Annotated in this window: 49 protein-coding genes, 2 tRNA genes and 1 pseudogene (2 of these 52 running past the window's edge); 37 read left to right on the top strand and 15 right to left on the bottom strand. The window is 63.2% G+C overall.

The features are described from left to right. Positions 1-2,372, bottom strand: the 5' portion of a protein-coding gene (gene ppc / locus AC07P1_RS17900) for a phosphoenolpyruvate carboxylase (protein WP_494697084.1). The gene continues 511 nt to the left of window position 1, outside the view; the window shows 2,372 of its 2,883 coding nt (coding positions 1-2,372); it begins with the start codon at positions 2,370-2,372; its stop codon lies off the left edge, out of view. Between the two features lie 163 nt (positions 2,373-2,535). On the opposite strand from ppc, the gene hemC reads away from it, so the two are divergent. The 6 genes from hemC (at position 2,536) to ppa (ending at position 7,925) form a co-directional block, all read left to right on the top strand. Beyond that, a complete protein-coding gene (gene hemC / locus AC07P1_RS17895) occupies positions 2,536-3,552 on the top strand; it encodes a hydroxymethylbilane synthase (protein ID WP_494697249.1) in 1,017 nt (338 codons plus the stop codon). Between the two features lie 21 nt (positions 3,553-3,573). Further along, a complete protein-coding gene (locus AC07P1_RS17890; RefSeq protein WP_494697083.1) occupies positions 3,574-4,374 on the top strand; it encodes a uroporphyrinogen-III synthase in 801 nt (266 codons plus the stop codon). Next, positions 4,371-5,528, top strand: coding sequence for a uroporphyrinogen-III C-methyltransferase (locus AC07P1_RS17885; protein ID WP_494697082.1), 1,158 nt, complete (start codon positions 4,371-4,373; stop codon positions 5,526-5,528). The genes AC07P1_RS17890 and AC07P1_RS17885 overlap by 4 nt, the downstream gene beginning before the upstream one ends. Before the next feature lie 2 nt (positions 5,529-5,530). Beyond that, positions 5,531-6,727 (top strand): heme biosynthesis protein HemY, encoded by a 1,197-nt coding sequence (locus AC07P1_RS17880; RefSeq protein WP_494697081.1) that lies wholly within the window; start codon positions 5,531-5,533, stop codon positions 6,725-6,727. A gap of 186 nt (positions 6,728-6,913) precedes the next feature. After that, a complete protein-coding gene (locus AC07P1_RS17875; RefSeq protein WP_315218274.1) occupies positions 6,914-7,285 on the top strand; it encodes a translational machinery protein in 372 nt (123 codons plus the stop codon). Between the two features lie 94 nt (positions 7,286-7,379). Then, entirely contained in the window at positions 7,380-7,925 is a 546-nt protein-coding gene (gene ppa / locus AC07P1_RS17870) for an inorganic diphosphatase (protein WP_494697080.1), read from the top strand. A gap of 114 nt (positions 7,926-8,039) precedes the next feature. Here the strand turns inward: ppa and AC07P1_RS17865 are convergent, their stop codons facing one another. Next, positions 8,040-8,627 carry a Crp/Fnr family transcriptional regulator gene (locus tag AC07P1_RS17865; protein WP_494697079.1) on the bottom strand — a complete coding sequence of 196 codons (588 nt, stop codon included), beginning with the start codon at positions 8,625-8,627 and terminating at the stop codon, positions 8,040-8,042. Positions 8,628-8,942: 315 nt separating this feature from the next. Here AC07P1_RS17865 and AC07P1_RS17860 point away from each other — a divergent pair, with 315 nt between their 5' ends. Beyond that, the gene (locus AC07P1_RS17860; protein ID WP_494697078.1) at positions 8,943-9,428 is read left to right on the top strand and encodes a Dps family protein; all 486 of its coding nucleotides are present in this window, start codon (positions 8,943-8,945) and stop codon (positions 9,426-9,428) included. A gap of 148 nt (positions 9,429-9,576) precedes the next feature. Here AC07P1_RS17860 and AC07P1_RS17855 read toward each other — a convergent pair whose 3' ends face one another. After that, the gene (locus tag AC07P1_RS17855; protein WP_494697077.1) at positions 9,577-10,710 is read right to left on the bottom strand and encodes a GNAT family N-acetyltransferase; all 1,134 of its coding nucleotides are present in this window, start codon (positions 10,708-10,710) and stop codon (positions 9,577-9,579) included. Between the two features lie 123 nt (positions 10,711-10,833). Between AC07P1_RS17855 and AC07P1_RS17850 the strand changes: the two genes are divergently transcribed. From AC07P1_RS17850 to AC07P1_RS17825, 6 genes are all read left to right on the top strand, one after another. Then, positions 10,834-12,888, top strand: a complete 2,055-nt coding sequence (locus tag AC07P1_RS17850; RefSeq protein ID WP_494697076.1) for an NAD(+) synthase — start codon at positions 10,834-10,836, stop codon at positions 12,886-12,888. 154 nt (positions 12,889-13,042) lie between these two features. Next, the gene (locus AC07P1_RS17845; RefSeq protein ID WP_008447011.1) at positions 13,043-13,381 is read left to right on the top strand and encodes a P-II family nitrogen regulator; all 339 of its coding nucleotides are present in this window, start codon (positions 13,043-13,045) and stop codon (positions 13,379-13,381) included. Positions 13,382-13,682: 301 nt separating this feature from the next. Further along, positions 13,683-15,995: a TonB-dependent receptor gene (locus AC07P1_RS17840; RefSeq protein ID WP_494697075.1), complete on the top strand. Its 2,313-nt coding sequence runs from the start codon at positions 13,683-13,685 to the stop codon at positions 15,993-15,995. Between the two features lie 12 nt (positions 15,996-16,007). Next, a complete protein-coding gene (locus AC07P1_RS17835; protein ID WP_494697074.1) occupies positions 16,008-17,453 on the top strand; it encodes a sulfatase family protein in 1,446 nt (481 codons plus the stop codon). Between the two features lie 347 nt (positions 17,454-17,800). Next, a complete protein-coding gene (locus AC07P1_RS17830; RefSeq protein ID WP_494697073.1) occupies positions 17,801-19,354 on the top strand; it encodes a tryptophan halogenase family protein in 1,554 nt (517 codons plus the stop codon). 144 nt (positions 19,355-19,498) lie between these two features. Continuing rightward, positions 19,499-22,549, top strand: a complete 3,051-nt coding sequence (locus AC07P1_RS17825) for a TonB-dependent receptor (protein ID WP_494697072.1) — start codon at positions 19,499-19,501, stop codon at positions 22,547-22,549. A gap of 116 nt (positions 22,550-22,665) precedes the next feature. Here the strand turns inward: AC07P1_RS17825 and AC07P1_RS17820 are convergent, their stop codons facing one another. The 4 genes from AC07P1_RS17820 to trxB form a co-directional block, all read right to left on the bottom strand. Beyond that, a complete protein-coding gene (locus AC07P1_RS17820; RefSeq protein WP_494697071.1) occupies positions 22,666-24,399 on the bottom strand; it encodes a rhamnogalacturonan lyase B N-terminal domain-containing protein in 1,734 nt (577 codons plus the stop codon). 143 nt (positions 24,400-24,542) lie between these two features. Next, positions 24,543-25,172: a trimeric intracellular cation channel family protein gene (locus tag AC07P1_RS17815; RefSeq protein WP_494697070.1), complete on the bottom strand. Its 630-nt coding sequence runs from the start codon at positions 25,170-25,172 to the stop codon at positions 24,543-24,545. A 194-nt stretch (positions 25,173-25,366) separates the two neighbouring features. Beyond that, a complete protein-coding gene (locus AC07P1_RS17810; RefSeq protein WP_494697069.1) occupies positions 25,367-26,035 on the bottom strand; it encodes a Smr/MutS family protein in 669 nt (222 codons plus the stop codon). Between the two features lie 2 nt (positions 26,036-26,037). Continuing rightward, on the bottom strand, positions 26,038-26,991 hold the full coding sequence (gene trxB, locus AC07P1_RS17805) for a thioredoxin-disulfide reductase (protein ID WP_494697068.1): 954 nt from the start codon (positions 26,989-26,991) through the stop codon (positions 26,038-26,040). 211 nt (positions 26,992-27,202) lie between these two features. Between trxB and AC07P1_RS17800 the strand changes: the two genes are divergently transcribed. The 4 genes from AC07P1_RS17800 (at position 27,203) to AC07P1_RS17785 (ending at position 32,455) form a co-directional block, all read left to right on the top strand. Beyond that, on the top strand, positions 27,203-29,584 hold the full coding sequence (locus tag AC07P1_RS17800) for a DNA translocase FtsK (protein ID WP_494697067.1): 2,382 nt from the start codon (positions 27,203-27,205) through the stop codon (positions 29,582-29,584). Positions 29,585-29,602: 18 nt separating this feature from the next. After that, positions 29,603-30,235, top strand: coding sequence for an outer membrane lipoprotein chaperone LolA (lolA, locus tag AC07P1_RS17795; RefSeq protein ID WP_494697066.1), 633 nt, complete (start codon positions 29,603-29,605; stop codon positions 30,233-30,235). Positions 30,236-30,301: 66 nt separating this feature from the next. Then, the gene (locus AC07P1_RS17790) at positions 30,302-31,606 is read left to right on the top strand and encodes a replication-associated recombination protein A (protein ID WP_363508129.1); all 1,305 of its coding nucleotides are present in this window, start codon (positions 30,302-30,304) and stop codon (positions 31,604-31,606) included. Between the two features lie 9 nt (positions 31,607-31,615). Next, complete coding sequence (locus tag AC07P1_RS17785) at positions 31,616-32,455, top strand: alpha/beta fold hydrolase (protein WP_494697065.1); 840 nt, start codon at positions 31,616-31,618, stop codon at positions 32,453-32,455. Between the two features lie 172 nt (positions 32,456-32,627). Here the strand turns inward: AC07P1_RS17785 and AC07P1_RS17780 are convergent, their stop codons facing one another. Next, on the bottom strand, positions 32,628-33,047 hold the full coding sequence (locus tag AC07P1_RS17780; protein ID WP_315218320.1) for a hypothetical protein: 420 nt from the start codon (positions 33,045-33,047) through the stop codon (positions 32,628-32,630). 85 nt (positions 33,048-33,132) lie between these two features. Then, on the bottom strand, positions 33,133-33,456 hold the full coding sequence (locus tag AC07P1_RS17775) for a DUF2917 domain-containing protein (protein WP_494697064.1): 324 nt from the start codon (positions 33,454-33,456) through the stop codon (positions 33,133-33,135). 174 nt (positions 33,457-33,630) lie between these two features. Here AC07P1_RS17775 and AC07P1_RS17770 point away from each other — a divergent pair, with 174 nt between their 5' ends. From AC07P1_RS17770 to treA, 6 genes are all read left to right on the top strand, one after another. Further along, the gene (locus tag AC07P1_RS17770) at positions 33,631-35,076 is read left to right on the top strand and encodes an aminotransferase-like domain-containing protein (protein ID WP_494697063.1); all 1,446 of its coding nucleotides are present in this window, start codon (positions 33,631-33,633) and stop codon (positions 35,074-35,076) included. 289 nt (positions 35,077-35,365) lie between these two features. After that, positions 35,366-35,572 (top strand): hypothetical protein, encoded by a 207-nt coding sequence (locus AC07P1_RS17765; protein ID WP_494697062.1) that lies wholly within the window; start codon positions 35,366-35,368, stop codon positions 35,570-35,572. 117 nt (positions 35,573-35,689) lie between these two features. Further along, entirely contained in the window at positions 35,690-36,979 is a 1,290-nt protein-coding gene (gene serS, locus AC07P1_RS17760) for a serine--tRNA ligase (RefSeq protein WP_494697061.1), read from the top strand. Between the two features lie 68 nt (positions 36,980-37,047). Beyond that, positions 37,048-37,139: transfer RNA gene (locus AC07P1_RS17755), tRNA-Ser, on the top strand. Positions 37,140-37,440: 301 nt separating this feature from the next. Then, positions 37,441-37,530 (top strand) — tRNA-Ser (locus tag AC07P1_RS17750). A gap of 132 nt (positions 37,531-37,662) precedes the next feature. Beyond that, the gene (gene treA, locus AC07P1_RS17745) at positions 37,663-39,288 is read left to right on the top strand and encodes an alpha,alpha-trehalase TreA (protein ID WP_494697060.1); all 1,626 of its coding nucleotides are present in this window, start codon (positions 37,663-37,665) and stop codon (positions 39,286-39,288) included. A 21-nt stretch (positions 39,289-39,309) separates the two neighbouring features. Here treA and AC07P1_RS17740 read toward each other — a convergent pair whose 3' ends face one another. After that, the gene (locus AC07P1_RS17740; protein ID WP_494697059.1) at positions 39,310-39,546 is read right to left on the bottom strand and encodes a hypothetical protein; all 237 of its coding nucleotides are present in this window, start codon (positions 39,544-39,546) and stop codon (positions 39,310-39,312) included. Here AC07P1_RS17740 and AC07P1_RS17735 point away from each other — a divergent pair. Both AC07P1_RS17735 and AC07P1_RS17730 read left to right on the top strand, forming a co-directional pair. Beyond that, positions 39,545-41,191, top strand: coding sequence for a methyl-accepting chemotaxis protein (locus AC07P1_RS17735; RefSeq protein WP_494697058.1), 1,647 nt, complete (start codon positions 39,545-39,547; stop codon positions 41,189-41,191). The genes AC07P1_RS17740 and AC07P1_RS17735 overlap by 2 nt on opposite strands. Before the next feature lie 28 nt (positions 41,192-41,219). Beyond that, positions 41,220-42,863, top strand: a complete 1,644-nt coding sequence (locus tag AC07P1_RS17730) for a methyl-accepting chemotaxis protein (protein WP_494697057.1) — start codon at positions 41,220-41,222, stop codon at positions 42,861-42,863. A 48-nt stretch (positions 42,864-42,911) separates the two neighbouring features. On the opposite strand, the gene AC07P1_RS17725 is transcribed toward AC07P1_RS17730, so the two are convergent. After that, on the bottom strand, positions 42,912-43,472 hold the full coding sequence (locus AC07P1_RS17725) for a UPF0149 family protein (protein ID WP_494697056.1): 561 nt from the start codon (positions 43,470-43,472) through the stop codon (positions 42,912-42,914). A gap of 133 nt (positions 43,473-43,605) precedes the next feature. On the opposite strand from AC07P1_RS17725, the gene AC07P1_RS17720 reads away from it, so the two are divergent. From AC07P1_RS17720 to AC07P1_RS17710, 3 genes are all read left to right on the top strand, one after another. Continuing rightward, a complete protein-coding gene (locus tag AC07P1_RS17720) occupies positions 43,606-44,130 on the top strand; it encodes a hypothetical protein (RefSeq protein ID WP_494697055.1) in 525 nt (174 codons plus the stop codon). 81 nt (positions 44,131-44,211) lie between these two features. Then, positions 44,212-44,958 (top strand): SIMPL domain-containing protein, encoded by a 747-nt coding sequence (locus AC07P1_RS17715; protein ID WP_494697054.1) that lies wholly within the window; start codon positions 44,212-44,214, stop codon positions 44,956-44,958. Positions 44,959-45,077: 119 nt separating this feature from the next. After that, complete coding sequence (locus AC07P1_RS17710; RefSeq protein WP_494697053.1) at positions 45,078-45,245, top strand: hypothetical protein; 168 nt, start codon at positions 45,078-45,080, stop codon at positions 45,243-45,245. A gap of 30 nt (positions 45,246-45,275) precedes the next feature. On the opposite strand, the gene AC07P1_RS17705 is transcribed toward AC07P1_RS17710, so the two are convergent. Beyond that, entirely contained in the window at positions 45,276-45,464 is a 189-nt protein-coding gene (locus AC07P1_RS17705) for a hypothetical protein (protein WP_494697052.1), read from the bottom strand. A gap of 198 nt (positions 45,465-45,662) precedes the next feature. Between AC07P1_RS17705 and AC07P1_RS17700 the strand changes: the two genes are divergently transcribed. The 4 genes from AC07P1_RS17700 to AC07P1_RS17685 all read left to right on the top strand — a co-directional run bounded on the left by AC07P1_RS17700 (position 45,663) and on the right by AC07P1_RS17685 (position 50,529). Next, a complete protein-coding gene (locus AC07P1_RS17700) occupies positions 45,663-45,803 on the top strand; it encodes a hypothetical protein (protein WP_177196792.1) in 141 nt (46 codons plus the stop codon). A gap of 133 nt (positions 45,804-45,936) precedes the next feature. After that, positions 45,937-46,302: a hypothetical protein gene (locus tag AC07P1_RS17695; protein WP_315218483.1), complete on the top strand. Its 366-nt coding sequence runs from the start codon at positions 45,937-45,939 to the stop codon at positions 46,300-46,302. A gap of 85 nt (positions 46,303-46,387) precedes the next feature. Continuing rightward, complete coding sequence (locus AC07P1_RS17690; RefSeq protein ID WP_494697051.1) at positions 46,388-49,873, top strand: response regulator; 3,486 nt, start codon at positions 46,388-46,390, stop codon at positions 49,871-49,873. Positions 49,874-50,046: 173 nt separating this feature from the next. Further along, positions 50,047-50,529, top strand: a complete 483-nt coding sequence (locus AC07P1_RS17685) for an acyl-CoA thioesterase (protein WP_315218351.1) — start codon at positions 50,047-50,049, stop codon at positions 50,527-50,529. A gap of 167 nt (positions 50,530-50,696) precedes the next feature. On the opposite strand, the gene AC07P1_RS17680 is transcribed toward AC07P1_RS17685, so the two are convergent. Further along, positions 50,697-50,930, bottom strand: coding sequence for a hypothetical protein (locus tag AC07P1_RS17680; protein WP_494697050.1), 234 nt, complete (start codon positions 50,928-50,930; stop codon positions 50,697-50,699). A 77-nt stretch (positions 50,931-51,007) separates the two neighbouring features. Between AC07P1_RS17680 and AC07P1_RS17675 the strand changes: the two genes are divergently transcribed. From AC07P1_RS17675 to AC07P1_RS17655, 5 genes are all read left to right on the top strand, one after another. Further along, positions 51,008-52,408 (top strand): aminotransferase-like domain-containing protein, encoded by a 1,401-nt coding sequence (locus AC07P1_RS17675; protein WP_494697049.1) that lies wholly within the window; start codon positions 51,008-51,010, stop codon positions 52,406-52,408. Positions 52,409-52,750: 342 nt separating this feature from the next. Further along, the gene (locus AC07P1_RS17670) at positions 52,751-53,290 is read left to right on the top strand and encodes a YybH family protein (protein ID WP_494697048.1); all 540 of its coding nucleotides are present in this window, start codon (positions 52,751-52,753) and stop codon (positions 53,288-53,290) included. A gap of 125 nt (positions 53,291-53,415) precedes the next feature. Beyond that, positions 53,416-53,802, top strand: coding sequence for an SMI1/KNR4 family protein (locus AC07P1_RS17665; RefSeq protein WP_494697047.1), 387 nt, complete (start codon positions 53,416-53,418; stop codon positions 53,800-53,802). A gap of 62 nt (positions 53,803-53,864) precedes the next feature. Further along, entirely contained in the window at positions 53,865-54,179 is a 315-nt protein-coding gene (locus AC07P1_RS17660; RefSeq protein ID WP_494697046.1) for a hypothetical protein, read from the top strand. Between the two features lie 98 nt (positions 54,180-54,277). Continuing rightward, positions 54,278-54,799, top strand: a complete 522-nt coding sequence (locus tag AC07P1_RS17655; RefSeq protein WP_494697045.1) for a GNAT family N-acetyltransferase — start codon at positions 54,278-54,280, stop codon at positions 54,797-54,799. Between the two features lie 292 nt (positions 54,800-55,091). On the opposite strand, the pseudogene AC07P1_RS17650 reads toward AC07P1_RS17655, so the two are convergent. Both AC07P1_RS17650 and AC07P1_RS17645 read right to left on the bottom strand, forming a co-directional pair. Beyond that, a pseudogene (locus tag AC07P1_RS17650) lies at positions 55,092-55,522 on the bottom strand (enolase C-terminal domain-like protein); the annotation flags it as partial. A gap of 60 nt (positions 55,523-55,582) precedes the next feature. Further along, positions 55,583-57,470: the 3' portion of a glycosyl hydrolase 115 family protein gene (locus AC07P1_RS17645; RefSeq protein WP_494697044.1), read on the bottom strand. Its footprint extends 1,058 nt past the window's final position; 1,888 of the gene's 2,946 nt are visible here — the last part of the coding sequence; the start codon falls outside the window, past its right edge — the gene reads right to left on this strand; its stop codon occupies positions 55,583-55,585.

The raw sequence follows: 57,470 nt of genomic DNA, 5'->3' as shown, positions 1-57,470 counted from the left end.
GAGAAGCCCCACGGGATCGCCCGCAGGTCCTCGATGCGCTTGGTCGACTTGCGCGAGGCCGGACGCGAACCGAGGTTCAGTTCGGCGATCTCGGCGATCGGCGTGGCGCTGAAGAAGTAGTCGGTGAAGCCCGGGGTCTCGTAGACCAGGTTGCGGTAGGCCTTGTAGGCGCGGTCGGAGATCTCCGCCATCACCGTCTCGAACTCGCGCAGCCGCGCCAGGTGCGCGCTGTCTTCCGACTGCGGCATCAGGCTCGCTTCCAGGGTCGCGGCGACCAGCAGCTCGAGGTTGCGGCGGCCGATGTCCTTGTTGGAGAACTTGGAGGCGATGATCTCGCCCTGCTCGGTCAGTCGGATCTGGCCGTTGACGGTGCCGTGCGGCTGGGCCAGGATGGCCTCGTAGCTCGGACCGCCGCCACGGCCGACCGTGCCGCCCCGGCCGTGGAACAGGCGCAGCTTGACGCCGGCTTTTTCGAACACCGTCACCAGGTGGGTTTCGGCCTTGTACAGTTCCCAGGTCGAGGTCAGGAAACCGCCGTCCTTGTTGGAGTCCGAGTAGCCCAGCATGACTTCCTGGATCTGCCCCTGCTTGGCGATCAGGCCCTTGACCAGCGGCAGCGCCATCACCGCTTCCATGATGCCGGCGGCGCGTTGCAGGTCGGGGATGGTTTCGAACAGCGGGATGACCATCAGGTCCAGTTCGGCCTCGGTGCGACCGTCGCCTTCGCCGGCGGCGATGCGCAGCAGGCCCATCTCTTTTTGCAACAGCATCACTTCCAGCAGGTCGGACACGGTTTCCGTGTGCGAGATGATGTAGTTGCGGATCGCGCGGGCGCCGTAGCGGTCGCGGATCTGGCGCGCCGCGCGCAGCACGCCCAGCTCCGAATCGGTCTCGTCGGAGTAGTCGATGTACGGCGAGTACAGCAGGCGCGGTTGCGACAGCTCGCTCAGCAGCAGCGCCACCTTGGCGTCCTCGTCGAGCGCGGCGTAGGCGGGCTCGCCGCCGGCCTTGGCGAACAGCTCGGCCAGCACGCGCTCGTGGATGTCGGACGACTGGCGCATGTCCAGCGACGCCAGGTGGAAGCCGAAGATGTCGGCCGCGCGCTTCAATGTCGACAGGCGCGGGCGCACCAGCACTTCGCCGTGGTTGGCGGTGAGCGACTCGACCAGCGTGTGCAGGTCGGCCGAGAATTCGGCGGCGCTGGCGTACGGCTCGGCGTGGCCCACTTCCTTGCGCAGGATGTTGGTCGCGCCCAGGGCGCGGGCGGTGCTGGCCAGGCGCGCGTAGATGCCGATCAGGGCGCGGCGGTATGGCTCGTCGGCGCGGTGGTCGGAGGTGTCCGGCGACTGGTCGGCCAGCGCCTGCAGGGCGGGGGTGCAGCCGATCATCAGGGTCGAGATCGACAGCTCGGCGCCCAGGGTGTGCGCCTCTTCCAGGTAGAAGTCGAGGATGGTGGTCGCCTGGCGCACCAGCGCGTGCTGCATGGTGCCGCCGTTGACGTTGGGATTGCCGTCGCGGTCGCCGCCGATCCAGCTACCCATCTGTACATAAGGCGCGTTGATCGGCTTGACCTGCGGTTCCTGGTCGTCGGTTGGCGCGCTGCCGTAGTGGTGCGCGATGTCGCTTTCGATGTCGTCGTACAACCCCGGCAGTTCGCGCAGGAAGGTGGTGCGGTAGTAGGACAGCGCGTTTTCGATCTCGTCGGCCACGGTCAGCTTGGTGTAGCGCAGCATGCGGGTCTGCCACAGGGTGGCGATGCGCGCGCGCAGCAGGTGCATGTTGGCGGACTTTTCCTTGGGCGTCAGCGGCAGGTCGCGCTCGGCCAGCAGGCGGGCGATGTCGTGCTCGGCGTCGAGGATGGATTTGCGCTGCACTTCGGTCGGGTGGGCCGTCAGCACCGGGGCGATCAGCGCCTGGTCGAAGAACTCGCCGACGGTTTGCCCGCTGACGCCGGCTTCCTTGAGCTTGCACAGCGCGAAGCTGACGCTGCCTTTCTGGGCGTTCGAGCCGGCCAGCAGGTGGGCGCGGCGGCGGCGGATGTGGTGCTGGTCCTCGGCGATGTTGGCCAGGTGCGAGAAGTACGAGAATGCCCGTACCACCGAAATGGTTTGCTCGCGGGTGAGGATCTTGAGCATGCCGTCCAGTTCCTTGGCGGCGCCGGCGTCGGCCTCGCGGCGGAAACGCACGGCCGTTTGACGGATGGTTTCGACCACGGCGAACACTTCCTCGCCCTCCTGGTCGCGCAACACGTCGCCGAGCAGGCGGCCGAGCAGGCGGATATCTTCCTTAAGGGGCGCGTCCTTGTCTACTTCGGTGGCCGCGCCTGGTTGTTCAGCGATGTTGTCGTCGATTGCACTAGATTGTTTTGCCATGTGATAAGCCGCAAAGATGTGAAATGTCGGTGCAAAGGCTGGTAGCCCGGTTCTGCATGAAGGTGAGCATGATAAAATTTGTGATCTTAAACACGCGCGATTTACTGGCCAGCGCCGGTGAGCGTCAGCTACAGCGAAAGAACTGGTTTTGAAAACATCCGAAGTGGTCCAAACTCCCCCGTCCAGATTGGTGATCGCGTCGCGGGAGAGCCGCCTGGCCATGTGGCAGGCCGAGCATGTTCGTGAACGCTTGACATTATTATATCCGCAGTGCGATGTCAAAATTGTCGGAATGACGACAAGAGGTGATCAAATTCTGGATCGCACCCTGTCGAAGGTGGGCGGCAAGGGCCTGTTCGTGAAGGAACTGGAAGTAGCGATGGCCGAGGGCCGTGCCGATCTGGCCGTCCACTCGCTCAAGGACGTGCCGATGGAGCTGCCCGAGGGCTTCGCGCTGGCCGCCGTCATGCAGCGCGAAGACCCGCGCGACGCCTTCGTCTCCAACGACTACGCCACCCTGGCCGACCTGCCGCCGGGCGCCATCGTCGGCACCAGCAGCCTGCGCCGCCAGGCGCTGATCGCGGCGCGCTATCCGCACCTGATCATCAAGCCGCTGCGCGGCAACCTCGATACCCGCCTCGCCAAGCTCGATCGCGGCGACTACAGCGCCATCATCCTGGCCGCCGCCGGCCTCAAACGCCTGGGCCTGCCGCAGCGTATCCGCGCCGTGCTGGCGCCGGAGGACAGCTTGCCGGCCGCCGGGCAGGGCGCGATGGCGATCGAGATCGCCGAGCGCGACGACGGGCTCGATCTGAAAGCCTTGCTGGCGCCGCTCAACGACCTGGCCACCGAGCAGGCCGTCACGGCCGAACGCAAGGTGTCGAAGGTGTTCGGCGGCAGCTGCCAGATTCCGCTGGCGGCCTACGCCACCGTCGATGGCGGCCAGATGCACCTGCGCGCAATGGTCGGCACGCCCGATGGCAGCCGCGTGGCCAGCGCCGAGGTGCGCGGCCCGGCCGCCGATCCCGAGGCGCTGGGCCTGCGGGTGTCCGAACTGCTGCGCGCGCAGGACGCGGTCGGCATCCTGGCCGCATGCCTGAGCGACGCCGCCCAGGCCGAGGAGGAGGCGCGCTCGCGCGAGCTGAACGCCGACGGCTCGACCGGCGCCCGGCCGGTTTGATGACCATCGGATGACCCTGGGATGACCGGTATCGTCGTCATCACCCGTCCCCTGGCGCAAGCGCGGCCGTTGGCGGCCCGCGTGGCCGCGCTGGGCCGCGAGGTCGAATTGCTGCCGCTGCTGGAGATCGCGCCGCTGCCGGACCAGTCGGCGTTGCGGGCGGCGCTGGAGCGGCTGTGCGCGCCCGAGCCGGCCTACGCGATGGTGGCGTTCGTGTCGCCCAACGCCATCGACGCCGCCTTCGCCCATATTAAACAGTGGCCGGCCTGCGTGACGGCCGCCGTGGTGGGCGAGGGCAGCCGGCTGGCGCTGGCCGCGCACGGCGTCACGCCGGACAAGTTCGACATCGTCAGCCCGGCCGACAACGGTCACAGCGATTCCGAACATCTGCTGCAAACGCTGGATCTGGCCGCGCTGAAGGACCGGCCGGTACTGATCGTGCGCGGCGAGAGTGGACGCGAGCTGATGGCCGACGGCCTGCGCGCGGCCGGCGCCAAGGTCGAGGTGGTCGCCGCCTACCGTCGTTCCGTACCGCACCTGACGCCGGCGCTGGAAGACACGTTGCGCCGGTTGCTCGGGCAACAAAACGACTGGATCGTCACCAGTTCCGAGGCGCTGCGCGGCCTGTGCGACCTCCTGGCCGAGCTCGATACAAAAAAAACCGGCGGCACACCCCCATATGTTGTATCGATGCAACAACAGCATTTGATCGTACCGCATGCCCGAATTGCCGAAACCGCAAGGAATTTGGGCTTTTCCCGTCTGACGCTCACCGGATCAGGCGACGAACGCCTGCTGGCCGCGTTACAATCACGCCTATGAACGATTTGCCTACATTACCCGACCCTGTCGCCTCGAACGCATCCGCCGCCGAGTCCCCGTCCGCGCCGCTGAAATCGCCGCCCGAGCCCCGGCTGCTTGATACGCTGCAGCAGCCGCGCATCCTGCTGGGCGGGGTGGTGGTGCTGGCCGTGCTGCTGGCCGCCCAGACCTGGTCGACTCATAACAAGATGGGCAAGCTGCGTCAGGAAATGGCGCTGCGCCTGCAAAAGGGCGACTCCACCAACGCCGAAACCGGCACCCTGGCGCGCGCCGTGCAGGAAACCAGCCGCGAACTGCAAATCAAGGTTGGCTTGCTGGAAAGCAAACAATTGGAGGCGCAGAGCCAGCAACTGGCGCTCGAGCAGCTGTACCAGGACCTGTCGAAGAACCGCGACGAGTGGGCGCTGACCGAGATCGAACAAGTGTTGTCGACCGCCAGCCAGCAACTGCAACTGGCCGGCAACGTGCCCGGCGCGCTGATCGCGCTGCAAAACGCCGACCGCAGCCTGTCGCGCTCGGACAAGCCGCAATTCATCACGATCCGCCGCGCCATCGCCAAGGACACCGAGAAGCTCAAGGCCCTGCCGAGCGTCGACTCGGTCGGCGTCGCGCTGCGCCTGGACAACGTCATCGCGCAGATCGACACCTTGCCGATGTTGTCGGACGAGAAGCCGACCCTGCCGGCGCCGCCGGAGAAGAAGGTCAAGCTCAAGCCGGTGCTGGACAAGAACGGCAAGCCGCTGCCGGTGGTTGAAGCGAGCGAGCCGAATCCATGGCTGCTGGCGCTGCAAAACACCTGGACCGGGTGGAGCACGGAAATGTGGACCGACGTGCGCCAGCTGATCCGCGTGCGCAGCGTCGAAACGCCGGACGCGCTGATGCTGTCGCCGACGCAGGCCTATTTCCTGCGCGAGAACCTCAAATTGCGCCTCTTGAATGCCCGCATGGCGCTGTTGTCGCGCAACGAAACCGCGTTCCGCGCCGACCTGATCGCCGCGCAGGAAGCGCTGGTCAAGTACTTCGACACCCGCGCCAAGAACACCCAGACCGTGCAGGCGCTGCTGCGCCAGGTGCAGACCAGCAATCTGGCGATCGAGATGCCGACCTTGTCGGATAGCCTGAACGCCGTGCGTAACTACAAAGCGAAGCAATAGCCATGCGATTATTTCTCTGGTTGGTCGCATTGATGGCAGCGGCCATCGGCATCGCCGTGACGGCGCGTTTCAATCCGGGCAACGTGGTGCTGTTCTACCCGCCGCACCGGATCGACATGTCGCTCAACTTCTTCTGCGTGCTGGCGGCGGCCCTGTTCGTGTTCCTGTACGCGGTGCTGCGCGCCTTGCGCGCCACCCTCAAGATGCCGGCCAAGGTGGCGGCCTACCGCCAGCAAAAGCGCGAGCGCGATGGCAACAAGGGCCTGCGCGAGGCGCTGAAGGCGCTGTTCGAAGGCCGCTTCGGCCACGCCGAAAAGGCCGCCGTGCGCGCCTCGGAATTGCCGGAGAACGCCGGCGTCGCCGCCTTGATCGGCGCCCGCGCCGCCCACCGCATGCGCCAGGGCGCGCGCCGCGACCAGTGGCTGGCCAAGCTCAACGACGACAACGTCATGAAGACGGCGCGCCTGATGACGATGACCGAATTGCTGGTCGACGACCATCAGCCGGAGGCCGCGCTCGACGCCGTGCGCGAGCTCAACGCCAGCGGCACGCGCCACATCCACGCCTTGCAATGGTCGTTGAAGGCCCAGCAGCAGGCCAAGAACTGGCCGGAAGTGCTGCGCCTGGTGCGCTCGCTCGACAAGCACCGCGCGCTGCATCCGGCGTTGTCGGCGCGGCTGCGCGAGCTGGCCTATGCCGACATGCTGTCGGACCACACCAACGACGCCGAATCGCTGCAGCGGGTCTGGGCGACGGTGCCCAACAGCGACCGTGTCAAGCCGTATGTCGCCTGCCTGGCGGCCACCGCCTTCAACGCGCGCGGCCTGCACGACGAAGCGCGCAGGGTGGCCGAGGAATCGCTGGCGGCCGACTGGGACGACCGCGTGATCCGCGCCTACCGCGAAGCGGCGGCGCCGGCCGGCTCGGCGGCGTTGCTGGCGCAGATCGAAGCGTGCGAGAAATGGCTGCACACGCGGCCGACCGACGCCGAACTGGCCCTCACGCTCGGCTCCTTGTGCCTGAAGCAGAAACTGTGGGGCAAGGCGCAGCGCTACCTGGAGCAGGCGCTGTCGGACGCGTCCGATCCGCGCATGGTGCGCGAATCGCACCTGAAGCTGGCGCAGATGCACGAAGCGCTGCAGCAGCCGGAAGAGGCCGCCAACCATTACCGCCAGTGCGCGCTGGCAACCATCCTTTAAAGTGAAATGACCCCGGATTCAAGCGCGCAAGGCCGGTTCCAGTGGAGCCGGCCTTTTTCATTTGGGGCTGGGTACGGTTGCGTACAGATGGTGGCGGCATTAGGGCGCACCATGGTTGCACTGGCCGATGGCTGGCTTCTCGTTCCATCGGCCCTCCGCAGCACCCCCACCTCAAGGAAAAATCCCATGTCGTTTCAACACGCAGTCGTCTGGCTCGACCAGACCGAAGCCCACGTTATCCATTTCACCCGTGACGACGCCGAGACCGAAGTGATCAAGACCACGTCGCAGCACCAGAAGGCCGGTGTCGTGAGCAACAACCGCGCCGAGGAAGACACCACCTACATGGACGAGGTCATCGCCGCCCTCACCGAAGCGAAGCAAATCCTGGTGGTCGGCCCCGGCCAGGAAAAGCTGGCGCTGATGCGCCACATGACCAAGCGCCACGCCGATACCGCCGACAAGGTCGTCAGCGTGGAAACGGTCGATCATCCGAACGACAGCGAGCTGCTGACCTATGCGCGCAAGTATTTCGTCAAGTCCGATTTGACCCATTAAAATTTCCGCACGGTAGTGCTGCAATGCACAAGCGCTCTGGACTTCGTTATAATTACGCAGTTAAACATTTGTCAGCACAACAACGAGGAACCCCATGAGCTTGAATAAAGTGCCTTCCGGCCGCGATTTGCCAAACGACTTCAACGTGATCATCGAAATCCCGATGAACGCCGATCCGATCAAGTATGAAGTCGACAAGGAATCGGGCGCGATCTTCGTTGATCGCTTCATGGGCACCGCGATGCACTACCCATGCAACTACGGCTACGTGCCGAACACCCTGTCCGACGACGGCGACCCGGTCGACGTGCTGGTGATCACCCCATTCCCGCTGATCCCTGGCGTGGTGGTGCGCTGCCGTCCTATCGGCGTGCTGAAAATGACCGACGAGTCCGGTGAAGACGCCAAAGTGCTGGCCGTGCCGGTCGACAAGGTACTGTCGATCTACAGCCACTGGCAGAAGCCGGAAGACTTGAACGAACTGCGCCTGCGCCAGATCCAGCACTTCTTCGAGCACTACAAAGACCTGGAAAAAGGCAAATGGGTCAAGATCGACGGCTGGTACGGCCCGGAAGATGCTAAACAGGAAATCCTGAACGGCGTCGCTTCGTACAACAAAGAATCGGCCGCCAACGCCTGATACACCGTCGGCTGAATCACCGGCCGGCAGCAAAAAGCCCCATGTGGCTTTGCGGGGACTTCGGTCCCGGCAAGCACACATGGGGCTTTTTTTATTCGGCCAGGCCGGGCCGGCTTATTCGCGGGTGGCGGCCTCGGCCTCGGCTTCGCGCCGCAAACGCGACATGTATTGCGGCGTGATGCCCAGATAGGAGGCGATCGCGCGTTGCGAGATGCGCGCCTCCAATCCCGGATATTCCTCGCGGAACGCCGCCAAGCGCTCTTGCGCCGAGGTCTCGCCGCTGCTGTAGGCGCGTTGCGCCAGACTCTGTAAACCGTGCATCGCGGCCTGAAGATGGTAATGTTGCAACACTTCATGCTGGGCGCGCAGGGCGCAGGACTGCGCCCAGTCCAGGGTGAACCCGTGGATGGTCGTCTCTGCCACCAGGAATTGCACTGCCGGTTGGCCGGTCTCGCCGGTGATCAGATCGGTCAGCGTGGTGGCCGATTCGCCCTCGCGGAAGAACCGCAAGGTCATCTCGACACCGTCACGATTGAAGAATCCGCTGCGGGCGACGCCACTGGCGAGCCAATGCACCTGCGTGGCCGGCACGCCGGCATGTTGCAGGTACTCGCCTTTGCGCGCGTGAAACGGCTGGGCGATCGTCGCCAGCAGATTCGTCACGTTGGTGTAAGACTCTTCACTGACATTGATTCGCTTCATCGTGGCGGACTTGAAGCGGTTCCGTTGTTTTATAAAATCTGCATTCATGCTGTGTGTGCCACATTCCTCATAAAACCATACAACGGGGCATAGAGTATAGGCTTGATTGAAAATGCTGTGAAGCAAACTGGTTTCATCTCTCGGGACAAAATTGTATCAACCTGATTTTAACCCGTGAATGAAATGTGGGTATTGTCCGGCACCGTTTGGGCGCACGCCGATGCGGCCGCGGGGCGGTTTGTGCCCGGGTACCTTCCGACGCCGAGGGCCGTATACCATTACAATAAAGGTCCAAGCTAATAGAAGGAGTTACACATGGACGCAAAAGCCTCCAAGATCGATATCGGCCTTTCCGACGAAAGTCGCGCGAACATCGCCGCCGGCCTGTCCGGCCTGCTGGCTGACAGCTACACCCTGTACCTGATGACCCACAATTTTCACTGGAACGTCAAGGGTCAGATGTTCAACAGCCTGCATCAGATGTTCATGACGCAGTACACCGAGCAATGGACCGCGCTGGACCTGATCGCCGAACGTATCCGCGCGCTGGGCTATCCGGCGCCGGGCACGTACACCGAGTTCGTCAAGCTGGCGACCATCAAGGAAGTCGAAGGCGTGCCGAAGGCGATGGAGATGGTTCAACACCTGGTCAAGGCGCAGGAAGCGACCGCGCGCACCGCCCGCAAGCTGCTGCCGCTGGTGGAGGGCGCGGACGATCAGCCGACCGCCGACCTGCTGGCCCAGCGCCTGGACACGCACGAAAAGACCGCGTGGATGCTGCGTAGCCTGCTGGAAGAGTAAAGCACGCAACCGAACGTGTCGTATGCGTAGAGTTGTTCCACGTAGGGCGGATTAGCGAAGCGTAATCCGCCATGCATGCGTGTCGGCGGCTCATGGAGTGGCGGATTACGGCGTTCCGCCTAATCCGCCCTACGTGTTTTACCGAAAATCATGCGCCGGCTGGCTTGAAGGGCACGTGCTCCCCCAGCTCGTCGATATATTGATTCATGGCCGCCGTCTCCTGCGCCAGGAAATCCGCGATCGCATCGGCGAAGCGCTCATCGGCGATCCAATGCGCCGACCACGTCGGCGTCGGCACCAGTCCCCGCGACATCTTGTGCTCGCCCTGCGCGCCGCCCTCGAAGCGCGCGATGCCGTGCTTGATGCAGTATTCAATCGATTGCACGTAACACGTCTCGAAATGCAGGCCGGAGACGAATTCCTGCGTCCCCCAATAGCGGCCGTACATGATGTTGCCGCCCACTAGGTTCAACGCCACCGCCACCGGCTGCCCGCCGCGTTTGGCCAGCACGATCATCAAGCTTTCCGGCACCTCGTCCAGCAGCCGCTCGAAAAACTTCAAGGTCAGGTAAGGCTTGGAAAAGTGCGCGTGATAGGTCGACACGTAGCAGCTATAGAAAAAACGCAGCACGTCCGGCGTGATGTCGCGTCCGGCCAGATGCGCGAAAGTGATCCCCGCGTCATGCACGCGGCGCCGGTCCTGGCGGATCTTCTTGCGCTTCTCCATCTTGAAGCTGGCCAGGAAGGCGTCGAAGTCGGCATACCCCGGATTGTCCCAATGGAACTGCACCCCTTCGCGCAGCATGAAGCCGGCGGCCTCCAGCGCTTGCCGGTCCTGCTCGTCGGGGAACAGGATGTGCAGCGACGAAGTCTCCAGCTGCCGGGCCACCTGCAACGCCGCGCGCGCCAGCAGTTGTCGATCTGCTTGCGTATGCGCCAGCAGGCGGCCACCCGTCACCGGCGTGAACGGCACCGCCGACAGCAGCTTCGGGTAATAGGGAATGCCATTGCGGTGGAAGGCGTCGGCCCAGGCGTGGTCGAACACGTATTCGCCACGGCTGTGATCTTTCAAGTACAGCGGCATGGCCGCGGCCAGCACGCCGTCGCGGTGCATCACCAGATAGCGCGGCGTCCAGCCGGTTTGGGCCGAGGCGCAGCGGGTGTCGTGCAGCGCGTGCAGGAAGGCGTAGGCCAAGGTCGGGTTGTCGCCGGCGATGGCTTGCCACTGCGCCTGGTCGATATTTTCCAACGAGTCGATGATCGAAAACTCTGCTTCTGACACGCTTTGCTCCAGCTCTGATGTTGGCGCCAGTCTAGCCTATCCGGCGCCGATCCGTTGGCGGCGGCGCGTCCATGGCCGTGCGATAATTGGCTTTTGTTTGGTTGCGCACGCGAAAGACTTTACATGAGCTCGAATTTTCTTAATTTGTACACGCATGATTTCGCCCGGGTCGCCATCGCGGCGCCGGTGTGCCGCATCGCCGATCCGGCCTATAACGCCGAACAGACCATCGCGCTGGCCGCGCAGGCGGCGGCGCAGGGCGCGGCGCTGGTGGCGTTTCCCGAATTGGGCCTGTCGGCCTACACCTGCGACGACCTGTTCCATCAGCGCGCCTTGCTCGACGGTTGCCTCGACGCGCTCGATGCGATCGTCGCCGCCTCGGCGCAATGGAAGATGGCGCTGGTGGTCGGCGCGCCGCTGCGGGTCGAGCACCAGTTGTACAACTGCGCGGTGGTCATCGCCAACGGCCAGATCCAGGGCGTGGTGCCCAAGAGCTACCTGCCGAATTACGGCGAGTTCTACGATGCGCGCCAGTTCAGCAGCGGCGACTACGCGGTCGCCACCGAGATCGACCTGCTGGGCGAGCGCGTGCAATTCGGTTCGGGCCTGTTGTTCGAGGTGGCCGACATGCCGCTGTTGAAATTCCACGTCGAGATTTGCGAGGACGTCTGGGTGCCGATCCCGCCGTCGTCGTTCGCGGCGCTGGCCGGCGCCACGGTGCTGGTCAACCTGTCGGCGTCCAATGCGCTGGTCGGCAAGGCCGGCTACCGCAACCAACTGGTGTCGCAGCAGTCGGCACGCTGCATCGCCGCCTACCTGTACACCTCGGCTGGCGGCGGCGAATCGACCACCGACCTGGCCTGGGACGGGCAGGGCGTGATCTGCGAAAACGGCGACATGCTGGCCGAGTCCAGGCGCTTCACCGATGAACCCAGCCTGACCTTCGCCGACATCGACCTCGAGCGCCTGTCGCGCGAGCGCATGCGCATGAACACGTTCGCGCAATCGGTGCAGCGCCACGCCGCCGAGGTCAACAAATTCCGCACCGTCTTCTTCGAGCTGGAGATCGGGCGCGAGGAGCCGCTGGCGCTCAAGCGCTGCGTCGAACGCTTCCCGTACGTGCCGGCCGACGCCCGCCGCCGCGACGAGCGCTGCAACGAGGTCTACAACATCCAGGTGCAGGCGCTGGCGCAGCGGCTGACGTCGAGCGGCATCAAGAAAGTGGTGATCGGCGTCTCCGGCGGGCTCGACTCCACGCACGCGCTGCTGGTGTGCGCGCGCGTGATGGACAAGCTCAAGCTGCCGCGCACCAACATCCTGGCGTACACGATGCCCGGCTTCGCCACCAGCGAACGCACGTTGACGCAGGCGCACGCGCTGATGAAGCTGGTCGGCTGCTCGGCGCAGGAAATCGACATCCGTCCAAGCTGCATCCAGATGCTCAAGGATTTGAACCATCCGTATTCGGAGGGGCAGGCGCAGTACGACATCACGTTCGAGAACGTGCAGGCCGGCGAGCGCACCAACCACCTGTTCCGCCTGGCGAACCACCACCACGCGATCGTCGTCGGCACCGGCGACCTGAGCGAGCTGGCGCTGGGCTGGTGCACGTATGGCGTCGGCGATCACATGTCGCACTACAACGTCAACGCCAGCGTGCCGAAGACCTTGATCTCGCACCTGGTGCGCTGGGTGGCCGAGTCGGGCGTGATCGGCCGCAACGACGCGCAGGTGCTGTTGAACATCCTGGCGACCGAAATCAGTCCCGAACTGGTGCCGGGCACCGCCGAAGGCCAGCCCGAGCAGCGCACCGAAAGCACGATCGGTCCGTACGAGCTGCAGGATTTCAACCTGTATTACGTGCTGCGGTTCGGCTTCCGGCCGTCGAAGGTGGCGTTCCTGTCGCTCAACGCGTGGAAGGACAGGGAGCAGGGGCGCTGGCCGGATGGCGACCATGTCACGCGCAACCAGTACGACCTGGCGGCGATCAAGAAGAACCTGGGTATTTTCCTGGACCGCTTCTTCCGCACCAGCCAGTTCAAGCGCAGCTGCGTGCCGAACGCGCCCAAGGTCGGCACCGGCGGATCGTTGTCGCCAAGGGGCGACTGGCGCGCGCCGAGCGATGCGCAAAGCGTGGTGTGGATGGACGAATTACGCTCCATTCCGGTGCAAGAATAGATAAAAATCAGATGAAAATCGCGAAAATTGCGGGTTTTCGGCCGGTTTTTCAGTCGGGAGTGGACAGTCGCAAGTTGTCGATTACAATACACTCAATCGCTTGCGGATCGCCGGCTACAGATTTTTGAATTTAGATTGCCCATAAGGAGAAGTCATGAAACAGATTACCGCTGTGATTAAGCCGTTCAAATTGGACGAGGTGCGTGAAGCACTGGCTGAAGTCAATGTCACCGGCCTGACGGTCACCGAAGTCAAGGGTTTCGGCCGCCAGAAGGGTCATACCGAACTGTATCGCGGCGCGGAATACGTCGTCGACTTCCTGCCGAAGGTCAAGGTGGAAGTGGTTGTCGACGACGGCGTGGCCGAGCAGGTGGTTGACGCCATCATCAAGGCCGCGCGCACCGGCAAGATCGGCGACGGCAAGATCTTCGTGCAGAACGTCGAGCAGGTCATCCGCATCCGTACCGGCGAAACCGGCGCGGACGCGGTGTAAGCTTCTCCACGCAACACATTCCAATGCCGGCCTAGCCGGCATTTTTTTTGTGGACCCGGGCGTCCGCTTCCATCTAAAACACGTACGGCGGATTAGGCGGAACGCCGTAATCCGCCAATGCGTGAGCCGTCGAGACGCACCCATGGCGGATTACGCTGCGCTAATCCGCCCTACGTGAATCCTGATTACGCAGATGTCCCAAGCCGTAATTTTCGCATATGGTTGCTTGGTTATATTAGTTCGAGTTAGCTAGGTGGATTAGTAATATAGCCAAACTTTCCACTTATCAAGATTCCGCACAATGAATACGAACATCCCTTTCGCCTTGGCGTTGTCGCTGTTGACGGCGACCGCCGATGCGTCCGACGGGAACGCTGACCCGGAGCAGGCGAACGCAACCATAACAGCCACCGCTGCCGCCGCCACCGCCGACGCCTCGCAGGAGATCATCGCCCGCGTGACCGTTTCCACCCGCCGCCGCAACGAGACCTCGCAGAGCGTGCCCACGACCATGAGCGTGCTGGACGCGAACAGCCTCGAAAATAACCGGGTCTACCGCGTGCAGGATCTGCAGCAGCTGCTGCCGAGCACCACCGTCAACTACGTCCACGCGCGCCAGATGAGCTTTGCCGTGCGCGGCCTCGGCAACAACCCGGCCAGCGACGGCCTGGAGGGCAGCGTCGGCGTCTACCTCGACAACGTCTATCTGGCCCGTCCGGGCATGGCCGCTTTCGATACCTTGGACATCCAGCAACTGGAGCTGCTGCGCGGCCCGCAGGGCACCTTGTTCGGCAAAAACACCACCGCCGGCGTGCTCAACATCACCAGCAAACAGCCGACCTTCCGCTCCGAGAACAGCGCGCAGCTGTCCATCGGCGAGCAGGGCTATGCGCAGGGCAAGGCCGTGATTTCGGGCGCGTTTTCGGACACGGCCGCCGGCCGCATCTCGTTGTACAAGACGCACGAGGACGGCTACATCACCAACATCCACAACGGCGACAAGGTGCAGGGCGGCGACCGCCAAGGCGTGCGCGCGCAGTTGCTATTGGAACCCAACAACCAGCTCAGCGCGCGCCTGATCGCCGACTACAACGTCGAGGATTCCAACAACGGCACCCTGATCTTCTACAGCGCCGGTCCCAGCGGCCGCTTCCTGACGCAGGCCGCCGCCGTTGGCGCCCATCCGGTCACCGATCCGACCTTGCGGCAGGTCAACCTCGACACCGGCTCGCACGTGGACGTGCACCAGGGCGGCGTCTCGGGCGAGGTCAACTGGAAGCTCGACAACGACTACAAGTTCACCTCGATCAGCGCCTATCGCTTCTGGGATTTCACGCCGCACAATGAAGACGGCCTCGACGTGCCGGTGGTGCTCAACGTCGGCGCCTCCACGCGCCACCGCCAGTTCACGCAGGAGTTCCGGCTGGCGACGCCGCTCGGGCGCGAGGTCGAGTCGGTGCTCGGCGCGTACTACTATTACCAGAACCTGGACAACACCAACTTCACCGTCAACGGGCCGCTGGCCGACCGTTTCAACGCGACGCCGGCCGGGGCTTGGAGCAACGTCAGCAGCTACGCAGACGGCCATTTGCGGGTCAACAGCTACGCCTTGTTCGGCCAGTCGATCTGGCACATCGATCCCAAGTGGGACCTGACCGCCGGCCTGCGCGCGACCTACGAGGACAAGTTGGCGCGCGTCGTGCGCAACGTCCCGGTCGGCGCGCCGGTCACCGGCGCGGCGCTGGCCTCGCGCAACGCCCGCTACGGCGCCTACAACTCCGGCGACGTCCGCCTGAACAACCTGAGCCCGTCCGCGCTGCTGACCCTGGCGTACAAGCTCGATACCGACGTGCTGGCCTTCGGCAGCGTCTCGCACGGTGAAAAATCCGGCGGCATCAACCTGTCGGTGCCGGGCGCGGCCGGCGTGTCCTCGCTCAAGGTCGACAACGAGAAGGCCAACAATCTGGAACTGGGCATCAAGAGCAATCTGCTGGGACGGCGCGCGCAGGTCAACGCCAGCCTGTTCTGGAACGAGGTGCACGGCTATCAGAACAACGCCTACGATCCCGTCAGCGCCACGTCCTACCTGACCAACGCCGGCGACGTGCGCAGCCGGGGCCTGGAGCTCGACACCAGCCTGGTCGTGGTGCGCGGCTTCACCCTGGGCGCCAACGGCTCGTTCAACGACGTCAAATACACCGAGTACAAAAATGCGCCATGCCCGGCCGAGCGCCCGGGACCCTCGTGCGACCTGTCGGGACGCGCGGCGCTGGTCAACGCGCCGCGCTGGATCGGCAACCTCAGCGCGCAATACGCGCACGCGCTCGCCGCCAACATCGAAGCCTACGGCAACGTCAACTACGCCTATCGCGGCGGCACCTACGGCACGCTGGACGCGTCCGAATATTCGCGCATTCCCGCCTACAGCCTGACCAACTTGTCGGCAGGGATTAAACTAAAAAACGGCTCAACCCGCTGGGACATCTCCGTGTGGGCCAAAAACGTGTTCGACAAGCAGTACTACACCAGCATGTGGAACACCAGCCCCAACGCCTACAACACCGTGATCGGCACGCCGCGCCAGGTGGGCCTGACCGCCCGCGCGGATTTTTAATGGAGACCAGCAATGACCGATAAAATCAACACCACCATCAAACGGACCGACAACGCCCGCCGTCGCATCCTTAAAACCCTGCCGGCGCTGGCGCTGGCGGGCTATGTGCCGGGCGCCTTGGCCGCGAACAAACAGCAGCCGAACATCATCTTCATCCTGGCCGACGACCTCGGCCACGCGGACCTGGGCGCCTACGGCCAGAAAGACATCAAGACGCCGCACCTCGACCGCCTCGCCGCGCAGGGGCTGCGCTTCACGCAGGCGTATGCCAACTCGGCGGTGTGCTCGGCCACGCGTTTCGCGCTGATCACCGGCCGCTATCAGTACCGGCTGCGCGGCGGCCTGGAGGAGCCTATCCACGGCGCCTCCGACACCATCGGCCTGCCGCGCACGCATCCTACCTTGCCGTCGCTGCTGCGGAAAAACGGCTACGACACCGCGTTGATCGGCAAGTGGCACCTGGGCTCGCTGCCGAACTTCGGTCCGATCAAAAGCGGCTACGACAGTTTCTTCGGCAACTACGGCGGCGCCATCGATTACTTCACGCACAAGCCCGGCGTCGGCCCGAACGTCAAGGAGGACCTGTACGAGGACGAGGTGCCGGTGCGGCAGATCGGCTACTACACCGATTTGCTGGGCGCGCGCGCGGTCGACTTCGTCAACAGGCAAAAGGACGGCAAACCGTTCCTGCTGTCGCTGCATTACACGGCGCCGCACTGGCCGTGGGAAGGGCCGGGCGACGAAGCGGTCTCGCGCGACATCGACAACATCTTCCACTACGACGGCGGCGACCTGGCCACCTATGGCCGCATGGTCGAATCGCTGGACGCCTCGATCGGCCGCGTGCTCAAGGCGCTGGAGGACAAGGGCCTGGCGCAGAACACCATCGTCATCTTCACCAGCGACAACGGCGGCGAACGGTTCTCCAACAACTGGCCGCTGTCCGGGCAAAAAACCGAGCTGCTGGAGGGCGGCATCCGCGTGCCGGCCATCGTGCGCTGGCCCGGCAAGATCGCGGCGGGGCAGGTGACCGACCAGGTCGCCGTCAGCATGGACTGGCTGCCGACGCTGCTGGCGGCGGCAGGCGGCGCGCCCGATCCGGCCTATCCGCCGGACGGCCAGAACCTGCTGCCGACCTTGCTGGGCCAGGAAAAGCCGCGCGAACGCACGGTGCTGTGGCGGTACAAGGCCAACGCCCAGCGCGCCATCCGCTCGGGTGACTGGAAGTACCTGCGGATCAGCGGCAACGAGTTCCTGTTCGACGTGGTCAAGGACCCGCGCGAGCGCGCCAATCTGGCCAAGCGCCACCCCGAGGTGTTCGCACAACTGAAGGCCCGGTGGGAGGCGTGGGACAAGGAAATGTTGCCAATTTCAGCGGATGTGCGCACCCACGGCGTCAGCGGGAATGTGCAGGCGGATCGCTATGGCGTTCCGCCGGGAGGGCGAATTTCCGACTGAAGGTTAGTCATATTTCAAAACTAAAGTTCAGTAATCCCCGTCTCGGCGGGGATTTTCTTTTGTCGATCCTGTTTAGCTTCTGCGGTTAAACAGCGACATTTTCGGAATAATTATTTGTTCGCCGCTCGCATTAATGTTAATTTGCAATGAACAACACCAGTTGTGGGATTTATAAAAAAAGCACGAGGAGACAAAGACATGAAAACGTTATCGAACACCGCCACCGCCACGGCATCGCAGGCATGTGCCCAACCCGCCCCCGATTCAAAGTTAAATGAAAACGTTGTCATAAATAATCTGTCCTGAACAATCCGGGCAAACGTGTGACAACCGGGACGGGAGGCGACATGGGCAGCAATGACACGCAGGGCGGCGCGATCCGCAGGATCGTCATCGTGGGCGGCGGCACCGCCGGCTGGATGACGGCGGCCCCGCTGGCCCAGCGTCTGGCGCGCCACCCCACTCAGCCGTGCGAAGTGACCCTGGTGGAATCGCCCGAGATCGGCACCATCGGCGTCGGCGAGGCGACCCTGCCGACGATCCGCATCTACAACGAGGCGCTCGGCCTGGACTTCGCCGACTTCGTGGGCAAGACGCAGGCCAGCTTCAAGCTGGGCATCGAATTCAAGGACTGGGGCCACGTCGGCAACCGCTTCTTCCACGCCTTCGGCGATTTCGGCCCGCCGCTGGCAGGCGTCGACGCGCACCATCACTGGCTGCGCCTGGCGCAGGCGTTCAACAACATGCCGGACATGGAGAACTGGTCGCTGCCCTCGGTCATGGCGCGCGACGGCAAGTTCGTCCCGCCGAACGGCGAAACGCCCGGCATGAGCGACGCCTATTCCTACGGCTTCCATTTCGACGCCAGCCTGTACGCCGGGTATCTGCGCGACTACGCCGTGGCGCGCGGCGCCCTGCGCATCGAAGGCATGATCGTCGATGTCGAGCAGCATCCCGAGAGCGGCTTCGTCACCGCCGTCAAGCTGCGCGACGGCCGCCGCGTCGAAGGCGACCTGTTCATCGACTGCTCGGGCTTCCGCGGGCTGCTGATCGAAGGCGCGCTGAAGGCCGGCTACGAGGACTGGAGCGCGTATCTGCCGTGCAACAGCGCGCAGGCCGTGCCGTGCGCCTCGGTCCCACGGCTGACGCCCTACACCCGCTCCACCGCCAAGGAAGCCGGCTGGCTGTGGCGCATCCCGCTGCAGCACCGCACCGGTAACGGCCACGTCTACAGCAACGGCTTCACCAGCGACGAGCAGGCACGCCGGGTATTGCTCGACGGCCTGGACGGCGCCGCGCTCGACGAACCGCGCCAGCTGCGCTTCGTCACCGGACGGCGGCGCAAGTCCTGGGTCAAGAATGTGGTCGCGATCGGCCTGTCGGCGGGCTTCGTCGAGCCGCTGGAATCGACCAGCATCAACCTGATCGAAATCGCGGTGCGCAAGCTGCTCGAACTGTTCCCGGACCGCGATTGCAGCCCGGCGCTGGCCGACGAATTCAACCGCGTCATGGGCATGCGCTACGAATCGGTGCGCGATTTCATCGTCCTGCATTACAAGCTGACCAAGCGCGACGATTCGGAATTCTGGCGCTACTGCGCCAACATGGCGATCCCGGAGTCGCTGCGCCACCAGATCGAGCTGTTTAGCGAGACCGGACGCGTGGCGATCGTCGATCGCGGCGGCTTCGCCGAACCCTCGTTCGTGGCGATGATGATGGGCCTGGGCGTGGTGCCGAAGCGCTACGACCCGCTGGCCGATCGCGTCGACATCCGCGAAACGCACGGCCACTTCGCCGCGTTGCGCAACATGATCGCGCAGACGGTGGCGCGGATGCCGGATCACGGCGCCTATGTCGCGGGACAAGCGGCGGCGGGCGTGTCATCCCGGGCGGCCGCCTGACATGTGTTATTTCATCACCTAACTTATGGAGGCATAAACTTTCGAACGAGCACTTAGAGAAACCGGTACCAGTATCAGGACGCAACACTGTAGCGTTATGACTTGTAAATACAAAAACCACCTAATATAGGCGGGGAGACGAAATTGAGCAAATTACAAAAAACCGCAATCGCAGCGGCGGTCGCACAGGTTGTCCTGCTGCACGCCAGCCCGGCATGGGCCCAATCAGCCGACGGCGCCAGCGCCGCACCGGCCGTCGTTGTGGTGAGCGGCCAGCGCGCCGCCCTTCAATCGGCGCAAAAACTCAAACAGGAAGCCGACGAGGTCGTCGACTCGATCGTCGCCGAAGACATCGGCAAGCTGCCCGACCGTTCGGTCACCGAGGTGCTGCAGCGCATCGCCGGCGTCACCATCGACCGCAACATGGCGGGCGACCCTAACCGCCAGTCGGTCGAAGGCTCCGGCGTGTCCGTGCGCGGCCTGACTTACGTGCGTTCGGAAATCAACGGCCGCGACGCGTTCTCCGCCGGTGGCGGCCGCTCGCTCGGCTTCTCCGACGTGTCGCCGGAGCTGATGGCCGGCGTCGATGTCTACAAGAATCCGTCCGCCGAGCAGGTCGAAGGCGCCATCGCCGGCCTGGTCAATCTGCGCACCGCCATGCCGTTCGACTACAAGGGCTTCAAGGGGACGGCTGGCTTCTCCGAATCCTATTCCACCCTGCGCGAGGGCAAACCCTCGCCGACCAGCACCATCCTGTTGTCGAACCGCTGGAACACGCCGTTCGGCGAAGTCGGCGCCCTGGTCAATTTCGCCAAGGCGAAGAGCCCGAGCCGTTCGGACGGCGTGGGTGTCGATCCTTACTTCCCGCACGTGAACTCCACCGATCCGGCGCTGTACGACCGCTCCAAGACGCAATGGATACCGATGGGCGTCGGCTATCGCTCGCAGGACTTCGACCGCACCCGCCGCGGCGATTACGCGGCCCTGCAGTGGAAGCCGAACAAGGACTTGACGGCCTCGCTGACCTACTTCAAGACCCACTACAAGGAAGACCTGGACGAGCACGTTGTGGCCTCGTCCGAGGACAAGTGGTATCAGCAGGTCGCCAGCAGCAACTCGGTGTTCGACAAGAACGGCGCCTTCCAGAGTGGCACGATCTCGAACCCGACCTATGGCGGTTCGCCGTTCAACAGCTCGCAGCGTATCAATACGCGTGAATCCGACACCCGCGACACCTCGCTCAACGTCCAATGGCGCATCACGCCGGACCTGACCTGGACCAACGACTTCCAGCATGTGCATTCGACCACCGAAGGCTTCGACGCCGACGTGTCGACCGGCTTCATCTTGCCGGACCAGACCATGGATATGACCGGCAAGGTGCCGCAGATCGGCCTCGGTTCGGCCGCCTACATGGCCGACCCGAAAAACTACTACTGGGCCTATACCCAGGAAGCGCTGGACCGCGCCTCGGCCAACCAGAAAGCGTGGAAGTCGGACGTCAAGTTCTCGTTCGACGACCCGGTGCTGCGCGACATCCGCTTCGGCGTGCGCCTGGCCAACCGCGAAGGCGTGAACCACAAGGCCCAGAAGTTCTACAACTGGTCGGCGATCACCTTCCCGTGGATGGAAGGCTGGCAGATCAACGGCGTCGCCCGTTTGAACGATCCGCGCTTCGCCGGCGGCTCTTCGCTGCAGACGATGGATAACTTCTTCGGCGGCAAATACAACATCCCGCCGATGCTGTTCGCCGACGAGGCGACCGTGCGCGGCTTCCCCGACCAATGGAGCAAAATCCACTCGTACCACGACGTGCTGTGCGCCGAAAAAGGTTCGACCTGCGATCCGTGGAAACCGGCGACCTTCAACGACCCGGCCGCCAACAACACGCAGACCGAGAAGACCCGCGCCGCGTACACGCAGTTGCGTTTCGGCTGGGATAACCTCAAGTACCCGATCGACGGCAACATCGGCGTCCGCTACGTCAAGACGACGGGCGCCGGCAGCGGTTACGTCTCGTTCACACGGCCGTCCCTCCCCACCGCCGGCAACAGCGGCGTGGTCCCGACCGGCCAGGGTAACCTGATCGACATCGCATCGTTCGCCGAACAGCAGTCGGTGAATAATTCGTACGACAACTGGCTGCCTAGTCTGAACCTGCGCATGAAGGCCAGCGACCAGCTGCAATTCCGCTTCGCGGTGGCCAAGTCGCTGTCGCGTCCGGACTTCAACCAGCTCCAGGTGCAGACGACGCTTAACGCCCAGCACAGCCAGACGGTCACCCGCGACGCGGCGGGCAACACCACCGCTATCCACTTCGACGGCACCAACTTGAGCGGCACCAGCGACGGCAATCCGCTGCTCAAGCCGACCACGTCGACCAACGTCGACCTCACCGCCGAGTGGTACTTCGCCAAGGCCGGTTCGCTGACGTTCTCGGCGTTCAACAAGGACCTCAAGGACATCATCACGACCAAGAACTACAGCTACAACGCGGTCGACGTGAACGGCACGCCGCGCACGTTCGTGGTCACCGGTCCGGTCAACGGCGCCAACGGCTTTGCCCGCGGTTTCGAGATCGCCCACCAGCAGTACTATGATTTCGTGCCGGAATGGCTGCGCGGCATCGGCAGTCAGGCAAGCTGGACCTATGTGTCGAGCGAGCGCAAGCTGAAAGAACCGGTGTTTAACGCATGGTGCCAGGGCAACGACGCGTCGACCAACTTCAACCTGTTCATCAACGGCTGCGATACCGATGGACGCGCGTTCGGCAAGACCCCGTTGCAGGGCTTGTCGCGTCACACGGTCAACCTGGCGCTCATGTACGAAGCGCACGGCTTGTCGATGCGCGTGGCCTACAACTGGCGCTCGCGCTACCTGCTGGGCGTGACCCAGTGGGGCAGCCGCGGCAACAACGGTCTGAACACGAATCCGGCCGCCCCCGCGGACAAGTACCTGATCCCGACGACCGTCAACGACCAGGCCTTTGGCCTGCCGCTGTACCAGGCCGGCTACGGTCAGGTGGACGCGTCGATCTTCTACGACTTCACGGACAAGTTCCGTGTGGGTATTCTGGGGACCAACCTGACGAACACCTACACGCGTCAAATCATGGAGCAGCACGCGGGCGACTTCACCCGCCAGGTCTTCATGAGCGGCCCGCGCTACACGGTGCAAGCCACGTACGCGTTCTGATCGCGTCGTAATCCTCGATCCGCCGGCGGGGACGCTCTCCACGCCGGCGATCTTTGTCCCGCCCGGGCCTGTCCCGCGCGGGATTTTTTTCGTGGTTTTTTCGGGTTTTTCGTCGTCTACGGCGCCGGGATCATGTCCACCGCGTCCCACGAATAGCCCGGGCTCAGCCAACCCGTGCTGGTGGTGCCGCTAATGGCCGTCAATGTCACCGTGTTCTGCCCGACCACCAGCGCGCTGGCCGGAATGTCGAAACTGTACGTGGTGTTGTTGCCCCGGTAGATGCCGACCGTGAGCGTGCGCGTCTTCGGCTGGGTCGACGCGGCCGGATTGGCCGACTGCCACTGGTTGACGGCGATCTTGGGCCGGCCGCCGGCGGCGGCGACCGTGATCCCCGCGCGCAAGGTGTAGTTCCTGATCTGGCTCGACGTCAGGTTGAAGCGGATCACCGTGTTGTTGTTGATGTCCTTCCACTGGTAGGCCGGGAAGCCGGTCGCCGCGTTCGACGAACCGATCACGTAGTCCGGCACCGTCCACGACGCCATGCGCACATCCGACGGGTGCATCGTGCTGACCTTGGCGCCGTTGAGGAACTCGAGCGGCGTGCCGTCCCAGTCGCCGATGCGCCACAACGCCGCCGTGCTGCCCGGGTCGTTGGCGATGTTGATCGTGTTGAGCGTGGTCATGCCGCCGGCCGTGATGGTGACGCTGCGGGTGTCGACCGCCAGCTCGTTCTTGTAGATCGTCATCGTGTAGGTGCCGGGGATCATGCCCCGGCTGTCGAAGTGGCCGTTGGCCGCGTCGGCGTCGACCCAGTACTGCGCGGTGGCGTTGGCGAAGCCGACCGTGTAGGTGTAGGCGGTGTTGCGGTTGCCGATGCCGACCCCGGCCACGCCGCCGCGCGCGCTGGCCGGCACGTAGCCGGTCATGCCCATGCCGGCGAACCACGAGGTGTCGGGCGTGGCCGGGGCGCCGCCGCCGGTGAAGCTCATCGTGTAGGTGTTGAGGATGCCGGGACGGAAGGCCTCGGTCTGGCCCTCGCCGTAGTTGATGATGTAGGTCAGCTCCTGGTTGGTGGAGGTGGCCTGGTTGATCAGGCTGCGGTAGAACGGTCCGCCCGAATTGCCTTCGTTGTTGTCGCGCACCATCCACAGGCCGACACCCGGGCCGGTGGCGCCGAAGTAGCGCCAGTCCTTCAGACGGATGTTGGAATAGTGCTTGGAGCGCGTCTCGCCGTTGGCCATGCCGAACACGTCGCCGGATTCGATGGCGCCGGTGTTGTTGCGGATGTCGGACGGAACCGGCCCGTTCGGCAGCACGGCGATCGGCACGCGCACGATGAAGCGCGCCAGCCCGAGGGTGCTGGGCTCGGTGGTGAAGTAGGTGCCCATGTAGATGTTGGGCTGGCCCCGGCGCGCCAGGTAGTAGTGCGTCAGGTCGCCGGCCTGGACGGTGATCTTGATGGTGTCGGCGCCGACCGTGGTGGCGCTGACGCTGACGGCCGAGACGCCCGTGTACAGGAAGTCGAAGCCGGAATTGAGTTGCGAGCCGCGCGACTGGTCCTGGTATTGCACGCCGTTGTAGACCATCGAGGCGATGTCGCCGGCCGACTGCGTGCTGACGCCGTTGTCGGTGCGGCGGATCTTGAAGACCAGGCCGGCGCCGGTGTCGACGGTGTAGAAGTTGGCGTCCTCGGTCAGGCCGAAGGATTCGGCGGCGGTCGCCGAGACGATGGTCTCGGCGTTGAGGCGGTTGGGGTTGTTGTTGGTGGTGTCGGCCGAGCCGCCGCCGCAACCGGCGAGCAGGGTCAGCGCCGCCGCGCCGGTGAGGGCGCGCAGAGTGATGTGGTCCAATTGTGTCTCCCGAATGTTGTAGATGTTGTTTGGACGCGCCGGCACGCTGCGACAATAGTCAATTTTTGGGGAGGCGAGGTCAACCGTGTTCATACAACAATGGTAAATAAATCACCTTGTTGAGCGGAAACGCTGATCGGGGGTCAGTGGCGTCCGATACGCAAGTCGAACTTCCATGTCACCAGCCGCAGGGTGGTGATGAAGGTGGCGCTGACCCACAGCGCGTAGTCGTCGGTGACGCCGGTGTATTGCAGGCCGATGTACATCCAGCAGCCGAAGAAGGCGCAGATGGCGTAGGGTTTGCCGTCGCGGAAGACCATCGGCACCTCGTTGCAGACGATGTCGCGCAGCACGCCGCCGAAGATGCCGGTGATCACGCCCATCATCGAGGCGATGAACAGCGGCATGCCGGCCGCCTGCGCTTGCGATACGCCGGCCACGGCGAACAGGCCCAGGCCGATGGCGTCGGCGATGACGATCAGGCGTTCGGAGAGGATCTGGCGCAAGGTGCGCATCAGCGGCACGGCGATCAGCGCAAGCACGAAGATGAGGATGGCGTATTCCTGGTGCATGACCCAGAACAGCGGACGGCGGTCGAGCAGGATGTCGCGCAGGGTGCCGCCGCCGAAGGCGGTGATGAAGGCGACGGTGAAGACGCCGACCAGGTCCATGCGCTTGCGGCGCGCCTCGACGAAGCCGGAGAAGGCGCCGACCAGGATGGCCACGATTTCGATGATGGTGATCAGGGAATCGTGGACGGGAACGGGCTTCATGTAGGCATGCGGACAAAGTGGGAATGTCCGTAGGTTAACATGCCGCAACAATTTGGTGTGGGGCTAAAAGTATCGAGGAAACACGTAGGGCGGATTAGGCGGAACGCCGTAATCGGCCATTTACGAGCCGCCGACGGCGCATGCATGGCGGATTACGCTGCGCTAATCCGCCCTACGTGTCTCCGTTGCGGAATTTACCGTTCTGGCCGCAACGCGGCCCGCAACAACACAATCAACGCGCCTTCGCCGCCCTCGGACGGACGCGCCTGGCAGAAGGCGACCACTTCCTCCTTCTGCACCAGCCAGCTGTGCACCATCGACTTGAGCACCGGCTCCTGGCTCTTGGAGCCGAAGCCGCGCCCGTGGATCACGCACACGCAGCGATGGTTGCGCATCGCCGACTTGCGCAGGAAATCGCCGATGGCGTCGCGCGCGGCGTCGCGCCGCAAGCCGTGCAAATCGAGCTCGTCCTGCACCGGCCAATGGCCCTTGCGCATCTTCTTGACGATGTCCGGCCCGACGCCCGGCGCCGCGTAATTGAGCGCCGGGTCTTCTTCCAGATAATGATCGACTTCAAACAGGTCCGACAGCGACTCGCGCAGCACGGCCGCGTCGTCCTCCGCCTGCGTCAGCTTGCGCGCCGGCGCGGCGGCGGGGCCGGCCGACTTCGGCAGCGACGGCACATAGCGGTCCGACACGGGCATGCGCTTGACGCCGCCCACGCTGGACTGGAAGATATTCGCTTCCACCGCCTGCGTTTTTTCCCGTTTGACGCGCTCGGCCTCGGCGGCCGCGCGCGTCTCGGCCTGTTCCTTGAGCTGCTTGCCCAGGGTTTTCAGGTCGGCGAAGTCTTTCAGGCCCACAGTTACTCCTGCGCTTCCAGATAGCGCTGCGCGTCCAGGGCGGCCATGCAACCGGTGCCGGCGCTGGTGATCGCCTGACGGTAGATGTGGTCCTGCACGTCGCCGGCGGCGAACACGCCCGGCGCGCTGGTGGCGGTGAACATGCCCTCGGTGCCGGCCTTGGTCTTGATGTAGCCGTTGTGCATGTCCAGCTGGCCTTCGAAGATGCCGGTGTTGGGCTTGTGGCCGATCGCCACGAACAGGCCGTGCACGCTGATGTCGGTGACGTCGCCGGTGTCGGTCGACTGGATCTTCAGGCCGGTGACGCCGCTGTCGTTGCCGAGCACTTCCTGCAGGGTGTGGTTGTACTTGATCTCGATCTTGCCTTCGGCGACCTTGGCGTTCAGGCGGTCGATCAGGATAGGCTCGGCGCGGAACTTGTTGCGGCGATGGATCAGGGTGACCTTGGTGGCGATGTTCGACAGGTACAGCGCTTCCTCGACGGCGGTGTTGCCGCCACCGATGACGGCCACTTCCTGGTTGCGGTAGAAGAAACCGTCGCAGGTGGCGCAGGCGGACACGCCTTTGCCCATGAAAGCCTGTTCGGACGGCAGACCCAGGTACTGGGCCGAGGCGCCGGTGGCGATGATCAGGGTGTCGCAGGTGAATTCGTTGCTGTCGCCCTTGAGGCGGATCGGACGCGCTGCCAGGTCGACGGTGTGGATGTGGTCGAACACGATCTCGGTGTTGAACTTTTCCGCGTGTTGCAGCAGGCGCTGCATCAGGTCGGGGCCTTGCACGCCCATCGGGTCGCCGGGCCAGTTTTCCACGTCCGTGGTGGTCATCAACTGGCCGCCTTGCTCCATGCCGGTGACCAGCATCGGGTTCAGGTTGGCGCGGGCGGCGTAGACGGCGGCACTGTAGCCGGCGGGACCGGAGCCAAGGATCAGTACGCGGGCGTGTTTAGGAGTGGTCATGGAGGGCTTCTTAATATGTTGGATTAATCCGAATTTGGGGGCGTTTAGAGTGGAGGCAAGGGCGACAGCCATTGCATTCACGCAGGCAATACAAGATTATAGTGCAACCAGGCTTGGAGGATGAATCGTCGGGCCGGTTGACCCGTGTATGACGTAAAATACCCGCATATGAATATTTCCTCCTCGCTAACGTTGCAACACCTTAATACCTATGAGCAGTAAAAAAGTTCAGGAGCGAGCGCCAAAAGCTGGAACTTCCTCCTCGCCGGGCTATACCCGCACCCCGACCGAGCGCCAACCACTGCCAAACCGGCTGGTGCGGCTGCTGTCGGAGGCGCGCTGGCTCGCGCTGGCCGTGCTGGGCCTGTATTTCGTCCTGATCCTGGCCAGCTACAACAAAATGGACCCGGGCTGGTCGCACGAGACCCTGGTCCCCAAAGTCACCAATCTGGGCGGCCGCGCGGGCGCCTGGCTGTCGGACCTGTTGCTGTACATTTTTGGCATTTCAGCCTGGTGGTGGGCGTTTTGCCTGCTGCGGCTGGTCTGGAACGGCTACCGCCAGTTGACCCAAAAATACGTGATGTCGAAGGAGGCGGACCCCGAGCACGCGCAGGAGGGGCTGATACGCGCGATCGGCTTCCTGCTGCTGTTCGCCGGCAGCGTCGGGCTCGAATACCTGCGCATGTACTCGCTGCACGCGGAACTGCCGCGCGCGCCGGGCGGCGTGCTGGGCGAGCTGATCGGCCATTCGGCCCATGTGGCGTTCGGTTTCACCGGCGCGACCTTGCTGTTGCTGCTGTTGTTCGGCCTTGGTTTCAGCCTGTTCTTCCATGTGTCGTGGCTGGCCGTGGCCGAACGTATCGGTTACACGATCGAGACCGGCATCGAATGGTTCGTCCAGCGCTACCAGTACCGCGAAGACCGCCGCCAGGGCGAAGTGGCCGCCGTCAAGCGCGAGGAGGTGGTCGTCATCGAGCGCGCCAAGCATGTGGAGAAACACGTGGTGTCGGCGCCGGTCAAGATCGAGCCGCAGGTGGTCGCGGTGGTCAAGTCCGAGCGCGTCGAGAAGGAACGCCAGGCCGTGCTGTTCCAGGACTTGAGCGGCGACAGCCAGCTGCCGGCCCTGTCCCTGCTGGACGAGGCCGCCGAGGTGCTGGAAACCGTACCCGTCGAGACCTTGGAATTCACCAGCCGCCTGATCGAGAAAAAGCTGTCGGACTTCGGTGTCGAAGCCAAGGTCGTGGCGGCCTATCCGGGGCCGGTGGTCACGCGTTACGAGATCGAACCGGCCACCGGCGTCAAGGGCAGCCAGATCGTCGGCCTGGCGCGCGACCTGGCCCGTTCGCTGTCGCTGACGTCGATCCGGGTGGTCGAAACCATCCCCGGCAAAAATTACATGGCGCTGGAGCTGCCGAACGCCAAGCGCCAGATCGTGCGCCTCTCCGAGATCGTCGGTTCCAAGGTCTACAACGACAATCCGTCGCCGCTGACCGTGGCGCTGGGCAAGGACATCGCCGGCAAGGCCGTGGTGGCCGACCTGGCCAAGATGCCGCACTTGCTGGTCGCCGGTACCACCGGCTCGGGTAAATCGGTGGGTATCAACGCAACCATCCTGTCGCTGCTGTACAAGTCCGATCCGGCCGACGTGCGCATGATCCTGATCGATCCGAAGATGCTGGAGATGTCGGTCTACGAAGGCATCCCGCACCTGCTGGCGCCGGTCGTGACCGATATGCGCCAGGCCGGCCACGCGCTGAACTGGGCCGTGAACGAGATGGAGCGCCGCTACAAGCTGATGTCCAAGCTGGGCGTGCGTAACCTGGCCGGCTACAACGCCAAGATCGCCGAGGCGAAAAAGCGCGAGGAACTGATTCCTAATCCGTTCAGCATCACGCCCGATTCGCCGGAGCCGCTGGAAAAACTGCCGACCATCGTCATCATCATCGACGAGCTGGCCGACCTGATGATGGTCGTCGGCAAAAAGGTCGAGGAATTGATCGCCCGTATCGCGCAAAAAGCCCGTGCGGCCGGTTTGCACTTGATTCTGGCGACGCAGCGTCCATCTGTGGATGTGATCACCGGCCTGATCAAGGCGAACATCCCGACCCGTATCGCGTTCCAGGTGTCGTCGAAGATCGACTCGCGCACCATTCTCGACCAGATGGGCGCGGAAGCGCTGCTGGGCATGGGCGACATGCTGTACATGCCGCCGGGAACAGGGTTGCCGGTGCGGGTGCACGGCGCGTTCGTCTCCGATGACGAGGTGCACCGCGTGGTCAAGCATCTCAAGACCACGGGCGAGCCGAACTATATCGACGGCATCCTCGAAGGCGGCACCCTGGAAGGCGAGGGCGGCGCCGATGGCGCGGCCGCCGGCGAGGGCGGCGGCGAGGCCGATCCGATGTACGACCAGGCGGTGCAGGTGGTGCTGAAGAACCGCCGCGCCTCGATTTCGCTGGTGCAGCGCCATTTGCGCATAGGCTATAACCGCGCGGCGCGTTTGCTGGAACAGATGGAAAATAGCGGTGTCGTCTCGCCGATGCAATCGAACGGTAACCGCGAAATCCTGGCGCCCGCCGCCAGTGCTGAATAACCAAGGAATAGACAACGTATGAAGTATTTGAAAAACGTAGCGGCACTGGCCGCCGGCCTGCTGCTGGCGGGCGCGGCCGGCGCCACGGCGCTGGACCAGTTTAAAACCTTCGTCGCATCGACCAAGGCGGCCAAGGGCGAGTTCACGCAGCGCCAGGTCAAGAACACCAACGGCGAGGCCGCCAAGCCGACGCCGCCGTCGAGCGGCACCTTCCTGTTCGCCCGTCCGGGCAAGTTCATCTGGACCTACGTGAAGCCCTACGACCAGGTGCTCCAAGCCGACGGCGAGAAGCTGTACGTCTACGACAAGGACCTGAACCAGGTCACCGTCAAGCAGCTGGGCAACGCGCTGGGTTCGTCGCCGGCCGCGATTCTGTTCGGCAGCAACGACCTGGAAAAGAACTTCACCTTGTCGGAAGCGGGCACCAGGGATGGCATGGAATGGCTCAAGGCGGTGCCCAAAGCCAAGGACACCAGCTTCGAGCAAATCAGCATCGGCCTGCGCGACGGCTTGCCGCAAGCGATGGAACTGAAGGATTCCTTCGGCCAGACCTCGCTGCTGACGTTCAGCAAATTCGAGAAAAATCCCGCGCTGACCGCGACGAGTTTTAAATTCGTCATGCCGAAGGGCGCGGACGTGTTCAATAATTAAAGATTAAAGCGTGCAGCGATAACGCCGCGGCCGCGACGCTGCGGCGTTTTTCCATTCCGAGACACTATGGCTGACCTATTTGCAACAGAACCGCGCCAGCCGCTTGCCGAAGCACTGCGGCCCAAGACGCTCGATGACGTGATCGGCCAGCACCACCTGCTGGGGCCGGGCAAGCCGCTGCGCCTGGCGTTCGAATCGGGCCAGCCCCATTCGATGATCTTGTGGGGGCCGCCCGGCGTCGGCAAGACCACGCTCGCGCGGCTGACCGCCAACGCCTTCGAGTGCGAGTTTATCGCCTTGTCGGCCGTGTTCTCGGGCGTCAAGGACATCCGCGCCGCGATGGAGCAGGCGCAGCAGAATCTGACGATGGGCAAGCACACCATCCTGTTCGTCGACGAGATCCACCGCTTCAACAAGTCGCAGCAGGACGCGCTGCTGCCGTACGCGGAATCGGGCCTGGTCACCTTGATCGGCGCGACGACCGAGAATCCCTCGTTCGAGGTCAACTCGGCGCTGTTGTCGCGGGCGCAGGTGTACGTGCTGCAATCGTTCAACGAGGACGAGCTAAAGCAGCTGGTCGCCAAGGCGCGCGCCAAGGTGCTGGCGCATCTGGAGTTCGACGACGCCGCCATCGACACCTTGATCGGCTACGCCGACGGCGACGGCCGCCGCCTGCTCAACTTGCTGGAGCAAACCAGCACGGCGGCCAACGCCGCCAAGACCAACAAGGTCACCAGCGAGTTCATCCAGAACGCGCTGACCCTGAACGCGCGCCGCTTCGACAAGGGCGGCGACAACTTCTACGACCAGATCTCGGCGCTGCACAAGTCGGTGCGCGGCTCCAATCCGGACGCGGCGCTGTACTGGCTGTGCCGCATGCTCGACGGCGGCGCCGACGCCAAATACCTGTCGCGCCGCATCGTGCGCATGGCGTGGGAGGATATCGGCCTGGCCGATCCGCGCGCCATGCAGCTGGCCAACGACGCCGCCGCCACCTTCGAACGCCTCGGTTCGCCGGAGGGGGAGCTGGCGCTGGGGCAGGCGGTGATCTACCTGGCCATCGCCGCCAAGAGCAACGCCGGCTACAACGCCTTCAACCAGGCGATGGCGTTTGTGAAAAAGGACAAGTCGCGTGAAGTGCCGGTCCATTTGCGCAACGCCCCGACCAAGCTGATGAAGGAATTGGGCTACGGCCACGAGTACCGCTACGCGCACGACGAACCGCATGCCTACGCCGCCGGAGAGACCTACTTCCCGGACGATATGCGCGAGCCGGGCTGGTATCAGCCGGTGCCGCGCGGCATGGAGAGCAAGATCGCCGACAAAATGGCCTTCCTGCGCAAGCTTGATGAAGACGCCGGTAAAAACTAAGGAAACAGCATGCAGCAGGTGATAGTGGTCGACGACATCGACGTGTACATCGAAGGCGGGGTGGAGGGTTCCGAGACGATCGTCATGATCCACGGCTGGCCGGATACGTATCGGCTGTGGGATGCGCAGGTCGAGGAGCTCAAGAGCCGCTATCGCTGCGTGCGCTTCACCTTGCCGGGCTTCGACCTCGGCAAGCCGCGCCGCGCGTACTCGCTCGACGCGACGATGCGCATCCTGTTGCACATTGTCGCCGCCGTCAACCAGAAGCAGAAGGTGACCCTGATGCTGCACGACTGGGGCTGCGTGTTCGGCTATGAATTTTATATGCGTAACAAGGGGCTGGTGTCGGCGATCATCGGCGTCGACATCGGCGACGCCAATTCGGACGCCACCGACCGTTCGCGCACGTTTGGACAGAAGATGATGGTCAGCGGCTATCAGAACATCCTGTCGCTGGCCTGGGCCATCGGCGGGCCGATCGGCAACATGATCACACGCGGGATGGTCAACGCGATGAAGGTGCCGGCGCCGAAAAAGTACATCAGCTCGGCGATGAACTTCCCGTATTACATTTTGACGGCGGGCGCGGCGGGATCGTACCGGTCGCTGGTGCCGTTCTTTCCCAAGGTGCCGACGCTGTTCATCTACGGCATGCGCAAGCCTTTCATGTTCCACTCGACGCAGTGGCGCGACAAGCTGGCGGCGAAGGAGGGCTGCAAGGTGGTGGCGATGAACACCGATCACTGGCCGATGGTGCGCGACCCGGAGCGCTTCAACGAAGTGGTGCTGGAATGGCTGGAAAAGCCGGCCGCAAAAGAAGAAGCCGCCGGCGAAGACGCGGCGGCTTGAGGCAATGACCCGGGGCGCGATGAATATCGCTGGGGCATACGCAAACCGCGGAGACACGTAGGGCGGATTAGCGAAGCGTAATCCGCCAATGCATGAGCCGTCGAGACACATACATGGCGGATTACGGCGTTCCGCCTAATCCGCCCTACGTGTCACCACGTTCATTCATGCATCAACGCAGCTTGATTGGCTTGTAATACGGCGCGAACGGTGGCGCTGGCAGCTGCACGCCGGCATACGCATCGCGGAAGCACGCGGCTTTGCGGTTCTCGACGTCGGTGGTGCTCTTCACCACTTTGCCGGACGCATCCAGGGTCAGCACGATCACAACCGGATACTTGGACATGTCATGGCAATTGCCTTTCTCGTCCAGTTTTTTCGCGTTGTTATAGTTCAGCGAAACCTCTTCATACTTGGTCGCCTTATCGTTCGGGAACTGCTTGTTGAACTTGTCCATTTCGGCGGCAAAGTTCGGGTTGGCCGGTGGCGGCGCTTCGTCGGCTGGCGGACCGCCAACGCCGAGCGTCGAGCAACCTGCGGCCAGAACCATCAATGCGCTCATCGCGCCCATCTTCAGATATTGGTTTTTCAAATTATTCTCCTCGGGCTGTATTGTTGACGCATTGTACATATTATCGAGGAGTGCATGGCGCACGATTAGTTGCGTAGGTGAAATCCTACAGATGCAGACCGGAAAGGACTGTGGCAACTTTGTTTTGTAACCCGCGCCAGCCCACCGGCGCGCCCGTTTGCGCAGGCAGGCGGACGCGCACCACACCCGTCCCGGCCGCCTCGATCAGTATCAGGCCGTCGTTTGGCACCTCGAACGTCAACCCCCGGCGCAGCATGAAATCTGTGTGCTCGCCATAGGCCGTGATCCAGGCCGTGCCGTCAAGGCATTCGATGCGCTGGCCGGCGGCGTTGGCGATGCGTAGCGGGTGGTCCTGGGTCAAGCGATATTCGGCCAAGCCCTGCTGTACGGTGACCAGTTGCGGTTTCATGGTTGCTCCTGCGCGTGAATGATGGAACCAGAATACGCAGCGGCGCCCAACCATAACAGATGCAGCGAATCGAAATTGTTACCGTCACAGGGGTGATTTCGCTAAACTGTGATGGTCAAAATGATTGCTCGCTGTACCTGTCGGCGGAGGGTGGGGCTGGGCCACAATATCGAAATGCACATCAATTTGTACGAGCAGCTTGCCAACGAACTGGGCGGATTGATCGCCGGCCGCGTCTTCGCGCCCGGCGACCGGCTGCCGTCGATCCGCCATCTGGCGCAGCAAAAGCGGCTGTCGGTCAGCACCGTCATGCAGGCGTTGCGGCTGATGGAGGATCGCGGCCTGATCGAGGCCAGGCCGCAGGCGGGCTATTACGTGCGCCACCGGTCCCGCACGATGGCCGTGATGACCGACGCCGCGCACTTGCAGGAGCCGGCCTATGTCGGCATCAACAATTTGCTGATGCGGGTGCTCAAGGCCAACGAGGACCCGGACATCGTGCAACTGGGCTCGGCCTGGCCGCTCGATGAGCTGCTGCCGATGAAACGCATGCAGAAGATCGTGGCGGCGGTGGCGCGGCGCGATTCCGCGCTGCTGAGCTCAGTCAGCTGCTACGAGACCAACCACCCCGAATTCACGCGCCAGATACTGAGGAGGGCGCTGGACTGGGGCCGCCTGGACCCGGCCGAGATCGTCGTCACGACGTCGTGCACCGAGGCGATCAGCCTGTGCCTGCGCGCCGTCGCCAAGCCGGGCGACACCGTCGCCATCGAATCGGCCAGCTATTTCGTGCTGCTGCAGCTGATCGAATCGCTGGGCATGAAGGCGCTGGAAATCCCCACCCATCCAAAGACCGGGCCGTCGATCGACGCGCTCGAGTTGGCGATGAACGCCGGCCTGGTGCAGGCTGTGCTGTTCATCCCGAACGCCAACAATCCGCTCGGCTGCATCATGCCCGAGGCCAACAAGAAACGGCTGGCGGGTTTGCTGTCGCAGCACAACGTGCCCTTGATCGAGGACGACGTTTACGGCGAGCTGTGCTTCACGCCCGAGCGGCCGTGGCCGGTCAAGGCGTACGACACCAGCGGCCACGTCATGCTGTGCTCGTCGTTTTCGAAGGCGGTCAGTCCCGGCGCGCGCGTCGGCTACGTGCTGGCGGGGCGCTACGCGCAGGATGTGGCGGTGCTCAAGATGGTGTCGAGCGGCGCCACCAGCCACTTCTTCCAGGCGGTGCTGGCCGAGTTCCTGACCGGTAGCGCCTATGAGAACCAGTTGCGCAAAATGCGCAGGGCGCTGTCGCAGCGCATCGCACGCATGTCGGACGCGGTCTGCGCCGCGTTCCCGCAGCAGTGCACGGTGTCGGAGCCGCAGGGCGGCTTCGTGGTGTGGGTCAGCATGCCGGAGCAGGTCGACGCGCTGGTGCTGCACCAGCGCGCGCATGAGGCCGGGGTGGCTTGCATGCCGGGGCAGTTGTTCTCGGCGTCTGGTAAATACAGCAACTTTGTCCGGCTCAACTGCGGCAACGCGTGGAGCCCGCAGGTGGAGGCCGCCGTAGGCAAGTTGGGCGCGCTCGTGCACAGGCTCGCTGACGAGGCGCCAGCGCTGCGCACCGCCGCGTGATGTACCTTAGAAACACGTAGGGCGGATTAGGCGGAACGCCGTAATCGGCCATGCATGCGTCCCGACGGCGCCCGCATTGGCCGATTACGCTGCGCTAATCCGCCCTACGTGTCTCCGAGGTATCTCCAGCGTCCCGATGCTTCGGCCGGGCACCGTTTTTTGCACTTCATCCGCCATTTCCGGCGCTTCGTCGCATCCCGGTGGCTTCGCATAGGCCCTTTAGGTACAGTACAACCATACCAAAGCGGCAGACATAAGTCGGCCGAAACCACCACCCCAGGGAGCTATCATGAACATCGCTAAAAACATGGAAACCATCTTTGTCACCGTCGCTATCATCGCAGGCGCCACCACCTTCGCCACCGCCGCCGACGCACCGGCGATCAAGGTCGCCGCCGACAGGAGCGTTGCCCACGTCGCCACCGTCAAGGCCGACATGCCCGTCGTCACCGTGACCGCCAAGCGCCTGAGCGCCGCCGAAAAAGCCGCCCTGTAATCGCGGAGTAATGCGCGGCAGGGCGGTTGCACCAGCCGGCGGGCTGCTCAAAACTCGCAAGGAAGTGGCATCCTCTTGGTACAATTGACGTTTTCGATACAAACGGCACTTGTCCCCATGATTGATATCCAACTTCTCCGCAAAGATATAGCCAACGTCGCCGCGCGCCTGGCGACCCGCAAGTACCAGCTCGATGTGGAAGCGTTCAACGCCCTCGAAGCTGAACGGAAAGCGATCCAGACGCGCACCGAAGAGCTGCAGGGCAAGCGTAACTCGCAGTCCAAGCTGATCGGCATGATGAAGGGCAAGGGCGAAGACACGACGGCGATCATGGCCGAAGTGGCCGGCCTGGGCGACGAGCTCAAGGCCAACGAAACCGCGCTGTCGGCGGTGCAGGCCAAGCTGGCCGATTTCATGCAGGCGATCCCGAACCTGCCGCACGAATCGGTCCCGCAAGGCGCGGATGAATCGGGCAACGTGGAAGTGCGCAAGGTCGGCACGCCGCGCAGCTTCGATTTCGAAGTGAAGGATCACGTCGACGTCGGCGCGCCGCTGGGCCTGGACTTCGAAGTGGCCACCAAGCTGACCGGTACGCGCTTCTCGGTCATGAAAGGCGGCATCGCCCGCCTGCACCGCGCGCTGGCGCAGTTCATGCTGAACACCCACACCGACGAGCACGGCTATACGGAGTGCTACACGCCCTACATGGTCAACGCCGACTCGCTGCGCGGCACCGGCCAGCTGCCGAAGTTCGAGGCCGACCTGTTCTCGGTGAAAAAAGGCGGCGTCGAAGGCGAGGGCGAGACCTTCTACCTGATCCCGACGTCGGAAGTGTCGCTGACCAACATCGTGCGCGACGAGATCGTCGCCGCCGACACCTTGCCGCTGAAGATGACGGCCCACACGCCATGCTTCCGCTCGGAAGCGGGCAGCTACGGCCGCGACACGCGCGGCATGATCCGCCAGCACCAGTTCGACAAGGTCGAAATGGTGCAGGTGGTGCATCCGGACACCTCGTACGCCGTGCTGGACGAGATGGTGGGCCACGCCGAAACGATTTTGCAGCGCCTGGGCCTGCCGTACCGCGTGATGTCGCTGTGCACCGGCGACATGGGCTTCGGCGCCACCAAGACCTTCGATCTGGAAGTGTGGCTGCCGGCGCAGAACACCTACCGCGAGATTTCGTCGCTGTCGAACTGCGAAGCCTTCCAGGCGCGCCGCATGCAGGCGCGTTTCCGCAACGCCCAGGGCAAGCCGGAGCTGCTGCACACGCTCAACGGTTCGGGCCTGGCGGTGGGACGCACGCTGGTCGCCGTGCTGGAGAACTACCAGCAGGCCGACGGCAGCGTCGAGATCCCGGAAGTGCTGCGTCCGTACATGGGCGGCCTGACGCATCTGAAAGCGTAAAAATAGTCCTTCCCTTTTCGCCGGGGGCTGCTATAATCTTGCCTTCTCGCAGCAGTGACGCGGGAAAAGGAGAGGTGGCAGAGTGTGGTCGAATGTACTTGACTCGAAATCAAGCGTACGTTAAATCGTACCGTGGGTTCGAATCCCACCCTCTCCGCCAGTATTTAGAAAAACCCGCTTCGGCGGGTTTTTTGTTTTCCGGAGAGGAGCGAGCGCAGCTCGCGCGTGGGATTCGAAGACTCGCGCGTACTCGCGCGAGGGCGGCCTGCGGGATGTAGGCGAATCCCACCCTCTCCGCCAGTATTTAAAAAAACCCGCTTCGGCGGGTTTTTTCATGGACGCTTGTTTTTTTATTGCATAGCATTGCCGCCAGTGTAAAAAACGTTACTCAAAGGCTTCCGTAATGGTGGGGGCTTGTTATATAATCTTGCCTTCGCCGAACAGGCGGTGCAGGACCATTAGGAGAGGTGGCAGAGTGGTCGAATGTACTTGACTCGAAATCAAGCGTACGTTAAATCGTACCGTGGGTTCGAATCCCACCCTCTCCGCCAGTAATATTAAAAACCCGCTTCGGCGGGTTTTTTCATTTGTACGCGGGTTTCTCCGGTAGCACGGTTCGCTTGCGCAAAAAACATGTTTTTCTCCGATATCGCGTAGCATGAGCGCGGAGAAATGGAGGAAACATGGAACGTGGAACTACGCCGTTAGGGATTTTGGGAGGCGCAAGAATCGCCGCTTGCGCATTGCTGGTGGGGGCCGCTTGGCCGGCCATGGCGCAGCGCGCGCCCGAACCTGCGCCGGCGCCGGCGGTCAAACCGAACGCCGGCGTCGCCACGCCGCACGAGATGTTCGGCCCCTTGTTCGAGGCGGTGCAGGCGGCGCGCATTTATCCCGACGCCAAGACCTTCGCCGACGCCGTCGCCAACGAAGATCCGCAAACCATCCTCGCACAATACCAACGCGAGCTGCCCAAGGACGCGGCGGCGCTGAAAGCCTTCGTCGAACGCTATTTTTCGCTGCCGGCGCCCACCACCGTCACGCTGCGCCAGCACATCGCCTCGTTGTGGCCGGTGCTCACCCGTCCGCCGCTCGATCCGCCCAAATGGTCGTCGGCCCTGGCGCTGCCGGCGAACTATGTCGTGCCCGGCGGACGCTTCCGCGAAATCTATTACTGGGATTCGTACTTCACGATGCTGGGCCTGAAGGCCGACCATCGCAGCGACCTGGTCGATTCGATGATCGTCGATTTTAAAAGCCTGATCGAACGCTACGGCTTCATTCCGAACGGCACCCGCAGCTATTATCTGAGCCGATCCCAGCCGCCGTTCTTCGCCGCGATGACCCAACTCAAGCCGCTCGGCGACCGCGCCGACGACGCCAGGGTGCTGGCGGCGTTGAAGACCGAACACGCGTTCTGGATGCGTGGAAGAGGGTGCTTGCCCAAGGCCGGCGCCGGCGCCTGCGAGCGCGTGGCGCGCCTGGCCGACGGCACCGTCCTGAATCGCTACTGGGATGCCAAGGACTCGCCGCGCGACGAGGCGCTGGGCGAGGACGTGGCGACCGCGCGCGAAGGCAAGCGTCCGGCGCCCGAGGTGTACCGCGACCTGCGCGCGGCGGCCGAAAGCGGTTGGGATTTCTCGTCGCGCTGGCTGGACGATCCCGCGCGCCTGGCCACGATCCGCACCACCACCATCGCGCCGGTCGATCTGAACAGCCTGATGTACCAGCTGGAAGGGGAGATCGAACGGCGCTGCAAGGCCGCCGGCGACACCGCCTGTACCGCGCAATTCCGCCGCGCCAAGGAAGTGCGGGCCACGGCCGTCCAGAAACATCTATGGGTCGCCGCCGAGCGGCGCTACGCCGACTTCGACCTCGTCAAAAACGCGCCGACAACCGTGCGCAGCGCCGCCATGCTGTACCCGCTGTGGGTGGGCATGGCGACGCAATCCCAGGCCGACGCCGTCGCCGCGACCACCAAGGCCGAGCTGCTGGCCGAGGGCGGGCTGCGCACCACGCTGGTCCGCAACGGCCAGCAATGGGACTCGCCCAACGGCTGGGCGCCGCTGCAATGGGTCGCGGTCGATGGCATGGCCCGCTACGGCCACAAGGAATTGGCGCACGAGATCGCCCGCCGCTGGGTCGGCACGGTCGCCCGGACTTGGGCCGAGACCGGCAAGCTGCTGGAAAAATATGATGTGGAGGAACGCAAAAGCGGCGGCGGTGGCGAATACCCCACCCAGGACGGCTTCGGCTGGACCAACGGTGTCACCAGCGCCTTGTTGGAGCGTTATCCCGATTTGAACAATTGAACAACTAACGACTTTTTCCGGCTATGGCGCGGCCGCATCGCGGGCTGTAGGGATATTCGGATTCTCTGGTGGGGAAAGCGGAACGGCTTTTGCGCCGCCATTGGTGGATTTGGAAAAGCTATCGGTCTCATAGTATTTACCGAATTCAACTAATTTTTCGGGCTGCCTATAGTGCTGGGATTTCAACCGCACCAGGACATCCCGCCATGCCTTCCTTTCGTCCCCACGACCGCCGCTTGCCGCAAGGCGGTCTTTCATGAGCTCCCCGTTCAACATCGCCAACCTCAAGGTGGGTGTGCGTCTGGCGCTGGGCTTTGGCATCCTGATGTCGCTGATGCTGGTGCTGACGGCAACCGGCGTGCATCGGGTCAACGAGATCAATAACAGCCTGGCGTTGATTGGCGACGTCAACAGCGTCAAGCAGCGTTACGCGATCAATTTCCGCGGCAGCGTCCACGACCGCGCGATCGCGCTGCGCGACGTTGTGCTCGAATCCGATGCCGGGGCGATACAGCGGCAGCGCGACCTGATCGCCAAGCTGGCCGCCAACTATGCCAAGTCGGCCGAGCCGATGGACGAGTTGCTGCGCGCGGGCGCGATGGACGAGGGGGAGCGCGACGCCCTGCGGAAGATCGTGGCGATCGAGGCGCGCACGCTGCAACTGACGGACGAGGTGGTCCGCCTCAAACTGGCCGGCGACCTGGTATCGGCCCAGCGCGTGCTGCTGGAGCGCGCCGGCCCGGCCTACGTCGCTTGGCTCAACAGCATCAACGTGCTGATCGATCTGGAGGAAGAGAAAAACAAACTGGAATCGGCCGGCGCCCGTGGCGTCGGCCATGCCTTCGCCCGGCTGATGATAGGCCTGTCGGCGCTGGCGCTCGCGTTGGCGGCGGCGATCGGCTGGATCATCACGCGCAGCGTGGTGGCGCCGCTGGCGCGGGCCACCGACGCGGCGCGCACCATGTCCGGCGGCGACCTGGCCCTGGTGATAGCCGCCGGCGGCCAGGACGAGGCCGGGCGCATGCTGGGCGCGTTGCGCGAACTGCGCGCCAGCCTGGACACGACCTTGCGGCGGGTGCGCGAGCATGCGCTGAGCGTGGCCGGCATCGGCGAGGAGATCGCGCAAGGCAACCAGCTGCTTGACACCCGCACCGGCCAGCAGGCCGTGGCCCTGGAGGAAACGCACGCGGCCATGCTGCAACTGGGCACGCACGTCCAGCACAACGCCCGCCGCGCGCAACAGGCCCAGCAACTGGCCGAGCAGGCCAGGGTGGTGGTGGGGCAGGGTGGCCAGGTGGTGGGGGAAGTGGTGGTGACGATGAAATCCATCGACGACAGCTCCCGCAAGATCGGCGACATCATCGGCGTCATCGACGCCATCGCCTTCCAGACCAACATCCTGGCGCTGAACGCGGCGGTGGAGGCGGCGCGCGCCGGCGAGGCCGGCCGCGGCTTCGCGGTGGTCGCCGCCGAGGTGCGCAACCTGGCCGGCCGCTGCGCCACGGCGGCCACCGAGATCAAGCAGTTGATCGCGGCCAGCGTCGAGCGCGTCGAGGCCGGCGGCGTGCTGGTGGGCCGCGCCGGCGCCACGATGGCCGGCGTCGTCAGCGTGATCGCCCAGGTGGCGGAACTCATGGGCGAGATCCGCCAGGCCAGCGACGAGCAAGCCGTCGGGGTGACCAGCGCCGGCGAGGCCGTGGCCATGATGCAGGGCGCGACCGGCGACAACGCCGCGCTGGTCACGCAGACCGCGACGGCGTCGGGCGCGATGACGGCGCACGCGCAGCAGTTGCTCGACGCGGTCGCGGCGTTCACGCTGGCGGCACCGGACCGGCTCGGGGCCGCTCCCGGTCCGTTGGGCAAGGATGCCCGGCCGAGGATTTCCTCCTATCTTCCCACCTGATGAATTTCTGTTTGTGCTAGACGCGACCATGCCGAAACTCCCCACATTTTCCATCGCGAACAAGCTCTGGCTGCTCACCGTGAGTGCCATGGCCGGCATCGTGGTGCTCACGGCGATCTCCCTGCTGTCGGAAAAAAACCTGATCATGGCGGAGCGCCAGAATGGCGTGCGCCAGCAGGTCGACACCGCCTATGAATTGGCCATGCATTTCCAGTCGTTGGCGGCCAACGGCGGCCTGTCCGAAGCGCAGGCCAAGCGCGACGCGCTGGCGGCGCTCAAGCGCCTGCGCTATGGCGGCGGCGAATATTTCTTCGTCATCGATGCGCAGCCGAGGATGGTCATGCACCCGATCAAGCCGGAACTCGACGGCACCGACCTGGCGCAGACCAAGGACCCGACGGGCAAGCGCGTGTTCGTGGAGATGATCGCGGCCACCCGGGCCCATGGCGCCGGCTTCGTGTCCTATATGTGGTCCAAGCCGGGCCGCGACGATCCCGCGCCCAAGGTGTCCTACGTCAGGGCCATTCCAGTCTGGGGATGGGTGGTCGGCAGCGGCGTGTACGTGGACACCGTGACGGCGGTTTTCATGCAGCGCCTGATGGAGTCGGCCGTCTATGCGGGGGTATTGTCCCTGATCCTGGGCCTGTTCAGCAGGTATGTCGCCGGCGGCATCCTGCGGCCGTTGAAGCAAGCCGTGGCGATCGCCAAGACCGTGGCCGCCGGCGATCTCACCAGCGTCATCGACCGGAACCAGCCCGACGACGAACCGGGCCATTTGCTGCTCGCCTTGCGGGAGATGAACGAGAGCCTGCTCGGCATCGTCGGCGAGGTGCGCCACAGCGCGCAGCACATCTCGACCGCCGCCGCCGAGATCGCCAGCGGCAACCGGGACCTGTCGGAGCGCACCGAGTCGCAAGCGAGTTCGCTGGAGCAATCGGCGGCCTCGATGGAGGAACTGACGTGCACGGTGAGCGGGAACGCCGACAACGCGCGCCAGGCCAGGTCGCTGGCCGACAACGCGGCCGACATCGCGTTGCAGGGGCGCGGCGTGGTCGCCGGGGTGGTCGACACCATGGGACAGATCAACGCTTCGTCCAGCAAAATCGTCGACATCATCGGCGTGATCGACGGCATCGCTTTCCAGACCAACATCCTGGCGCTGAACGCCGCCGTGGAGGCGGCCCGCGCCGGCGAGCAGGGCCGCGGCTTCGCCGTGGTGGCCACCGAGGTGCGTTCGCTGGCGCAGCGCTCGGCCATCGCCGCCCAGGAAATCAAGAAGCTGATCGACACCTCGGTGGAGAAGGTCGATGCCGGCAGCAAGCTGGTCGAACAGGCCGGGCTGACGATGAACAAGGTGGTCGATAGCATCCACCAGGTCACCGATATCATGGAAAAAATCTCGTCGGCCAGCGTCGAGCAATCCCTGTCGGTCGGCCAGCTCAATTCGGCGATGGCGGCAATGGAGGCGACCACCCGCCAGAACGCCGCGCTGGTCGAGGAGGCATCGGCGGCGGCCGCTTCGCTGCACGACCAGGCGGACGGCCTGATTCGTGTCGTCGATGTCTTCCGGTTCGAGCCGTCGCCTTCCGCGCCCGGGCCGGCCGCGACGGCGGCATCCCGCCCGATGCCGAAGGGCGGACCGCCGCGCCTGTCCGCCGCGTCCGTTCAATAGGCAGCCCGGCGCGGCGCGGGCCGCATCATGCCGGCGGCGGCCGCGCCGCTATTTCCCGTCGCCGCAGCACTTTTTGTATTTCTTGTCGCTGCCGCAAGGGCAGGGATCGTTGCGGCCGACCTTGACGGTCTTGACCGGCTCGGGATGCCAGTGGGCGTTGATCTGGATGACCGATCGCGGGACGGCGCCTTCCCAGTCGTCGCCCTGGCGCTGGAACGGCGCCAGCCATTCCGGATGGGCAGCCCGCAGCGGCGCCCAGCCCTCCGCGTCGAGCTGCATGCCGGTCTCGAAGCCGGCGGTCCACGCCTCGGCGCTCCAGGCGCCGCCGCACTCGTAGATCGGCTCGAAGCTGCCCGGGTCCTGCACCATCCATTTGCGCATGTATTCGAGGTGCCGCAGCACCAGGCCGGTCGCCGCCCCGGTGTCGCCCGCTTGCCCGCCACCCCAGACCTTGTCCAGCCATACCGCTTGCGGCACGGGGCGCGGGCCGACCACCAGCGCGGTCAGCAGACCTTCCAGCGCCGAGACGTCCATCGCCTGTTCGCCGATGTCACGGAGCATGTCGTCGAGTTGGTCGTATTCTTCGTCGCTGAGGGGAGTGGTGAGCATGGTCTGAGCCGGTAGTCTGGGAGGAATCGACATTTTACCTGCAAGTCACCATCTCAATCAGGCGAGCAATTTTATTGAATTCGCAATATGATGCGTGCCAACATTAATTCATTCCAACACCCAAGGAGTCGACATGAAACCAAGCATTTTCCTGGCTGCGGCCACCCTCTCGATCGCCGGCTGGGCAAACGCGGCCGCTCCCGCTTCCGCCCCCTCCGCCGCGCCGGACGCGGCGCGGGTCAAGGCCGCGCACGATCTGCTGCTGTCGATGCAGGCCGAAAAATTGTTGCGCATGACTGCCGGCATGAGCAAATTTCCCAGCCCGGCCCAGCGCGAGCTGACCATGGCCAAGGTGGAAAAGCTGACGCCGCAGATGGTCTATACCCGCCTGTCGCAGCCGGTGGCGCGCCTGGTCAGCACCGAGACCGCGCTGGAGATGACGCGCTATTACCAGTCCAGCTATGGCCAGCGGCTGCTCAAGGAAACATACAACGGCGGTCCGCGCATGTACGCGGCCGATCCGACGCCGACCCCGGCCGAGAAGGCCGAGCAGAAGAAGCCGGCGTTCGTCAAGGCCAACAAGGAGTTCAAGGCGGCCGAACCGGCCATCCGCCACGAGGTGTTCGTGCTGCTTACCGAAATCAACAAAGGCAAGTGAGGTAACAAAAAACGTTCGTTGCAAATTGAGAATTAATAAAAAATAAAGCATACTAAGTCCTTAACTTTTAAGGACTTGTCGATGCTGAAAAAATTTGCCCTCGTGCTGACGCTGCTGCCGGCGCTGTCGCCATTGGCCGTCCGCGCGGCAGATTTGCCGACTTACCCATTCATCCACGTCAGCGGCGAGGGCTTCGTCATGGTGGCGCCGGACATGGGCGAGATCGACTTCGACGTCAGCGCCTTCGACGCCGATCCGGCCGCCGCCGTGGCGGCGATCCAGGCGCGCGTGGAGGAAATCCGCGCGCTGCTGGTCGAGCAGTCCGGGCCGTCCGAAGGCGACGGCGCCGCCGTCCTTGAAGTGCAGGACATGCGCAAGGAAATGCGCAAATCCGCCAATCCCAATCCCGATCCGGCCGCGTCGCCGGAATACGATATCCGCAGTTCGGTCCATATCGTGGTGCGCGACTTGACCAAATGGCGGCCCATCATGCAGGCGCTGTTGGAGATGAAGAACATCGACCATATGTCGACCACCTTCGGCAAGAGCGACCGCCTCAAGGTCGAGCAGGAGTTGACCGCCGTCGCTATCAAGGACGCGCTGCGCCGCGCCGAAGGCATGGCGGCTGGCTTCGGCAAGAAGGTGGGACCGGTCACGGCGATCTCCTCCAGCCCGCTGCGCAACCTGACCAAGGCCGTCGGCCTGATGCCGAGCGACTACTACAACTCCGAGCGCCGCGCGCAGGCCAAGACGAGCGAGAAGGATTTCCTATCGATCACGGTGCTGCGCTGGACGCAGAATGTGGACATGATTTTCCGCATCAAGTGATGGCGTAGGCGGCCAGGTCTTGCCTGCGTGCGCTGACGCACGCAACGGAGCAATCAGGCGCTTGTGAATCCCGGCTGGTGCCCGATCTGCATGTGGAACCCATTTAGGAGGAACGAGCCATGACCGCCATCGACCAGTACGCCGCTTCGCAGCACGCCCATTCGACGCCCGATCCCGAGGTGCCGCCACCGCAGCCGGAAAAAGATCCGCCGCCGGACAATATGCCGGAGCCGGAGCAGGCGCCGATCGAGGAACCGACCCCAAAGGCGCCGCCGATCAAGGCTTGATCGGGCGGGCCGGGGACGGCTGAAAAACCGTCAAGGGCGCGGCGCCTGCTTGGGCTTGCCGTGCCCGCTATCGTGCGGCAACGGCGGGATGCTTTTGATATCCTCGTCGGTGTCGCGCTGCGCGGGCGTGCGCTCGCCGCTGCCGATGTCCGCTTCGTCAAGCATGTGGCCGCCTTCAGCGGCAGGTTCGTCGAGCTGCGGTTTGGTTGGTTGATTCATGATGGACTCCGTGGTTGGGATGAAATTCATGCTAGCAGTTTGCCGTGTGAACCGGCGCGCGTTGGACGGTGTGAGAAAGTGTGATTATCGTTGCTCGACAGATACAAATTTATATGTTTGTGTTCAGCGTCACACTGCCGTCATGAAACTGTTCCTATAATTTAGTCATGTCATTGGTTTTCGTTCACGGAGAGCATCATGGGCAATTCCTTACACAACAAAATCTACCTCGGTCGTCGTCGTAGTGTCGTGTTAAGCACGAAGCGTGTGCAAGCCCTGATTTGTATCGCCGCCTTCGCCAGCATCGGCTTGGTGTGGCTGGCGATCCGGGCGCTGTAAAGCAGTCCATTCCGCCATTGTCCAGGTGGGGCCGGCGTTTCATCCGAAACGCGTTGGCGGCGCATTTTCTTGCCGTCATCCCGCCGGGCGCGTACCATGAGGGCCGCAGCAGTCTCTTATGGAAAAAATGGCAATGAAGAACGAGAAATTAACGCAAGACGAATACAACGCGCTCGACGAAGTCAAACGCGGTATCAAAGGCGAGCGCGTCAGCGCTTGCGTCGGTCGCAACACCAAGCGCCTGACCGGCATCAAACTGTTCACCATCGCCAAGAACGGCCGCATTTCACTCACCGACAAGGGGGAGGAGGTCTTGTTCCTGCGCCGTTGCATCCTGGGTTTGCGCGCCATCGAGGCCGACCCGTCCAGCCCGCTCGACACCGACGTGGCCATGTTCCTCGGCAAGAAATCCCACATCGTGCCCCGCGCCGAAGGCGGCTTCGAGCTCAGCGACAAGGGCCGCGAGTCGCTGGCCGATATCGCCAATCAAGGTTTGTGATCGAAAAACGCTCCGCTGGAGCGTTTTTTTTGCTGTAATGTAGTAATAAATGAGCAACTGGCGTAATGAGAGCACGCATCCCGTGATGAGAGTCGATACCCTGCGGAAGTTTAGGAAGCTGTTTGGCGTACTGGTGGCCGCCGTCGCCGTCGTCTTGTTGATCGTTTTGCTGGGTATCGGGCACGTCCTCAACCAGAGCCGCCTGCGCTACTACGCCGCCGCCGACGAGACCTCGCGCAACCTCGCCATCACCCTGGAGAAATTCCTCAACTCCCATTTCCTCGAAGTGGACCTGGCCATGCGCCGCGCCGGCGTCGAGTTCCAGGCCATGCACGCGGCGGGGCGCTTCGACAACGAGAAGTTCAGCGCCTACCTGCGCTCGCTCAAGGAGCGCATCCCGCAGGCCGACGCCGTGCGCGGCGCCGACGCCGCCGGGCGCGTCATCTACGGCGAGCGGATCGACCCGGCCAAGCCGCAGGACCTGAGCATCCGCGAATTCTTCCAGCGCGCCAAAAGCGAGCAGGAGCTTATCATCGGCACGCCGGCCAGGTCGCGCATCAGCGACGAGTGGGTGTTGCCGCTGGCGTTTCCGCTGACGATGCCGGACGGCGGCTTCGGCGGCGCCGCCTATGTCCTCATCAACAGCGCGCGCCTGACGGCGGCGTTCGCCGCCCTCAATATCGGCGAGCACGGCGCCATCGTGCTGCTGGACAACCGCAAGCGCGTGCTGCACCGCTATCCGGAAGCCGAGGACATGCTCTTTGGCACCACCATCAAGGTCAACGCCATCACCCAGCGCATCATGGACGGCAAGGAGGACCGGGGCACTTATACGGTCATCAGCCCGCGCGACAACCTCGAGCGCACCTTGAGCGTGTCGCGGGTGGGCCTCTATCCGGTGTACGTGGTGGTGGGGCTGGCCAGCGACGATTTCCTGGCGCCTTGGCGCAAGGAGGTGCGCAACGCCGCCATCTTCGCCTCGCTGCTGTTGATCCTGGCCGCCGGCTTGCTGATGAGCATGCGCTTCGGCTTGCGCAAGCAATTCCAGTCGGTCGAGCAACTGATCGAGAACAAGCAGGCGCTGCAGGATTTGCTGACGCAGCTGACGGCGTCCGAGTCGCGCTGGCGCTCGCTGACGGAAGGCTTGCCGCAGATGGTGTGGACCGCCACGCCGAACCTGCGTGTCGATTTCCTCAGCCACCACTGGGAGGACTTCAGCGGCATTCCACCCGAGCAGATGATGGGCGACGACAACTGGTCGAGCGTGATCCATCCGGGCGACATCGCGGCGATGGCGGCGGCCTGGCGGCGCGCCAGCACCGAAGGCACGGAATTCCGCTGCGACTGCCGCATGCGCCGCCGCGACGGCGTCTGGCGCGTGTTCGACAACCACGCGCTGCCGCAGCGCGACGCCGACGGCGCGATCGTCAGCTGGGTCGGCAGCAGCACCGACCGCACCGAGTCGCGCGCCTCGCGCCTGGCGCTGCAGCAGGCCAAGGAGGAGGCGGTCCAGGCCGGCCGCGCCAAATCGGACTTCGTCGCCAACATGAGCCACGAGATCCGCTCGCCGATGAACGCCGTGCTGGGCATGTTGCAACTGCTGCAGCAAACCGAAATGAGCGAGCGCCAGCAGGACTACACGTCCAAGGCCCACTCGGCCGCCAGCGCCTTGCTGGGGCTGCTCAACGACATCCTCGACTTTTCCAAGGTGGAGGCGGGCAAGCTGGCGCTGGACCCGCACCCGTTCCGGCTCGACAAACTGTGGCGCGACCTGGCGGTGATCCTGTCGGCCAATGTCGGCAGCAAGAATATCGAGGTGCTGTTCCGCATCGACCCGGCGCTGCCCGACCTGATCGTCGGCGACGGCCTGCGGCTGCAGCAAATCCTGCTCAACCTGGCCGGCAACGCCATCAAATTCACCGAGCACGGCGAGGTCGTGCTGTCGGCCAAGCTGCTCGCGCGCGACGGCAAGCGCTTGTCGATCGGTTTTGCGATCCGCGATTCCGGCATCGGCATCTCCGAGGAGCAGTGCCGCCACATCTTCGACGGTTTTTCGCAGGCCGAGGCCTCGACCGCGCGGCGCTACGGCGGCACCGGGCTGGGCCTGGCGATCAGCCAGCGGCTGGTGGCGCTGATGGGCGGCACGCTCGGCGTCGACAGCACGCCGGGCAAGGGCAGCGTGTTCGATTTCACCATCGAATGCGAGGCGGCGGAACAGCAGCCGGAGCAAGAGGTACAGAAGGGCGTGGAACCGGCCGACGAGCTGATGCGCGGCCTCAAGTGTCTGGTGGTCGACGACAACCCGGTCGCGCGCGTGGTGTTGAGCGAAATGGCCGGCTCGTTCGGCTGGCACGCCGACCTGGCGGCCAGCGGCCAGGAGGCGCTGGCCGCCGTGGCCGAACAGTTGGCGCAGCAGCGCGCCTATGACGTGGTGTTCATCGACTGGCGCATGCCCACGCTCGACGGCTGGGAGACGAGCTGCCAGATCCGCAAGCTGGCGCCGTCGGGCAAGATGCCGCTGATCGTCATGGTCACCGCGCACGACCGCGAATTGCTGGCGCAGCAGCATGACGATTTGTCGCCGGTGCTCGATGGTTTCGTGGTCAAGCCGGTCACCGCCTCGATGCTGTTCGACGCCGTGGCCGACGCGCGCATGGAACGGCGCGCGCCGCTGTCGCTGGTGTCGGTGCCGTCCAGGCAGCGGCTGGCCGGCTTGCGGCTGCTGCTGGTGGATGACAATCCGGCCAACCAGCAGGTGGCCAGCGAGTTGCTCGGCAACGACGGCGCGCGGGTGGAGGTGGTCGGTTCCGGCGCGTTCGCGATCGAAGCGGTCACGCGCGGCGGGCCGATGCCGGATCTGATCCTGATGGATATCCAGATGCCGGAGATGGATGGCTACGAGGCGACGCGGGCGATCCGCCGGCTGCTGGGGGCGGGCGCGCCGCCGATCGTCGCCATGACCGCCAACGCCATGGCCGCCGACCGTGTCGCGGCGCTGGAGGCCGGCATGGTCGACCACGTGGGCAAGCCGTTCGATCTGGCGCAACTGATCGATGTGATACTCAAGCATGTGGGACGCGGTGCCGCGCCGGCCGGCGTGGCGCCGGCCGCTGCCGGCGATGCTATCGTTCCGGTCGCCGCTCCCGCCGCTATTGCCGCCCCCGCCGCCGTCAGCGCCGCTTCCACCGACAGCGGCGCCATGCCGCTGCCCGAGACGGGCCTGAACAGCACCGCCGCGCTCAAGCGCATGGGCGGTTTGCAGCCGGTCTATCTGATGGCGTTGCGCAGCTTCGCGGTGGAATCGGTCAAGTTGGCGGCGCAGTTGCGGGAGGCGCGCGACGCCGGGGATGCCGAGGCGGCATTGCCGGTGCTGCACACGCTCAAGGGACTGTCCGGAACGGTCGGCGCGGACCGCATGGCGGCGTTGGCGCAGCTGGCGGAGGGGGCGTTGAAAGAGGGCGCCCCGGCCCGCGCCTGGGACCAGCTGGGTCTGGTGCTGGACGCCGGTCCGGGTCTGGTCGCCGATATCGAACAAGTGCTGCGCCAGTTGGCGCCAGCAAAAAATATCTGAAACACGCAGGGCGGATCAGGCGGAACGCCGTAATCGGCCATGCATGCGTCGCCGATGGCTCACCCATGGCGGATTACGCTTCGCTAATCCGCCCAACGTGGTTTAGACGCAATCCAGATGCTAAGGCCATCGCGGCACGCAACGATTTTTATGACTAAACTAGGGAGCAAACAATGGAAAAACCAATGACATGGTCGGCCCACGAGCTGAGCATGACCGTGCTGATGACCCCGGACATGGCCAACTTCTCCGGCAACGTCCACGGCGGCACCATCCTCAAGTACCTGGATAGCGTCGCCTACGCCTGCGCCAGTCGCTACTCGGGCAGCTACGTGGTGACCTTGTCGGTCGACCAGGTGATGTTCCTGCAGCCGATCCACGTGGGCGAGCTGGTGACGTTCCTGGCCTCGATCAACTACACCGGCCGCACCTCGATGGAAGTCGGCATCCGCGTGGTGACGGAAAACATCCAGCAGCGCCTGGTGCGCCACGCCAACAGCTGCTACTTCACGATGGTGGCGGTCGACGCCGGCCGCAAGCCGGTCGAAGTACCGACCCTGGTGCCTGAGACGGAAGAGCAGAAGCAGCGCTGGGAGCAGGCGCTGCTGCGCAAACAATCGCGCCAGATGGTGCACGACGGCGCGCGCAAGGGCTGATAGCGGAAGCGCGCGATGCGTCGCTTGCTGACCGCCTTTTGCTTGCTGGCGGCCCCCGTGTCGCCGGCATCCGCCTGCTTTTTGTAGTGCGGGCGCCGGTGGCCCGGGCCGCTTAGATGCAGCCTTAGCTCTCGCTTCAGTCTGTATCGGTCAACTACTCCTTGCCATCACAGGAAGTTCAAGTCCATACCGAGCATCCTGATAAGGACGAAGGTGACAAGTCCCAGGCCCAGCAGCACGAGTATGAAGACTGCGGCCACCTTGCCGCTTGCCCGTAACACTGCGCGCTTCTCCTCTGCCTTCTTCCCTTTGTCGTAATGCCACTTGATGGCATAGAACATGCCTGTGCCGAGCACGAGAAACTTGAAGACAACGAAGACTACAGGGATCCAATCCACCATTTTGAGTATTTCCAGGCTATGACGCTATCTATTGTGAGGCATACTACTTAAAAACAATTTCCATACATTGAGACAAAATGTCCCAGGTAAAAACCATACAAAATGAACATTTGCCGTTCTGGTTGCCGCGATTGGCCGGGAACAAAGGGCCACGGTTTTTGCAGATCGCGGACGCGTTGCAGGCGGCGGTGGTGGACGGATCGCTGAAACCGGGTGCCCGCCTACCTCCGCAGCGCCAGTTGGCGGCACTGCTGGACGTCGACCTAACGACCATCACGCGCGCCTACGACGAAGCCCGACGCCGCAACTTGCTGGAGGGACGCGGCGCCCGAGGCACCTATGTCGCGGCGCCGAAAGTCGAATTGACCTCGATCCTCGACCTGAGCATGAATACCCCGCCACCGCCGGATGGCGTGGACTTCGACGACATGATGAAACAAGGTTTGTCTCAAGTGCTGATGAGGGCAGACAATGGATTGCTGATGACTTACCACCTGGGAGGGGGAAGCGACTCCGACCGCAAGGCTGGCGCCAAATGGCTCGAACCGATGTTTGGACATCTGGATGCTCGACAGCTTGTCGTCTGTCCGGGGGCACAGGCGGCGATCGCAGCATTGATACTGGCGCTGACGGAGCCCGGCGATGTCATCCTGGCAGAGCCGATGACTTATCCCGGTTTGCGTGCCGCCGCGACCCAATTCGGCCGGCGCATCATCGCGGTGGAAGCGGACCAGCACGGCATGGTGCCTGATATGCTTGAAGAAGCGTGCCGCCGGCACAAGCCCGGGCTGGTCTACCTCAATCCGACATTGCAGAACCCGACCGCGATCACCATTCCGGAACGCCGGCGCAAGGAGCTCGCCAGCGTCGCGAAGCGCTGCAATGTGCGCATCGTCGAGGACGATCCCTACTGGCTCCTCGCCGAGACTCCGCCGCCGCCAATTGCCTCGTTCGCCCCGGAACAGGTGGTCTACATCTCAACGCTGTCGAAATGCCTGACGCCCGGCCTGCGTGTCGCTTTCGTGCTCATACGCGACCCGCACGAACGCGAACTTTTCCTGGTCGCGCTAAGATCGTTCGCGTTAATGGCCGCTCCTTTGACGGCCGCGCTGGCCACCCAGTGGATACTCGACGGTTCGGCTGGCGAATTGATGGAAGGCGTACGCAAGGAGGCGCGCCTGCGCCACCGGATGGCTCGCGATATTCTGGCGGGGCGGTACAGCGGCGCCGGAGACGGCCTGCATGTTTGGCTCGAGTTACCGGCGTATTGGAATTCATCACAGCTTGCGCGTGCAGCCGACAGCGAGGGCATCGCTGTCACGCCGGCGGAGGCGTTCGCAACAGGCAGCGGATCAGTGAATGCGATTCGGATCTCTTTGGGTAGCATCAAGGACCGTGGACGCTTGCAGGCGGGTCTTCAGCGGCTGTCTCATCTGCTTGCGCGGCGCCCGGAGTCGTTCAGCGCCGCTGTGGTTTAGCTGTCCAGGGAAACCACGCTCCATTCGGGAACTACCCAGTTCTCGCTTATGCGCGGTGGCGTCCCCTGGATTGAATCTCTACAATGCGTCTGACTGGTTGCCAAAGTATGTAGAAGGTGACGTGGTAATTAGTGAGATTTTCGTTGGGGCAAGATGGTATCCTGCTCATGCCAAGTCCGACAAAAAAGCAGCCCTCGAAATTTGCGGAGAGATTTATATGAATGAACGCCAATACCTCCCGCAGCATTAAGAGATGCCGCTTCCCCGGCCAGAACCGGACCTCCAGCAGTCTGAAGGAAATCGCGATGCGGGTAGAAAACTACGTAGGACCACAGGAAAACAATGAATAAATTATTTGCTAAATTTTTAATTCTCGGCGGATTGGCTGTCTCTGCGCAATGTGCAGAAGCCCAAGTATCGGATCAGAAAGTCCCGTTGCAAATCGAACAGGTAGTCGAAGCCTTCCGTTCGGCAATCGCAAAGAAGGATGAGGAAGCCTTTCTAAGACTGTTTTTAAAAGAGGACATCACTTGGACCGGCGTCACCACTGACCACAGTATTGAAAGGATATACGCAAACCGGCCCAAACCTGAAATGACGCGGCCTTTTAAATTCTTCAGCAGCAGTCCGCGTAAATTCATCGGAGCTATTGTGAAAGATAAGGAAAAAATCGACGAGACAATATCGAACGTGCGCATCGATAGCGACGGCGACGTCGGGCAGGTCTGGTTTGACTACAGCTTTGTCAGGGGCAGCTATAAGGAAAATTGGGGCAAGGAGAGCTGGCAGATGGTGCGCACAAACGATGGTTGGAAAATCGCGGGAGTCGTATGGTCGCAAGAACTGAATTCAGCTCCACCACCTTCGACCGCATCATACTAATAATCTGGTGGAGCTATTGCAACATCTTTCGCCTGCTGAAGGCTGCAAAGGATTGGGGCGCGATTGGAGTGCGGCCGAGACCGGCCAACAGCAGACCTACGGAGCCCAAAGGAGTAGAGGCAAACATGACTGGAGTAACGAAAGAGAGCGTCGTCGAATTAGAGGCGTCAATTGGCTTGCGCCTACCTGATGATGTGCGCTCAATGTATGGCATGTCGAATGGATATAGAGGCCCGACAGATTGCCAACTCTTGTATCCAGCAGATGGTGATAGCGATATTCTTGGTATGAATCGACTCAAGGAAGAAGCTTGGTTCCCGAAGAAATTTCACTCGCTTGTTCTTGTTGGCGATGACGGTTGTGGCAATCTGATAGGTTTCGACTGGGCGGCAGGGAAAGCAATCCTCTGGAACCCTGGCGATGGCGACACGATACAGGAATCAAGAGATTCGGTTACCGAAATTTGGGAATACGTTATTAACTGGTATGCGTCGATGCCTGGACAGGAATAGTTGACGACTTCCAGCCAAGAGCGGCTGTTCAAATTCATGCGGTAGGACTGGCAAGGCTAATCATGAATGAGAATGAAGGTTCACATCGTACGAGTCTTTGGTTATCGCTACTGAAGACTAGTTTGAAAATTCTCTTAACATGGCTACTTTTGGCTTTTTTGGCATACGTCATGTTCTGGATTTCTCGAGCCTTGGATTGTGATGTCAACGAAGGAGGAACCAATCCATGTTATGTTCACGGAGTTGATGTTCAACCATTGATTATGATTCCTGCGATGATTGTAACGTTCGGAGCGCCTCTATTCTTGTTGGGAATCTACGCTTGTGTTTCGTTAGCAGCAGGTGTTTTTTTAATGAAAAAAATATCTAAAAAATGACTCTTAACGGCCAGATGCAGAAACTTCCGCAGGCGGCCCGCAGTGTTCAATTGATATGAAATCTGCTGGTTTTTATAAACAAGAATTTTATTTCTAAAATGTCGATTCCAGACCAACGCACAACCGCTCCTCTTGCTGCCTCCACGGGAGCCGAAGAATTGGTTATAAGAGTCGCTGAGCAGGAAGATGCTGAAGAAATATTTCTGATTCACCGTGATTCTGTTGATAATCTATGTCGTAGCTATTACTCCTCGGAGCAAATATCCATGTGGATGGACGGGCGTTCGCCAGCGACATACCTTGAAGCTATTGCGCAAAAAAGGATATTTATCGCTGACCACAGTCATAGTTTGGTTGGGTTTGTTGAGTATGCCTCGGGCGAAATTGTTAAGCTGTTCGTTCGAGGAATTGCAGCAAAGCGTGGAATTGGTGATTCGCTAATGAAAATTGCTCTTTGCAAGGCGTTCGAAGGCGGTATGTCGAAAGTACGTGTAGAGTCTACTCGTAATGCGCAGTCTTTTTATGAGCGCTATGGTTTCCGTAAGGAAGGTGAGGGGATTTTCTCCAGAAGCGGTTCAGGAGTTTCAATTGAAATCATTAAACTTTTTCTGGATATTTAGCCTCAATTCCATTTCAAATAAAATGAACAGCGCGTTTCTATGACAGCATCCGGGCCAGGCTGTGTAAAAACTCAAATATAGCTGCGAGCGGCCAAACTGTACCCGACTGCTGCCGTATTACGGATTGACGAGGCTTCACGGGAGCTGTTTTTATTTTCTCGACTCGGCGGCCGGACCGGCAAGGCAAGCGCTCCAAACGCGCGTCGTAGAGCTAGTATAAGGGCATACGCCCTGACCGTCTCCATTCTGCCAGCGACCCCAAGCTGCGTTATCAAGTGTTGAAGTTATAGGCGAGCACGTGCAGGCTCCTTTCCGTCTGGTGCTGGCCGTCCCGCCAGATCCAGTGGGTGTCGATGGCGGTGATCGTGCCCGGCGTGGCGGGGGCCACGTGGGTGAACATCGCCAGCGAGACGTCGAAGTGGTTGTTCGAGTGCGAACCCCACGTCAGGCCCCAGTCATGGCATATCTGCACCACCCCCACCGACCCCTGCATGTCCAGAAATGCGGATCGGCCAGCGGAATGTCGATCGATTGCAGCTGGATCGCGTGGCTCAGCTCGCGCCAGTCGGTGGCGATCATATTGGTGGCGGTTAGCAGGCCGGTGGCGCGGCGGAACTCGGCCATCACTTCGTGGTCGGAGTAGCCGTTCTCGGCGCCGCACGGATCTTCTGCGTAGGCCAGCACGTCGTGCTGGTCGCGGCATAGGCGGATCGCGTCCTTGAGCAGCCCGCCGCCGTTGAACAAATTACTGCTCAAACAGGAGTAAGCTCGGCGGGCGTCGGATTACTTCTGCGCGCGCACGATCCGAGGGCTTTCTGGTGGTCCCAAATAGCTTGGCTGCAATCCTCCCGCGTCGACGACAAGCCGCTGCAGCACCAGTCCGGGGTCGAGCGACCAGAACTTCAACGTGTGCTTGCCGGGCTGGTCAACCCTGTGCGTCGTGACGAACTTCGCCACGCCGTCCGAGACGATTCGGCGCCAGTAATCTTCGGACTGGTCGGCGTGCACGTTGACTTCCTCGGGCGGACCATCATCGACCGACACCGCGTAGCGGAAGCCAGCGCCGGGTTGGAACTTCAGCGTCGGTGACAAGACCACGTGCAGTTTCACCTCGCCCGCACTGAACAGATGCACGTCGTACTCGAGGCGCATGCCGTCCTGCACAGTAAGGGCCGATGCCGCACTGGGCATAGTCGTCACGCCGGACAGTGTCCGGCCATAGCCAGGGATGGTCTGCCACCGTCTGCCCACCGGTGCCAGCGCACGGGTGTAGTGTTCGGCCTCGATGGCGATCACGCCGCCCGTCTCGACGTGGCCCTCCACGGCATTTGTGCGCGCATGCACCGGTACCTTAATAACCACATTGGCCTTGTCCGGGCCGCGTACGGTCAGTTCCGCCTCCGTCACGCCGGCCGGCACGGCATCCCAGTCGACATCGATGGCAATACGGCGATCCTTGTTCACCCGGCCGGCCGGGTGGCTGATCTGGAGCCACGGCTGGCTGGCGATGATCGTGTAATCGAACGGTGCGCCGCTCCGGTTGAACAGCTCGATATGGCGGGGCCTGCGTTCGTAGCGGTCGAGCGCCGGCAGCACCAGTTGGCGGATCGGGAAGACGGGCCATGCGACGGCGTTGCCATCGACCGCCACGCCCATTCTGTCTGACGGGTGAATGCCGTTCGGCGCCGCCAGCTGGCCCGGTTCGGGAATGCGCAGCTCGGACACGGCCGGCATCACGTCGCGGTAAGGCTGGTCCCAGTTCGTGTAGCCGAAACGCGTCTGCGACATCATGTGATTCCACTTGCCCGCGCTGATGCCACGCTGGTACTGGCGCGCCAGTTCGGCGTCGTGCCGGAACAGCCGGCGCACCCGCGCCGCCATGTCGTTGGTGCTGCCCCGTCCCTGGCGCGCGTAGAGCTGGTTGCGACCGGCGGATACATAGAGATCCACCGCGTTGGCGGAGGCCCGCACCGGGTACTCCACGAGCTGGAAGTAGGCGTCGCGCATGGCCTTGGGCAGCATCTTGGCTATGCGTTGTGCTTGGTCCGCCAATGCGGTGTAGTCGGCAACCACGCGTTCGGCCTCGTCGTAGTTCACGAGGCTGTAGGTGTCCGGGGCCAGCTGTTCAGGCCGGCGGCGCGCGTTGTAGCGGGTGTATTTGTCGACGATGTCGGCAATCTGGTGCGCATGCCGCTCCCCGAATTCGCGGGCGGCCCACTGGCGCAGGTAGTCCGGAAGGCGCTCGGCGGGCCAAGCCGCCGGATCCCATGCATAGGAGAGGAAAAATTCGGTCGGCACTTCCATCGGCTTGAGGTCGCCCACGTTGACGATCCACATCCGGTTCGCACCATATTCGTTCGCCAGGTTCATCTGCTCCCACACCTTGCCGACCTGGGTCACGTTCAGCCACTTGTAGGAGCGGGGCACGCCGACGTAGTCGAAGTGATAGTACACCCCGGCTCCGCCGCGCCGCTGGCGCTCCTCGGCCGTCGGCAACCGGCGGATATTGCCCCAGTTGTCGTCGCACCAGAGCAGCAGCATGTCGTCCGGCACGCGCATGCCTTTTTCATAGTAGTCCTGTACTTCCTTGTACAGCGCCCACAATTGCGGAACGGTCTCGGGCTCGCGCTGCCATTCTTTTCGGATCAGGTCGCGCTGGTCCGCCACAATG

It is taken from the genome of Duganella sp. GW821-FHT07F09 (assembly GCF_059418705.1).
Note: the sequence above shows the minus strand (reverse complement) of the source record. Positions and strands in the feature narration are given on the sequence as shown.

What these genes read in the sequence shown, in the direction of transcription:
- AC07P1_RS17680 (WP_494697050.1), bottom strand. Translation starts at nt 50,930, where the DNA reads ATGGTGGATTGGATCCCTGTAGTCTTCGTTGTCTTCAAGTTTCTCGTG.
- AC07P1_RS17890 (WP_494697083.1), top strand. Translation starts at nt 3,574, where the DNA reads ATGACCGGTATCGTCGTCATCACCCGTCCCCTGGCGCAAGCGCGGCCG.
- AC07P1_RS17710 (WP_494697053.1), top strand. Translation starts at nt 45,078, where the DNA reads ATGACCGCCATCGACCAGTACGCCGCTTCGCAGCACGCCCATTCGACG.
- AC07P1_RS17885 (WP_494697082.1), top strand. Translation starts at nt 4,371, where the DNA reads ATGAACGATTTGCCTACATTACCCGACCCTGTCGCCTCGAACGCATCC.
- ppa (WP_494697080.1), top strand. Translation starts at nt 7,380, where the DNA reads ATGAGCTTGAATAAAGTGCCTTCCGGCCGCGATTTGCCAAACGACTTC.
- AC07P1_RS17835 (WP_494697074.1), top strand. Translation starts at nt 16,008, where the DNA reads ATGACCGATAAAATCAACACCACCATCAAACGGACCGACAACGCCCGC.
- AC07P1_RS17675 (WP_494697049.1), top strand. Translation starts at nt 51,008, where the DNA reads ATGTCCCAGGTAAAAACCATACAAAATGAACATTTGCCGTTCTGGTTG.
- AC07P1_RS17815 (WP_494697070.1), bottom strand. Translation starts at nt 25,172, where the DNA reads ATGAAGCCCGTTCCCGTCCACGATTCCCTGATCACCATCATCGAAATC.
- AC07P1_RS17695 (WP_315218483.1), top strand. Translation starts at nt 45,937, where the DNA reads ATGAAGAACGAGAAATTAACGCAAGACGAATACAACGCGCTCGACGAA.
- AC07P1_RS17860 (WP_494697078.1), top strand. Translation starts at nt 8,943, where the DNA reads ATGGACGCAAAAGCCTCCAAGATCGATATCGGCCTTTCCGACGAAAGT.
- AC07P1_RS17685 (WP_315218351.1), top strand. Translation starts at nt 50,047, where the DNA reads ATGGAAAAACCAATGACATGGTCGGCCCACGAGCTGAGCATGACCGTG.
- AC07P1_RS17850 (WP_494697076.1), top strand. Translation starts at nt 10,834, where the DNA reads ATGAGCTCGAATTTTCTTAATTTGTACACGCATGATTTCGCCCGGGTC.
- AC07P1_RS17705 (WP_494697052.1), bottom strand. Translation starts at nt 45,464, where the DNA reads ATGAATCAACCAACCAAACCGCAGCTCGACGAACCTGCCGCTGAAGGC.
- AC07P1_RS17730 (WP_494697057.1), top strand. Translation starts at nt 41,220, where the DNA reads ATGCCGAAACTCCCCACATTTTCCATCGCGAACAAGCTCTGGCTGCTC.
- AC07P1_RS17790 (WP_363508129.1), top strand. Translation starts at nt 30,302, where the DNA reads ATGGCTGACCTATTTGCAACAGAACCGCGCCAGCCGCTTGCCGAAGCA.
- AC07P1_RS17800 (WP_494697067.1), top strand. Translation starts at nt 27,203, where the DNA reads ATGAGCAGTAAAAAAGTTCAGGAGCGAGCGCCAAAAGCTGGAACTTCC.
- lolA (WP_494697066.1), top strand. Translation starts at nt 29,603, where the DNA reads ATGAAGTATTTGAAAAACGTAGCGGCACTGGCCGCCGGCCTGCTGCTG.
- AC07P1_RS17865 (WP_494697079.1), bottom strand. Translation starts at nt 8,627, where the DNA reads ATGAAGCGAATCAATGTCAGTGAAGAGTCTTACACCAACGTGACGAAT.
- AC07P1_RS17655 (WP_494697045.1), top strand. Translation starts at nt 54,278, where the DNA reads ATGTCGATTCCAGACCAACGCACAACCGCTCCTCTTGCTGCCTCCACG.
- AC07P1_RS17665 (WP_494697047.1), top strand. Translation starts at nt 53,416, where the DNA reads ATGACTGGAGTAACGAAAGAGAGCGTCGTCGAATTAGAGGCGTCAATT.
- AC07P1_RS17845 (WP_008447011.1), top strand. Translation starts at nt 13,043, where the DNA reads ATGAAACAGATTACCGCTGTGATTAAGCCGTTCAAATTGGACGAGGTG.
- AC07P1_RS17670 (WP_494697048.1), top strand. Translation starts at nt 52,751, where the DNA reads ATGAATAAATTATTTGCTAAATTTTTAATTCTCGGCGGATTGGCTGTC.
- AC07P1_RS17875 (WP_315218274.1), top strand. Translation starts at nt 6,914, where the DNA reads ATGTCGTTTCAACACGCAGTCGTCTGGCTCGACCAGACCGAAGCCCAC.
- trxB (WP_494697068.1), bottom strand. Translation starts at nt 26,991, where the DNA reads ATGACCACTCCTAAACACGCCCGCGTACTGATCCTTGGCTCCGGTCCC.
- AC07P1_RS17785 (WP_494697065.1), top strand. Translation starts at nt 31,616, where the DNA reads ATGCAGCAGGTGATAGTGGTCGACGACATCGACGTGTACATCGAAGGC.
- AC07P1_RS17775 (WP_494697064.1), bottom strand. Translation starts at nt 33,456, where the DNA reads ATGAAACCGCAACTGGTCACCGTACAGCAGGGCTTGGCCGAATATCGC.
- AC07P1_RS17725 (WP_494697056.1), bottom strand. Translation starts at nt 43,472, where the DNA reads ATGCTCACCACTCCCCTCAGCGACGAAGAATACGACCAACTCGACGAC.
- treA (WP_494697060.1), top strand. Translation starts at nt 37,663, where the DNA reads ATGGAACGTGGAACTACGCCGTTAGGGATTTTGGGAGGCGCAAGAATC.
- AC07P1_RS17880 (WP_494697081.1), top strand. Translation starts at nt 5,531, where the DNA reads ATGCGATTATTTCTCTGGTTGGTCGCATTGATGGCAGCGGCCATCGGC.
- AC07P1_RS17690 (WP_494697051.1), top strand. Translation starts at nt 46,388, where the DNA reads ATGAGAGTCGATACCCTGCGGAAGTTTAGGAAGCTGTTTGGCGTACTG.
- AC07P1_RS17830 (WP_494697073.1), top strand. Translation starts at nt 17,801, where the DNA reads ATGGGCAGCAATGACACGCAGGGCGGCGCGATCCGCAGGATCGTCATC.
- serS (WP_494697061.1), top strand. Translation starts at nt 35,690, where the DNA reads ATGATTGATATCCAACTTCTCCGCAAAGATATAGCCAACGTCGCCGCG.
- AC07P1_RS17720 (WP_494697055.1), top strand. Translation starts at nt 43,606, where the DNA reads ATGAAACCAAGCATTTTCCTGGCTGCGGCCACCCTCTCGATCGCCGGC.
- AC07P1_RS17660 (WP_494697046.1), top strand. Translation starts at nt 53,865, where the DNA reads ATGAATGAGAATGAAGGTTCACATCGTACGAGTCTTTGGTTATCGCTA.
- AC07P1_RS17715 (WP_494697054.1), top strand. Translation starts at nt 44,212, where the DNA reads ATGCTGAAAAAATTTGCCCTCGTGCTGACGCTGCTGCCGGCGCTGTCG.
- AC07P1_RS17840 (WP_494697075.1), top strand. Translation starts at nt 13,683, where the DNA reads ATGAATACGAACATCCCTTTCGCCTTGGCGTTGTCGCTGTTGACGGCG.
- AC07P1_RS17700 (WP_177196792.1), top strand. Translation starts at nt 45,663, where the DNA reads ATGGGCAATTCCTTACACAACAAAATCTACCTCGGTCGTCGTCGTAGT.
- AC07P1_RS17735 (WP_494697058.1), top strand. Translation starts at nt 39,545, where the DNA reads ATGAGCTCCCCGTTCAACATCGCCAACCTCAAGGTGGGTGTGCGTCTG.
- AC07P1_RS17740 (WP_494697059.1), bottom strand. Translation starts at nt 39,546, where the DNA reads ATGAAAGACCGCCTTGCGGCAAGCGGCGGTCGTGGGGACGAAAGGAAG.
- AC07P1_RS17765 (WP_494697062.1), top strand. Translation starts at nt 35,366, where the DNA reads ATGAACATCGCTAAAAACATGGAAACCATCTTTGTCACCGTCGCTATC.
- AC07P1_RS17770 (WP_494697063.1), top strand. Translation starts at nt 33,631, where the DNA reads ATGCACATCAATTTGTACGAGCAGCTTGCCAACGAACTGGGCGGATTG.